This window comes from Streptococcus vestibularis (assembly GCF_900636445.1).
GTDB lineage: Bacteria > Bacillota > Bacilli > Lactobacillales > Streptococcaceae > Streptococcus > Streptococcus vestibularis.
Window position 1 is genome coordinate 1,325,570 of record NZ_LR134275.1, and the last position, 57,671, is coordinate 1,383,240.

Sequence of the window (57,671 nt, forward strand, 5' to 3'; positions counted from 1 at the left end):
TTCATTCTAGATATTGAATGTTAACATCATAAATCTAACAAGTTTTCCAAATGTGTAACGGCATCTACAAAGTTATCCGCAACGTAAATTGCTACTTTTTTAACAGCCTTTGGAGCATGGGACATACAGTAAGAAATGTCTACCACCTCAACATTCCCAAATAAAAAACACCTCATAGCTAGATTGTTATCTAACATAGAGGTATTTTTTGTGCTTTTCTGAGTATTGTTATGTCTTTTGCAATACTAAACTACTAATAGTCCTCACGTTCTTCATCTTTCTTACGTTTAGCAAGAAAAGCAAGACCTGTTGCAGTTGCCAAAGCACCAAATATCATTGATAATGATGAGTTTTCCTCACCTGTCTTAGGAAGAGCATGGCTACCACGTTTTTGTTTAGGATCCTTAACTTCAGAAGACGACTCTGAGGCACTTGTTGAAGCTGACTCTGAGTTCGATACTGATTGTGACTCGGAAATTGACTCACTTTCTGGGGATGATTCGGAATTTGATACAGATTGTGATTCTGAGATTGAGGCACTTAATGACGCTGATTCTGAGTTCGACACTAACTGTGACTCAGAAATTGACTCACTCACTGACGCTGATTCTGAAGCTGATGTACTTGCTGACTCGGACGCACTTGTTGACGCTGATTCTGAAGCTGATGTGCTTGCTGACTCGGACGCGCTTATTGACGCTGATTCTGAATTTGATACTGATTGTGATTCTGAGATTGAGACACTTGTTGAAGCGGATTCTGAGTTCGACACTAACTGTGACTCGGAAATTGACTCACTTTCTGAGGCAGACATAGAATTAGAAACTGATTGTGACTCGCTGATTGATTCACTTGTTGAAGCGGATTCTGAATTTGATACTGATTGTGATTCTGAGATTGAGGCGCTCGTTGAAGCCGATTCTGAATTAGACAATGATTGTGATTTTGAGATTGAGGCACTTACTGAAGCGGACACAGAATTAGAGACTGATTGTGACTCTGAAATAGAGGCACTTTCTGACGCTGACACAGAATTAGAGACTGATTGTGACTCGGAAATAGAGGCACTTTCTGACGCTGACACAGAATTAGAGACTGATTGTGACTCTGAAATAGAGGCACTTTCTGACGCGGACACAGAATTAGAGACTGATTGTGACTCTGAAATAGAGGCACTTTCTGACGCTGACTCAGAATTAGAGACTGATTGTGACTCTGAAATAGAGGCACTTTCTGACGCGGACACAGAATTAGAGACTGATTGTGAGTCTGAAACTGATGCACTTACTGAAGCCGATTCTGAATTTGACAATGATTGTGACTCGGAAACTGACTCACTTTCTGACGCTGACTCGGAATTTGAGGCACTTTCTGACGCTGACTCAGAATTAGACAATGATTGTGACTCGGAAATTGAGGCACTTACAGACGCTGATTCTGAGTTAGACACTGATTGTGATTCGGAAATTGAGGCACTTATTGAAGCTGATCCTGAATTAGACAATGATTGTGACTCGGAAATTGATACACTTACTGAAGCGGATTCTGAATTTGACAATGATTGTGATTCTGAAATTGATTCACTTTCTGACGCTGACTCGGAATTAGAAACTGATTGTGATTCTGAGATTGATTCACTTACTGAAGCGGATTCTGAGTTGGAAACAGACTGTGATGTAGATACAGACGCACTTGTTGAAGCGGATTCGGAATTTGATACTGATTGTGACTCGGAAACTGACTCACTTACAGAAGCAGAGTCTGAATTTGACAATGATTGTGACTCGGAAATTGAGGCACTTACGGACGCTGATTTTGAGTTAGACACTGATTGTGATTCGGAAATTGAGGCACTTGTTGACGCTGATTCTGAATTCGATACTGATTGTGATTCTGAAACCGACTCACTTTCCGATGTACTTGCAGAATTCGATACTGATTGTGATTCTGAAATTGAGGCACTTTCTGAGGCAGACACAGAATTAGAAACTGATTGCGAGTCTGAGATTGACTCACTTGTTGAAGCCGATTCTGAATTTGATACTGATTGTGATTTAGAAATTGACTCACTTGTTGAAGCTGAGTCTGAATTTGACAATGATTGTGATACAGATACAGAGGCACTTTCTGACGCGGACACAGAATTAGATACTGATTGTGATTCTGAATTTGATTCACTTTCTGACGCTGACTCGGAATTAGATACTGATTGCGAGTCTGAGATTGAGGCACTTACAGAGGCTGATTCTGAGTTAGACACTGACTGTGACTCGGAAATTGACTCACTCACTGACGCTGACTCGGAATCTGATACTGATTGTGACTCGGAAATTGAGGCACTTTCTGACGATGACTCGGAATTCGATACTGATTGCGATTCTGAGATTGAGGCACTTGTTGAAGCGGATTCGGAATTTGACAATGATTGTGACTCGGAAATTGACTCACTTGTTGAAGCTGACTCTGAGTTTGAAACAGACTGTGATTCAGAGATTGAGGCACTTTCTGACGCTGAATCGGAATTAGAAACTGATTGTGATTCTGAGATTGATTCACTTACTGAAGCGGATTCTGAGTTGGAAACAGACTGTGATGTAGATACAGACGCACTTGTTGAAGCGGATTCTGAGTTCGATACTGATTGTGATGTAGATACAGAGTCACTTTCTGAAGCAGACTCAGAATTTGAAACTGATTGCGATTCGGAGACTGAGGCGCTTACAGAGGCGGATTCGGAATTTGATACTGATTGTGATTCAGAGAGTGAGGTACTTGTTGACGCTGATTCTGAGTTCGATACTGATTGTGACTCTGAAACTGACTCACTTACAGAGGCGGATTCGGAATTTGATACTGATTGTGATTCAGAGAGTGAGGCACTTGTTGACGCTGATTCTGAGTTCGATACTGATTGTGACTCTGAAACTGACTCACTTACAGAGGCGGATTCGGAATTTGACAATGATTGTGATGTAGATACAGAAGCACTTGTTGATGCTGACTCTGAGGCCGATGTGCTTACTGATTCTGACGCACTTATTGACGCTGATTCTGATGCTGATGTACTTGCTGACTCTGATGCACTTGTTGACGCTGATTCTGAATTTGATACTGATGTACTTGCTGACTCTGACGCACTTGTTGACGCTGATTCTGAATTTGATACTGATTGTGATGTAGATACAGAGGCACTTTCTGAGGCAGACACAGAATTAGAAACTGATTGCGATTCTGAGATTGACTCACTTACAGAGGCTGATTCTGAATTTGATACTGATTGCGATTCTGAGTTCGAGGCACTTACTGAAGCGGATTCTGAGTTCGATACTGATTGTGACTCTGAAACTGACTCACTTACAGAGGCTGATTCTGAATTTGATACTGATTGTGATTTAGAAATTGACTCACTTGTTGACGCTGATTCTGAAGCACTTGTGCTTGCTGATTCTGAAGCACTTGTTGATGCTGATTCAGAAGCTGACGTACTTGCTGACTCGGATGCCGATGTACTTGCTGACGCTGATTCTGAAGCACTTGTTGACGCTGACTCTGAAGCGGATGTGCTTGCTGATTCGGATGCCGATGTACTTTCTGACGCTGACTCGGAATTTGATACTGATTGTGATTCTGAGATTGAGGCACTTTCTGAAGCGGACTCACTTTGCGAAATACTAGTCTTCAAGTATGTACTCAAGGAACTTGAAACACTCTGTGATTTCTCAGCACTCAATGACGCACTCGTTGAAACAGATTGACTTTGCGAAACGCTAGTTTTCAAGGACTCACTCAAGGAACTTGAAGCACTCGCTGATTTCTCAGCACTCAATGACGCACTTGTTGAGACTGACTCACTTTGTGAAACGCTAGCCTTCAAGGACTCACTCAAGGAACTTGAAGCACTCGCTGATTTCTCAGCACTCAATGACGCACTTGTTGAGACTGACTCACTTTGCGAAATACTAGTCTTCAAGGATTCACTCAAGGAACTTGAAACACTCTGTGATTTCTCAGCACTCAATGACGCACTCGTTGAAACAGATTGACTTTGCGAAACGCTAGTTTTCAAGGACTCACTCAAGGAACTTGAAGCACTCGCTGATTTCTCAGCACTCAATGACGAACTTGTTGAGACTGACTCACTTTGTGAAACGCTAGTCTTCAAGGACTCGCTCAAGGAACTTGAAACACTCTGTGATTTCTCAGCACTCAATGACGCACTTGTTGAGACTGACTCACTTTGTGAAACGCTAGTCTTCAAGGACTCGCTCAAGGAACTTGAAACACTCTGTGATTTCTCAGCACTCAATGACACACTTGTTGAGACTGACTCACTTTGTGAAACGCTAGTCTTCAAGGACTCACTCAAGGAACTTGAGACACTCGCTGATTTCACGGTACTCAATGACGCACTCGTTGAAACAGATTGACTTTGAGAAATACTAGTCTTCAAAGATGTACTCAAGGAACTTGAAACACTCTGTGATTTCACAGAACTCAAAGACGCACTCGTCGAAGCAGACTGCCTTGCTGACTCACTTTGACTTTGTGAAATCGATTCTTGCTTAGACTGACTGGTACTTTGCGAAACTGATTGACTGTAATCACTATCCGATAATCTCACCGCTACAACATTAGTAGTACTATCCTTATAAGTAATCGTTACCGTACCATTACTATTAACCGTATAAGACTTAATACGGTTTGCAACCTCTGGATTCAAAGCCGACACTGCCGCAATAATTTTGGTTTTATCCGAATCTGTCAAGGCAGTCAGACTTGTCACCTGAATAATGCTAGTTGGGGCCACTCCTGGTGTACGATCTGCTAAGCGTCCCTGAGTAATACGAATCTCACCCAAGCCATTTGGACGATTCATATTTGACGCATTGTCAATAGCAGCAACATTACGTTGCCATGTATTTCGAAAGGAATGATAAAGATCATCCTTCAAATGAATGGTCGTTGTAAGGGTTGCTGGATTATCAGTCGTTGCTGTAATATCACCCGTAATAGGTGCAATATTCCCTGTTCCATACTGACTGCCACCAAAGAAATTCCCGTTTAAGGCATTGTCATTTAAGTCAGCTCTTGCAACGACTTTCAATTCTTTGAGCTTGCCACTGTCATCTGTAGCCGTAAAGGTCAATACAGCGTCATCGCCTGCATAGATAGTATAGTTTTTCCCACCACCTTCAAGAGGTGTTGACTTAGGTTCCACACCATCGACAGTCAACTTAGCTGTCACTTCAGGACGTGTTCCATCCGTTACAGCCACGGAATTGCTGGCATCTGAATACACCGCATAATCACCATACATAATACGAGCTTTGGCTGTTACACTACCTGTTTGTAACTTAACTGTCGGTGTCACAACCGCCTGACCTGAAGCATCTGCCACTGCTGTTCCCACTTCGTCGTCATTATTGTATAGAACAACTGTAGAACCTGGCTCGGCTCCCGTCACCGTCACAGGTGTCTGTGTATATGCCTTATCCAATAATCTCGTTTCAACAGTTGGTGCTGCTAGTCGCTTCACTGGAGCAGTTACATCATTAGTGGTGTTATCTTTATAAGTAATTGTTACCACACCAGACGCTGATACAGAGTACTCCTTGAAGTCCTTCGAAGTTGCAATATTCGGATTAGAAGCCTTAAAAGCCTCCCAAACTTGATCTTTCTCAGCCTGAGCTAGATTACTTGTGTCATTAACAAACGTTCCCGTTGTCACAGCCGTAATCGGATTACGAATGCCATCATTTTGCGGTAAAACCTGAATACGTAATGTACGCGTCACTGATTGCCTAGCTGTATTGGTCACTACAAAAGAAAGATTATAAATTTTCCCAGGTGTCACTACTTCAGTAGCCCCAACAGTTCCAAAGATATTAAAAGCCACAGCACTATTTTTTAGTGCCGACGTCTGAGGTACGATGATGCCATTCACCCGATCACTACCAGAAGCGTAGCCTATGCTTTTAATATTATTTCGTGTAGGAATCGTTTCAACAACATTATAAGCCTGGTTAATGCTGTCCGAATTATACACTGAAATCAAAGCATTGTTAGCCGGACCTAATTTATACTGGGGTGCACGGAGATTGCTATTAGCATCAATACTAGAACCATTACGAGGATCACGCTGACCAGATGTCGCACGAAGCACCGCATTAGCAAGACTATTTCTAGCCTGACGAGCCTGAGCAATCGTAGGCGTCACATCACTGTCACGATCAGCTAGACTAACACGAATGGCATCCAGCGCTTTATCCCCCTTGAGAATAGCAGCATCCGTATTTGGCAAATCAACAGCTTGAGCTTTATAGGTATAAATTTCTAAGGCTAAATCTTTGAGACGCTTTTCTTGTTCTAAGCGCTCAGCATCAGCCACAACCGACGCGGCAAGCATACCAGTCGTTGCATCAGACAGCTGACGATTACTCAAAACTTCAGATGTTAAGGAAGCGTTTAACAAAGCAGACTCCGAGCTCACAAGATTCACGCCATCTTTAGAATCACTACTATCACTCTTGCTAACTGACTGAACAGATTCGCTAGAGCTATTCTTCAAAGAGCCGCTCAACATGCTCTCAGATAAACTACGAGAAGAAGAATCCGTCTGACTTGCTGACTCCGACTTAGAGACTAAAGAATCTGACAAGGAGGCAGAAAGCGAAAGACTCAGTGACAAGGATGTCGATTTTGAAGTCAATTCAGAAACTGACATCGATTGACTACGTGATAAGGACTCATTCAAAGAAGCCTCCGAATTCTGACTTGACACAGTTTCAGATGACTCTTGACTATTTACCTGACTCTCTTGAGCGCTAATCACGGATCCAACGTTCCCTAGAACAACTGAATCAGATGTAGCTAAGAGATCAGCCCTAGCTCCTGCTTCACTTTCCAAAATTGGCTGATCAGTCACTTCATCCGCATAAGTCACATGAGTCGCAACAGTCCCACCTAGTATGGCTCCCGTTGCAAACACTCCTTTGAGCAGTGTCTGACCTGAAAAAGCATGTTCATTCATCTCCACCTGTTGAGTGTTAAGAGACGGAGTATCTACACCCCCTCTAAGCACCTTAAAAAGACCAAAATTCGACGTCGCTGCACGAAGCCAGTGCTTTCCTGACTTAACCAGTTTAAAACGTGTCACACGCTCAGTTTCACGATATTGACCTTCATTCCTTCTAAAAAACATATCTTCTCCATTAATTCTTTGAATAAAACACTCCATTAAATTTTATCATAAAATTAAGCAAAAAATCTCATTTCAAGATTACTTTCAATCAACTTATAAATCCTTTTTCTCCTCAAAAACACTACAATAATCGAAAATCCAACATATATTAAAACTATTTGATATTTTGGGGTTAAAGTATAAAAAAATCCCTACCAATTAGGAAAACATTCTAATCGATAGGGGGATTTAATTGTCTTAATTAGAAGATAATGAGTCACTTATGAAATCTTAGAAGTCTTCACTTTTTCTTCATCTTTCTTACGTTTGGTAAGAAAGGCCAGACCTGTAATTCCGCTTTTGATAAATTATCACACAATTACAATCAATTATTTAAGGGAAATTCTTTACATCTGTTAGTCTATTAGCTGGTATTTTTTAAGATTGTTCCTAATGAGACGAATCTTCCTTAAATCCTTTAGTACAAATTAAAAATAATTTGAGTAGTTTTCGAAAAGTCAAGATGTATACTCGGAATAGTAGCAAAAAAAAGGATTACTTCTGATAATCCTTTAAATACTAACTTAATGCCATGATAGCATCAATAAATAGTTTCTTTGTAAAATAACCATGACTAATGAGGTAGGCAGTATACTTGGCGTTAGCAACCATCTGAGCATATTGCTCTTCAGTACATTCTTGAACGCAGCGATCTGCTTCTTCCAGACTTGAAACGACGAATCCTAGACCATGTTCTTTGATATAGTCTGCATTTGAGAGATAGTTAGGCACTACGACTGGTAGACCTGCTGCCAAGTAGGTAGAAAGTTTATAAGAAATATTCAACTTATAGTAGTCGGGTTCGTCTTCTGGTTTCTCTGAGTTACCCCAGACCAGACCAAATCCTCCCTTAGATAGTTCTAGCAAAAGCTCATGTTTATTTCGCCAGCCTTCGAGGTGGACTTTGGAATAATCCTTATCCTCTTGTTTGTCCGCATAAACATGGAGAGGGGTTGTTTGTTTCCAGTCTAGAACGTGTGGAAAGCGTGTTGGATTCCCAGCAAAAATCATCTTCTTCTGGAAACTAGGTTGGTGTAGGTCAAGACTGTGAGGTAAGTCCCAAAGTTTTTGGATGATAATCTTCTCAACTGTTAACCCTTCCTCAATCAAACGATCACGCATCTTTTCAGAAGGCACCACGACGACATCACAGAGATTGTACATGTCAATATAAGCAGACATGAGATAGTAGTTACTATCAAACATGAGAGGTGGAACGTCATGGATAAACATAACAGTCTTAGCATTAACAGCCTTGAATTTACGGAGTAATCGGCTATCCCACTCACTACCATTCCATGATGGAGACTGGAAGAAAACGATGTCTCCAACACTCAGTCCTGCTACAATCCCATCAAAGCGGGAATTAAGCTCTCCATCTGGCTCTTGGCTACTATCATAGAAATAAATTCCTAGTTCATTAGCACCGAGCTCTTTGGCAATCTTCATGGTATCATTTTGGGCAATCAAAGCTACACTACGTGAGGACTGGCCAAATAAATTTGTAAAATGTGCGCGCATGACATACTTCTTTCTATTATATAGTAGGAAGTCCTCTACTTATAAGAAACAATCATAAAAATAAGTAAGAGGATAAAGAGGGCTATGCTGATAGCCAAGGTCAACATTTTTCGAATCGGTTGGCTAGCCCAATAACTTGGTTTACCGATATTACTAGTAGCATCCGTTGAAAAAATCTGCGTTTGACGCGGTTGGATGGTCACTAGGACGATAAGGGCAACCGAAAGAATCACTGCTAGAACCATAAATACTAACATCATAAGACTACCTCAATAAACCAATAAGGGTGAAGATCAAACCGATGATAATAACAAGTCCGAGCATGATTGAAAAGCTCTTGTTAATCTTCTCTCCTCTGGTTTCTTTTTCTTTTGTGATAGGCTTTTGCTTGAGTTCTTCCATACGGCCTTCAACGTCACCGTAGAATAAATCTTTTTTAGACATGATTTCCTCCTAAAAGTGATTGTAAGCGGTCGGCCAACTCAGAGGCAGTCAGGGTGTTGGCTTGAGCTTTTTGAGCCTGCATGGCTTCTTGCATGGCTTGCTCATCGCCTAGGACTTGCTTAATCTTGGCAACCATAGCTGGATAGTTCTGACTGGCATAGATATGCTCTGGCGCTGTATAGACAGGTCCATGAGCTGTTTCTGAAAAGGCCAAAATCAACAATTGGTTTTCAAAGGCAGTTCGTGTCGCCTTGTACAATTCATTATGATGGTTAATGTCCAAGTAGAGGTCTGACTCTTGATAAAGCTTGTCCAACTGCTTGTGACTAGCGTTTGGATGGAGCACAACGTTTGAATAACGCATCATTGAAAGTAATCTTGGTGACATCTCAGTGACTGCTGCAATCTGGAAGGTCACATCAGGGAGTGACTCAACCAAGGCTTCCAAACGCTCGATTTGGTCTGAATTGGTTGCGATAAAGGCATTACGAGGTTTACCATGATTTTCCTTGAAGTCATAGGCATAGCCAAGAGACAAGATTTTATGATGCTTGTCCTCTGGCGCCAAGGTCAAGGCCTTTTCATAAGTCGCCTTATCAGGAATGATGATGGCATTGGCTCTGGCTGAATTATCTTCCAAGATACCATTCATATTACCTGGAAGGACATCACCCAACGGCTCTTGCCAGACAAGGACATCAGTGGCACCTTGATTTTCCATAGTCCATGAGACGATGAAAGGTGTCGCCAAGCTATTAAAGATAATATGGTCGATATCACCAAAGACCTGAGCTAGAAAGGCTTTGATAAATTCGGTACGGTTGGCAAAACGACGAAGGGCTTGTCCTGGTAAGGTCAAGAGAATATCACCGGTGAGATGATTTTCCAAGATTCGTTCGTCGCCTTCTTTGGTTTGGTAGCTGGTAAAGAGTGCCTGACCATTCTCATCATGAGTGGTCTTGGCAAAGCAGAAACCGTACTTGTTGTAGTGGTCCACTTGGCGAATCTTACCTGACTTGTCCAACCATTCGACACTTTTGACAATACGTGCCTTGCTACCTTCTGGGTAGGTGATGCGGGCACGTTCTTCGGTGAGGTTAGACACACGCGCCATCTGATTGTTCCCTGAAATTTCCCAAAAGGCTGGCACAGGGACTTGGTTGAAAAAGCGTGGTTTGCCTGTTTCCTCTGCTGCTTCCACATAGTAGGTGAAAGGAGAGAGAGCTCCTTGAGGGAGAAAGCCATCTGGATTGATGACAACTGTTGTGGCATCGTAGCCTGCTGCCTGAAGAGAGTAAGCCAAATCCTTACTGGCTTGATTGTAGTAATCACATAAGAATATCATGAGCGTACCTCCTCAAGTAACTGTTTCCAAGCTGCCTTGACTTGGCTAGTCAAGAAGCCTTTGGCAAGGTCATAAGATTTTTGGCGCATAGCCTCGATATTGCCTTCTTCGTAGAGACGGACAATGGCATCCTTATAGGACTTGGTGATAACATCCACGACGTGATTTTCAGCGACGGGGAGGAGATAACCGTTGGCCCCATCTTGAATAAAGGTTTGATTCCCATAAGGAACGTCAAATCCAATCATCGGAAGACCTGAACCAACCGCCTCCATAAGAGTGAGTCCAAAACCTTCACTGGTTGAAGCTGTCAGATAGACCTCGTACTGGCTATAAATGTTAGTCAAGTCAGCGTGGCCCATGAGTCTGATATAGTCGCCAGCTTGAGCTTCGACAATAATCTCACGCAATTTGGCATCCATGCTACCACTACCGTAGATATCAAAAGTGATATCAGGCAGGGTCTTATGAACCTCGATCACCGCACGAACCAACCAGTCAATGTGTTTTTCCTGAGCCAAGCGTGAGGCCGTAATCATTGAGAATGGCTTACGTGGCTTGTCCTGTCCAACCAATTCAGGCAGACTTCCCACTGGAATGGTGTAAATCTTTGGATCATGGTTGGTGTAGCGACGGAATTGTTCCTGTAAGATTTCCTTTTGACGATCAGTCGCCACGATAAAGAAATCAACCTTGTCTGCATTGGTAAATTGGTACTCGTAATAGTTATTCCAGAGGATGTAGTTGTCATCAGTTTGATTGACACTAAAATGCTCAGCGTGAACAACGACACCTAGGCGAGCAGCCTGTGCTTCTTCAAAGACCAACTGACCAATCCCTGTTTCACGGTCCAAAATGACCACATCATCCTTAGTTAGGGCCAGACGTTTGAAGAAATAGCGAAGGAATTCTTGCTTACCATAGAGGACCTGATCAGGGAAACGATAGATATCTTGATTATTGTCTCCTACAATCATGTCATAGGCTGTAGACCCATCTTCGTTATAAAAACGACGTTGGTAAACCTTGGCTTGATTGTCCTTAGGCGCAGAATACTCACTGCAATAACGGGTGTAAGAGTAAAAGTCCTTGCGCAAGAGCTTGTCATTGACAAAGTAGCTCACGGTTTCCACAGCGTCCTCGTCAACCGCACGAAGGTTACATGCCACCACCATATTGTCTTGTGGATAATGATAACGAATGAGGCGACCAGCTACTTCCTTGCGCTCAGGATCGGCAGGTAAGATAGCCTCGATTTCTGCTAGGCTAATAGTCGATGGTGCAATCTTAACATCTGTAAAATAGCTATGGAGCCAGATGATTTCATCGTCTGAAAAACCAATCTTGCTAGTCATATGCTCGATATTATCCCTAAGGATGAGGTCCATAAAGACAAATTTTGCTTCTTGCCCCATTTCCTTGAAAATCTTAGCACGATAGGCCTGAGCATATTCGACGCCACTGCTGGCCCAACCGATGCCTAAATTAATGTTATATACTGTCATAATTTCCTTATTTTATGGGAAATGGCTGATGATATCTCCTTTTTTAGTGACTTGCACCTGACTAAGGAGAAGATTACGAACCATATCCTTTCTGATTTGACGTTTCATGGCTTCGAAGCCCTTGTATGCCTCTTGGTAATATTCGACAATAGGGTTCTTTTGACTGAGTTGCTGGCTACCGATAGCCATTTGGAGTTGTTGCAGATAGTCTACCTGCTCTACCCAGTTGTCATCCACAGCCTTAAGCATGGATAGACGTTGGAAATACTCGTTAAGTTCCTTGGTTTTCAACTCCTGCTTTTTAGTATCAAGTTCACGATAGGCAAACTGATAGATGAGTTCCAAGACTTGCTCACGATTGTTGAGGTCTAAATCCTTAGGAATTTCATTGATTCGGAAGCTGATATTACGCAAGATGAAATGGTAAAGATTTTCCGCTTTTGAGAAATCTTCCTCAGTCATAGCTTGGTCGATGAAATCGTCAAGAACCTCGTTGATAACAGTGTCCAAACCTTGATTGTGGTAGATGAGACGGTCACGTTGAGCATAAATCATCTCACGTTGGATGTTCATACTTTCTGCAAATTCAAGCGTCTGACGACGTGAGGTACGATCAGAACTTTCACTAGCTTCTTGGGCTTTTTCAACCAATTTACGATACTTGCGACCTGTCAGTTCCTTAGGCTCAATGTGATCATTAATGGCATATTCTTTGTAAGTACGGTGAACCCACGATGGACCGTATTTCTTAATCACGTCATCTTCAAGTGAGACGAAGAATTTAGACATACCAGGATCACCCTGACGTCCAGAACGGCCACGGATTTGCAAATCAATACGCTGACTTTCCATACGTTCGGTACCGATAACGACTAATCCACCCAGTTCGGCCACACCCTTACCGAGCTTGATATCTGTTCCACGTCCAGCCATTGAGGTCGCAACTGTCACGGCACCCATCTGTCCAGACTCGGCGATCATCTCTGCCTCACGTGGTGCATTGTTGGCATTCAAGAGATTATGAGCAATTCCTTCACGCAAAAGCAGAGAAGAATAAAGCTCTGACATTTCCACTGAACTTACAAAAATCAAGATTGGATTGCCTTTTCCATGATAATGCTTAACATACTCTAAAGAAGCGAAGATTTTCTCTGGTAGGGTCTCATAAATCTTATCAGGGTAGTCGATACGTTGTTTCTTACGGTTGGTCGGGATTTGAATGACCTTCATACCGTAGGTGTCTAGAAATTCTTTTTCTGCCACCTTACCAGTCCCTGTCATCCCTGAAATTTTCTGGAATTTTTTAAAGAGACTTTGGTAGGTAATGGAAGCCATGGCTCTGGTTTCTTGTGACAAGGCCACTAATTCTTTGGCTTCGATAGCTTGGTGGAGTCCCCCTTGGAGCTTAGTCAATTCCAAGAGACGACCTGTCGATTTATCAAGAAGAACCACTTCAGGCCCTTTCTTACCATCACGAATGATGTAGTCCTTGTCCTTTTTATAGAGCAAGTGAGCACGAAGTGAAAAGAGCAAATGACGGGCAAAGGTGCTATTTACTTCATCGTAGAGGTTACCAATACCAAGATAGTTTTCAGCAGCCTTGGCACCCTTAGTGGTCAACCAAACTTCACCTTTTTCTTCTTTGAAGATATAATCCTCACCCTCGACCAAGGTGGTCATGAGGGTATCCATCATTCCATAATAGTTGGACTGAACACGAGGTGCACCAGAGATAATCAAGGGCGTCTGCGCACTATCCAGTAGAACAGAATCCACCTCATCGACAATGGCATAGTTAAAGGGACGCATGTATTTACCGTCTTGGTTAGAAGCAAGGTTATCAATCAAATAGTCAAAACCTAGACTGGCATTTGTCGTGTAAACGATGTCCGATTGATAGATGGCACGCTTTTCTGCTGGATCCATCTCATTACTACCTTCCACACAGGGAACACCAATCGTCAACCCTAAGAACTCATAGACCTGACCCATTTCCTCAGCGTCACGAATAGCCAAGTATTCATTAATCGTAACGAGAATAGCGCCTTCACCTGACAAAGCATTAAGGTAGACTGGCATGGTTGCCGTCAGAGTCTTCCCCTCACCCGTATTCATCTCAGCAATATGGCCCTGGTGCATGACAATGCCTCCCATGACCTGAACATCATAAGGGAACATGCCTAGCACGCGCTTATCCGCTTCACGAACAACCGCAAAGGCTTCTGGCAGGAGGTCGTCCAAACTTTCTCCTTGAGCCAAACGCTCCTTAAATTCTTGCGTTTTATTTTTTAACTCAAGATTGGTCAGACCTGCCATTTCATCGGCTCGTCCGTTAATTTCCTTGAGTATTTTCTTAACAGAGAGAATAGGATTCAGTTGTTTAAACATGTTCTTCTCCTGTTTCTTCCAGTTTTAAGCTGTAGAAATCCAGCTCTTTGACCCCAGCACTCAAGAGGGAAATACGATAGGTATAGGCCTCGTGAGGGTATACGAAGGTCATGTGAGTACTCTTTTCAATCAGCTGTTTAATTTCATTATCATAACGGTCCAACAAGCTGACTTTCAAAAAGACTGAGTCTGTTGGGACAGCTTCGAGATTGGCCGTCAGGTCATAGCTGTGCCCCTTTTTCAAAAGTGGGAGGGCAGGCTGAGTACGACCAGCTTGGTAGTTTTGGATGGCCACCCAAGACTGAATTTCTGTTCCTGATGGCACCAAAGGATTGTAAAATTGTACAGAACCATCTTGGTGTTTAACAATTTTTGAGCCATACATGTAGGCTTTGTGGTTTAAGCCCCACAAGATTTCCGATTTCTTGTTTCTGAACATTCTTACTCCTTTCTTCCAAAATCATTTTCTAAAATCATACGGTAAAAATTGACAAACCAAGTTGTCGCCGTATATGAATCATCGTTGTGTCGACCTGACGTTCCCTTGCTGAGAATCTTAGCCCCTGAATAATAGAGGGACTTGGTAATATCCTCATAGGCCGTTGGATCCATATCCTCGTCTTTCATGTAAGAAAGACCAAAAGTCGTGTTTGCAAAATCTGCTTTTTCAAACTTATTCCAGAACTTCTGATTAAGAGCCTCAACACCATCATTGTCCAAACGTCCTGTCTGCAAATGCAAGACATCAATGCCTGTTGGAAAGACCTCTGGCGCCAAGAGTCTGGCACGATTACCGATAGTACCGACATTAGCTAGAGGTTTAGACATGATAATCGCATGAGGCTCAAAGTCCGCACCATAGTACATAGATGGGAAGGTTCCCATGGACATTCCAGAGAGAATGAGTTGACTATTGTCAAAACCTAGGTAGTCCAAGTAATGTTGGATAGTGTCCTTGATACTATTTTCAAGCTCTTCAGTCCCAATGTAAAATGCTCCACCCTGGAGGCGAGGATCTGAAAAGAGCAAAAAGGGAGTTCCCATAGCCTTCATCATCCCGAAACCTTCGAAACCTTCGGCAGGACGGAAACCTGAGAAGTAAACAGACAAAGGTGGCTTGAAATCCCCAGGATAAAAGAAATAGTTGATTTCTTGACGCTTTCTGTCGTGGAGAATACCACCTCCAAGTACAAACTTTCCAAATTGAAAACGCGTCAAACGTTGGTGGAGCCCACCAATAGTAATCTGACCTCTGCCCTTCATTTCAAGACTAGCTGACAAAAGGAAAATCCTGTCCTCATCAAGAACAATGGCTTCTTTGCGCATTTCTTCTTCTGAAATGATGTAGGTCTTGAAAATGCCTGCTACCGAACCTTCTGGCAGAAGATTGAGAATCAAGCGACACTCACAGGTATCTTCTTTTTCAAACTCCAACCAAAGCTCAATTGGGTTTTCCTTGCTGGCTCTGACATTATAGGTCCAGTCCAAGACAGGAGTAAATTCTTGACCGTAGTCGCCGTTTAAAATGACATTTTCATAACCATGGTAGGTCACTTGGCCACTAAAATTGGGGTTAACTTGGGTAGTGAATGGAAACATCTTATCCCCGTATTGCCCTGAAAAGAGCGCTTTGGAAAGGGTAAAGAGAAACTGAACATGATTTGAAAAATCACTTGGAACAGCGCAGACTTCCTTGATAAACTGAGCAAGTCTCTCATCTGTCACTTCAATCGTTTGATCAAAGAAAATAGTGTGAGGAATCAAATACTCTTTAATAACCATCAATTCCTCAAGCCCCTCAAGACTATCCACAATAACCGCTGTGAAAGCCTTGATTTCGTCTTCTTCGATGGTTTCTTGCAAGGTCTCAAGCTGACCAAGATTGCAATAGTACCATTTCATATTTTCAGGAATTTCCTGATTTTCTGACCAGTTGGATGATCCAACTTGTAATATTTTCAGGCGATTATCCTCGGTCATCCTGCTTCTCCTTCAACCAATTCTCCCATTTTTGTACCAAACGGTCTCCCGTGTTTTCCTTAATCTTCTCAATCGAGTAGATAAGAGAACGGTTCCAGTTGTTCAATTGTCCCAAATAGTAGTAAGCCGCTTTTTCAAAATCAGACAAGTGCTTCAAGATATAACCATTCTCTTGGTGCGTTACATACTCAGACGCCACACGGTTAATTTGTGGAATACCGGCACTAATTCCAGCAATCTGTGTATAACGATTAGGCTCCTTACTCAAGTCGACAATAAGGCGGGTAAATTGAAGTGACTTGATTAGAGCAGTCTCGTCTCTCAGGTCTTGGAAAGAAAATCGACTGATGATTTCCTTATTTTCCTCCAATTTATTTTCTGCACCATTACTTTCCACAACTTCTTCAAAAGCTTCTGGACTCAAACGTTCTTCAATCATTTTTTCCACTTGATTTTGCAGGCTACCAAGTTGCTCTGGATTGGCATTAAATGCTCCAAACTCAACCTTTGTCTTTGGATACTTAGCCACGAAAGCTAAAACCTGATAAATCGCCTCTAAATCCAACTGATCGAAGTCAAGCTGATAAAAGATTTTTGACTCTTTGACACGTTGACTGGTTCCCAAAGCCAAACGGGTATCGAAGGAAGCCATGTGCTTGAGCTTCTTAGCCTCTTTCGGATAGACAACCTGAAATTGTTCCAAGTAATCGTAACGATCCGCAATCATCAAGTCCACCTGTGGAAGAAAGGCCTCATAAGCATCGACCTTGTCTTCCTGATTACGTTCTGCGAACCAGGTCAAAATCTTTGTATTTTCTGTTGGCAAGTGTTCAAAGAGTTGTTTGTTGTGACGCAGGTCAGACGCAATAACAAAACGGTCTGATACTTCAACCTTTTCATCCAAGAATTTAGTCAAAAATTCCCAGATAACTTCTGAAAGATCACCATAATAACTCTTTTCGAAACGGCCATCCGTACGAGGGTTGGCTACAATTCCACGTCCATCAAAGAAATGACAAAGCTGCCAGACTCCCTTGGCGTTGAGGTAATTTCGGTAGATTGGTTGTCCCTCTTCATAATAAAGGCTACTCGAAATAAAGCCGCGATCATCGTAGATGTCTTCGCGAATGATTTGCTCATCCTTATAGTAGCGAATCATGCCAATAAAACCCTCTGATCCAAATTCAACCTCGGCATAACGCTGGTGTTGGCATTGAACCACAATTGCAAATGGTGTGTAGACAAATGTAGACCCTTCTGGCCATTCCAAGTCTGTCACCTGAAGGTTTCGCATCTCTTCATCAGTAATACCTTGAATCAAATCAAAAATAGCTGTGTATCCAACTTCTAAGACATCATGACGATGTAAGAAATAACGCAAATGCGGTTGATAGGCTAAAAGTAAAAGTTGAGGTGCTAGATCTTCATCTTGAAAAATGCGAACTTGGTGCAAGCTATCATCAAATTCTATTTTTTGGCGGATACGATACCAAGGATCAATAGCAGTCTTCCAAAATTCATCCGTCTGTCCATACCAAGCTGGAATAAAATAATACATGAGTGCTCCTCCACTGCCTTCTCATCACAATACTTGAAATTGAGGGGCAGACCGATCACGCATCACCAGCCTGCCTCTCAGCCCCACGAAGGGTGAGATATTATACATTTTCAAAAAGCGGGGTGTAGGAAGTGTTAAGCTTCAAAGCCTTCATTTCCTCGTTAACATTGTAAATCATACCGCTAAAAATCAAGAAAGTACCAGGAATCATACTCAGTTGCAGGTAATCTGGATTGACCAAGATAATCAGCATTGGAGTACCTGCCATAAAAAGCATGTAAAGGGCACCAATGAAACCAAATCTAAGCACCAAATGGTTGATATAGTCACTGGTTTCTTGGCCTGGATAAACACCGTAGATGTACTCACCTGACTTGCGCATACGTTCTGAGATTTGCTCACCAGAGACATTAACAAAGGCAAAGGCTAACCCTAGAACGAAGAGCATGACTAGATAAATAACTAACCAAAGAGGCCGACCGACCGTCAAGGCCTTGATAGCCTCACTAGCCCACTTATTCTCAGGATGCATAAACTGAATCAGCATAAAGACATACTGTGGAATGCTGACCAGGGACATGGCATACATGAAAGGCATCCCCCCGGCTGGATTCAACATAATATCCAAGTAAGAATACTGTTTGAAGCGGTTATGAATATTGATTTTATTGATTGGGATACGATATCTAGCCCTCTGCACAATCCCTGAAACATAGAGGAAAATCAAACTGAATAGAATCAGAGGAAGTAAGACATCCCAACCAATACCTAATTTTTCAATACTATCCATGATTTGATAAGGCAGATTGGCCATCATACTTGCCATCAAGATGACAATGGAGCCTCCAATCCCAAAGAGGGAGTTGAGGTCTGATAGCCAAACCAAGAAAAAGGTCCCAGAAATCAATAAAATAGTATTCATGAAAACGGCGAGACCGCCATTAACCCCAGAAACGATAGGTAGGTTTAAGGACACTGCCAGAGATTGGACCAGGGCAATTGCTAGGGTCAAGTACATTCTTCTACGTTCCTGAATCTCGACGGGAAGATTTTTTAAGCCCATTTTCTTAGAAAAAGAAAACATCTGCCAGAGAATCATTGCTGACATCCAGGGTGACAAGCCTACTGAAAAAAGAGACACAGAGCTGAGGTTTCCACCCATCATGGCACTAGAAAAACCCAAGGAACCCATGGCTCCCCCAAAGATAGTTGCATTTTTCAAATCCACAAACGGTAGAACCAAGCGATTTCCTAAACAATAAATAAAGAGGAAAAAGACGGTCCATAACACACGTTTGGTGATTATCGATTGACCAATTTTTTTCACTGTTACTCCTACTTCCTGCCCTATAGACAGACTAATATTTTTCGTTAGAAATGAGACATAAACTAAATTTCAGACCACTTATCCAAATAAAGGATTATAGGCTCTTCTTACGCATCTGGCGGATGGTCTCAGCCATCTCTTTCCAACGATCTCTTGAGTAGGTCTGTTGGTTATGCTTGGTCGACTTGAGGTCCTCAAATCCTAAAATTGGTTTATTTTCAAACCTAAAGGCATCAAGAATTTCCACTACTTTTCTGCCTGGATTGATATCCAAAAGCAGGTCACTAGTACGCACCAATTCCAAATCTAGCCCATTTAAACCTGCAATGTCTGAGTAAACCGTCACATTTGGATAGGTAATCAATTGGGCCAATTTGTCTGACACATGCTGGCGTGAGGCAATTTTAAATTGTACCTTAGGAAGAGCCGAGATTAGATCCGTCAAATGAGGGATTTCTGAAATGTTGGTGTAAACTAAACATGTAAATGGACGACCCTTAGGATAAACCATGTCCTCTGAAAGTGGCAATAAGGAAGCATTTCCAGCTACTTCAGACCAATCCATTTGGGCATAAAACCACCAGACCTCCCGATAAGCTTGGCAAGCCAAAGGTAACCAGGGCTTACGGTGTGAATCATAGTGTAGAACCTTAGGATAGTCTTGACCATTTGGCAAATGGTAACCAGCTAGACTGGACTTGGTCACAGCATAGTTGTTGTCAAAAGACAAAGCCAACCAGTTGTTACGAAAAACCATATTAAGAATTGACTGCTCCGCAAATGGTACCTTATCATGCCATTCGCTAGTCATGTCAATAAGGTGACATCTCATATTGAACTGCTTCCAATAAGCCATATCAATCACCATGAAGCTAGCATCAAACATCTTCTGACGATTCTGAACTTGAATGGCATAGTCACGTACAGCAGCCAAAGGACGGCCTTGCAAATCAAGGGTAAAGAGATCTTCTAGAGAACCAGTAACCACCATATCACTATCCAAATAAAGAGCTCTCTCCTCAGATACAAAGTCCGTCACAAAATAGCGTAGATAGCTAGCATAGTTACCATTGGTCTTGTATTGCTTGATGTGACTACTATCTACACGACAGTTGATCACTTCACTGCCAAAAGCAGCTAGATGACGGTTGAGCCCCCTAAACCACTCTTGAGAGAAATCATCGTTAATCAAGTAAAAACGAATGTTGCGATGATGGAAAACGATAGATTTTATGGTTGTAAGCACTTGGTCAACATAGGCATAGTTAGCTGCTAGGACAATAGCATGCTTTTTAGTCTCATAACGTTGAGGAGCCAAGCTCAAAACTTGGAATTTTTCCTGAATTGAGCGATAGGCTTCAGAATCTGTGAGACCTTGTTCTTCCACATTTTTCAAGCAGGCCTCTAGCATCTGACGATAGGTAACCATGTATTTTTCCAGAGGGAAACCATGGCTAGCAACAATAGCCAAGCGTTCCTCCATGGCATAAACCAAAGTCATCATCCAATCTTGCATCCAAGTCGCCGGTGGCATCTCTGGACTCTCACGGTAAACATAAAGTCCCTTATTGAGATAAACCGTACGGTCACTCATGAGATAGGCCTTAAGGTTGAAAAAGCCATCTTCTCCTGCATGCTCTTTTGGGAAAAGTAAGTCATTAAACAAGGAACGTTTGTAGAGTTTTCCAGTGGCTGAGATCAGAGCAATATTGATGTTATTGCTTTCTTCAAAGAGTCCATCAATAATCTGAGCGGGTGAATAGACCTGTTCGTAATAATCTTCATCCTTGATATAAACATAAAAGAGATCTTCCGATTCCTTATAAACACTGTAATTAGCTACTGCGATATCTGCCTTGTGAACTTGAAGTGCCTTATAAAGCTCCTCTAGATAGGTTGACTCTACCCAATCCTCAGCGTCCACATAGGTTACGTAAGCTCCCTTAGCCTGACGAATACCAATATGGCGAGCATCTGAAAGCCCTCCATTATTCTTTTTAAAATAGAGGATACGAGAATCCCTAGCGGCATAACTACGGCAAATGTCATCACTATTGTCTATTGAGCCATAATTGATAAGGATGATTTCAATATTTTGATAGGTCTGACCCAAGACACTGTCTAGACAGGTCTGGAGTTGATTTTCTACATTGTAAACGGGAATAATTACGGAAATTTTTTCTGTCATTTTTTTCTTATTTTTTCTAGCTAGTGCATTTTCCTGTCTCAAACTTTCATAAGATATCAAGACTGTAAACACATTCTATACACTTTTTCCTTGATTTTATAGAGACACAACTATACTAAATTATAACATAGCATCACTTAATTTTCTAATAAATTAACATTTTCAATAAGAGGACAAACTAATTTCCTTTTATTTTCAGAAAAAAACTGATAGTTAGGAAAATTGAGATATGTAGATAGAAGAAGAGATAACTCCGATGAGAAACTATTTCTTAGAACGATTAAAATGTTTTGACGAGAATTCTTAACACCTTAACTCATCTCACCCTTTATCCACAATCTTAATACGGCTACTGCCATCATGCGACTTGATGATGGCTAGTTGTTGGGCGATGCCTTCTTTCATGTCGTCCACGTGACTGATGACACCGACCATGCGGTTTTCACCGATTTGTTCCAGAACAGCGATGGCCTTGGTCAAGGCTTCCTTATCCAGTGATCCAAATCCTTCATCGATGAAGAGAGCTTCAATAACAGCCCCCTTGCTGGTATTTTGCACCACTTCTGAGAGAGATAGGGCAATAGCCAGTGCGGCGATAAAGGTTTCACCACCTGACAAGGATTTGACGGAACGCTCGCTACCTGTCAACTGATCATAGACGTTGATATCTAAACCAAAGTGATCACGCGCCCTACGTCCTTCCTCGCTCAAGACAAAGGAATAGCGATTATCCGTTAAGAGACCGATGTAGTTGGCATTGGCATAATCCAAGATTTGTTGGAAATACTGACGGATAACATAGACTTCCAGATTAAGACGACCAGTCAGAGCCGTATTTTCTCCCTTAACCACCTTGACCAAATCACTGAGCTCTTGGTGGACCTTGAAGGCATCTAGGTTGCTATCTTGAAGGGTTTTAGCCGCTTGGTAAGTAGCCGTTGCATCCTTAAGGCCCTTCTTCATGACAGAAACCTGAGCGAGCTGCTTGTCATAGTTTTCCTGACAAGCCTGTACTTCTTGCGCTAGACTATCTAGATCGGGTTGTTCTTTATTTTGGAGAAGCTCTTGTCCCTTACAAATCTGCGCCTGTAACTCTTGTTTGAGAGTTGCATAAGTCGTTAATTTGGCTTGAAGCATAGGAATAGCTTGATTATTTACTTCAAGAAGCCAGAGTTCGACCTGCTCTAAGTCATTGGTGAGGGCCCCTTCAGCCTTGATACTTTGCTCTAATTCAGCAGATAACCGCTTAACGTCTTGTTCTAACTTCTCTTTAGACTTAGTTATACTCTCAAGCTGCCCTTTGATTTCTCTAATATCGGCATGAAGTTGGTTATAGACCTCACCATTCTCCTTGACCTGCTTCTCATAAAGAGCCAATTCCTGCTTAGCATGTGCAATACGATTTTGATAAACCTCAACAGACTCAAGCTCCGGATGAGCTTCTTGTAAATCCCTTAGGCGTTCCTTAGATTGTTCCAGCACTGCCTTAGCCTCTTGATAGGTTTTAGCCGATTTTGTCAATTTTTCCTGAGCTTTACCTATCTCATCCTGATATCGGACACAATCGTCCTCTTCCTTATCAAAGCGTTTTTGTAACTTTTGATAATACTTCTTAACCTTCAGGAGTAGGGCTTGCCCACGGTCAGCTTCATAGTGCTCTGAAAAATCAAACTCAAACCGTCCCTTAACTTGCTCTTCTAATTCTTGATAGTGCTTTTCAAGAGTTACCTTGACTTTAGTCACTTGATCAAGCAAATCTTGACGTTTAGATTCAACTTCGCTCAAGGTAGCCTGACGATTTGACACAGTAGCGACTTGCTTTTCCTTTTGAACTTGAAGCTTCTCCACCTGATCCATGAGATTTTTCAAAGCCACTTCATCAGCTTGTGCTCCACCAACATTAGGGTGTTCCAGGGCACCACAAACCATACAAGGCTGTCCTTCTTCTAACTCTGCTTGCAGTTGGGCAATCATGAGTTGACGGCGTGAAGCCAAAGTCGTTCTTAGCTTCTCCTCCAATTCTTTGAGGCTTTCTTGAGCTTGGTCAATATCAAAAGATAGCGTTTGACGACGTTTTTCGGTCTTTGTCAACTCCTCATTCATACCCTCTATTTCATTTAGGTCTTGAGCCAGTTGATTCTCCACGCTGTAACCCACAGACTGAAGGAGTTTTTCGGCCTCATGCAAACTCTCTAAACTAAGACGATTAGCTTCCAAATCTGACAGAGACTGGTTAAGAGTCTCGATCTCTTTTGAAGCCTGCTGATAGGTTGCTTCCAACTGCTTGTAGTTAGTAGTTGAACCTTTAATTTTCTTCTGCTCTTGGGCAAGACTCTGAGCATAGATAATATCCTCTTTCCACGCTCCCAGTTTCTCTTCTTTTTTAAGAAAATCCTCAGATTGAACTGCGAGTTCCTCTTTTTGAGCCTCAACGTCCTCAAACGCCTGACGCTTTTCACTTAATACTTCTTGAGCAATATCAAGATCCTGCTCTAATTGTATCAACTGTTTCTGATATTGCTTCAAGCTACTAATGGTTTCTTGTAATCCTTGAGCAAACTGTAATTCCTCCAGATGCACTTTTGCCTCTGCCTGTCCCTGAGCTCCCTCCTCAATTTCCAGACGGTAACGCTCCTTGGCTTGCTCCACTTCTTGGAAAATCTTTGCCAAATCTTGGGCAGTTTGCAAGCTCTTCTGCAGTTGTGCCAAATCCTCATGGGCATCCTTCAAGATGATTTTTTGCTTCGTAACATTTTCTTGACGCTGAATCAAAAGCTCTTCAAGACGTGCCAGTTTTTCAGAGGCTGGCGTTTGGGCCAAGACGGCTAATTCTTCCTCAGACCAAACCTGACTGGCAAAATGACCATCTAGCTGAGCCTGACGCTTTTCCATATCCTTATTACTCTGACGAAAACGCTCTTCCAAGCTCTTTTGAAAATGGTCAAAAATACCCGTTCCAAAGATTTTCTTTAAAATTTGAGTCTTGGTCTTAGAATCTTCTTTCAAGAAACGGCTGAAATCATTTTGTGGAAGGAGGATAATCTGCTTGAACTGCTCGGCATTGAGACCCAAAATCTGCTCAATCTGATCACTCACTTCCTTGATCTTATCCCCAAGCTTTTCAATTTCCTGACCACCAATCTTATCCACAATGACTAGAGAAGCCGTCGCCTTTTGCATGGTAGTGCCCCCACCTCGCTTGGCTCTCTCCTGCTGGAGCATTCGCTCAATGCGATAAAGATGCTTGCCTTGTTGAAAATAAAAGGTTACCTTGGTCAAGTCATCCCCTGGACCAGCGAAGGTTGACCTCATCTCCTCAACATTGCGGTCGCCACTGGTTGTGGCAAACAAGGCAACCGTCATGGCATCAAAGAGTGTACTCTTACCAGCCCCTGTGTCCCCTCCAATCAAAAAGAGGGGAGCATGGTCAAACTGGGTGAAATTGATGACTTCCTTACGATAAGGTCCAAAATTGGTCAATTCTAACTGGACTGGTCTCATTGTCCACTCCTTCCAATCTCCTCAAAAATACTTTCCACAAGGGCAGTCTGTCTTTCAGACAAGACATCGCCACCAGTCACTGTCTGGTAAAAATCAGAGACAATTTCCTGCGGCGACTGCATTTCCAAATCTTTTAAGTGCTGATCTACAGTCAAGCTTTCTTCCCTGACATCACCTAAACGACTGAAAGTGATTTCTACAATGTCTGTCCCATAAATCTCTTCCAAACGGGCACGCACATTGATGCCCTCCAATTCCTTACGGCTGGACAGTTGAATATCAAAGGCAAACCAAGCCTTTTGACAAGGCTGCTCCTTATAAAATTCAGGTGACATCAAGGTTTCAAAAGGTTCCTGAAGGGTCACGATTGGTCGTCTGACCTCTAGGGAATGGAAGGTCTGGGACAAGCTACCAGTCGCATCCAATTCAACAATATAGACACCCTTCTCTTCCTTACGTTTTGCTTCTTTGACATTAAAGGCGACCGGGCTGCCTGAATATTGCACACGCTTTGTCGGACTGGCAAAGCGCGTATGAATATGCCCCAAGGCCACATAATCGAAAGCCTTGAAAAGGTCACTGGTCACATTGGTGAGCCCACCCACCGTATTACTGGTTTCAGACAACATCAATTCTCGAAGACCTTGACCATCGCTATCATCCTTCTTAGAAACTGCAAAATGCGTCACCAAGACATGAGCTTTGTCAGGATCAAAAGCTTTTTCCATATCCTCAAGAATGTAGGTCAAGGCATCACCAATCCCCTGAATTTCCTTTTCCTCATCATCCTTATAGTAAATACGAGCATCAATAGGATCGATAAAAGGCAGCAGGAAAATCTGGCAATTCTCCAACTCAATAGGCTCAAAAGCCTCCTCCAAACGTGTACTTAAATGAAGGCCCTGATGTTGAAAGAAGTCACGCCCAAAATGTAAACGTTCAGCCCCATCGTGATTACCACTGATCGCATAGACAGGAATCTGCTCCTCCAGTACCAAGCGGGCCAAGGTCTTATTAAAAAGCTTAATCGCATCCACAGGAGGCACCGCACGGTCATAGAGGTCCCCAGCAATGATAACCCCATCCACTTTTTCGCTAATAGCAAAATCCACAATTTGTTGAAAAGCCCACTCCTGCTCCTCCAACAAAGACCAGCCATTGAGGGTTCGTCCTACATGCCAATCTGACGTATGTAAAAACTTCATGACAACCTCCTCATTCATTTTGTCTTACTCTATTGTACCTTATCAAGCTAAATACTGCTTAAAAGTTTCACAAGCTTTGATAGTTTTCCCGTTTTTTAGCTGTAAAGACCAAAAAGTTAGACAATTTATGTAAGCAAAGGATTTAGTTCTGTATTGCACAGGATTGAGCCCTTTTAGTTTTACCTTAATGCGTTTGTTGTAGTAATCAATATAGTCTAGACTACCCTGCATCAATTGGTTAAGTAATTTAAATACCTCTAACCAAGAAAATCAATATTATCTATTCTTTTAATTAACTTTTATAGATTCTAAGCATTATCATATAGGTTGGTACTAGTGCACATCTTGTATTTTAGGCAATAATATTTACTCACTTTTCGTTATTGTCAGTACCGATCCTTTTTAAATTTTTCACTATGAAAACCTAAAAACAATCCGAACCCTAAGGGCTCCTGACTTTACTTTATTCTAGGCCTTTTTATCCGTAGCTTGTTAGCTGACTTGGAACTAGGCATGTAGTATTTACTATTTTCCTACTTGAGATTTTTTATAAGTCACATGCATGATTCCATCTGAACGAATGGTATGATTTTTATTTCTTTTAGAGAAACACCGGTAATAGCTAATTCCTATCTTAAATCACTTGAAATATATTTATAATGTGTTGGAGTGCTAATCAGTACCGCTTGTAGATTTTTGGAAGATACTAACACACTAATGATTTAATCCCCTTTAAAACATGAAAAGAGAAGTCTCCAAAGCTTCTCTTTTCTACCATTTGTCAAGTATAATACGGTTTCTGATTCAACATTATTTCTGAAAGTGCATAAAAGGAATTTTTTGAGGAATAGTTCAAGCCATTTTTTCTGACATTTGAGCATATAAAAACGACACCTTATCTGGTATTTTTTGAAATAAGGTGTTAGAATTATAAAGCATAGACGACTTTAATGACTTTTGGCTAAAGTATAGTCGTAAAGTTTATTATGCATTATAAGATAGTACATTGTCCTAATGAGGCGATGTATAGAGGCAATCGTATGTGGCTTAGTTGAAGTTGTCTGCGATTGTCTTTTTCGTTTCTCATAGAAATCTGCGATATGGCAAGGATTGGTATGACTAGCTGAAGCGATATTGTGAATACATTTATACATAATTTTTCTTGCATAAGGATTCCCACGCTTAGTGATATGCTCTTGAGCTAGGAAATCTCCCGATTCATAGTGTTTGAGATCAATGCCGATAAAAGCGTTGATTTGATTAGCAGACTTAAAGCGACGAATGTCTCCTAATTCGCCAATAATGCTTGTAGCCGTTGTTTCTGCGATACCAGGAATAGAGAGAAGAATCTCATATTCAGGTAGAGGTTCAGCTAACGCTATCAACTGTTGTAAAACTTGTTCCCGACGGTTTGTCAACCTTATAAGTTCCTGTGCATTATACTTAACCTCTTCTATCATAGGAGAGGTTTTTGAAATGGCAGAATAAGATTGCTTTGCCAGTCCAACTAACTTCTCGGCCAAGTTACCTACTCTGTTCTCTGAAATGCGTTTAGAGGTTGAGTTGCGGATAGTCTCTTTCAACTCAACTTCTGATAATTCCAGCACCCAATGCTTTGTTGGGAAGATGGACACGAGATTCCAATATTGCTCACCTGTAGGAGTAGATAGTAGATTCTCGATTTCTGGGAAGGCGACTTGAAGAACTTTGTGCAGCCTATTCTTTGTCCTTACGATATCCTCTGTCAGATTTTGGTAGAATCGGCTAAGATCATGCAAGTTTTGATAGACTTCTTCTTGAACGTAAGTTGGTTTACGATTTAAAACAAATTGTGACGAAGCTAGTTTCTCTGCGTCAATCTTATCAGTTTTCCGAACTCGTAAGCTATCAAGTTGCTTCTTAGCTTCCAAAGGATTAAGACGTGTATAGTCATAGCTGTTTTCTTCCAGAAAAGCCTGGAGTCGGCGAGAATAGACACCAGTAGCTTCGAAAATAATTTCGGGGTTGCTCACGGTCTTTAGATCCTTCAGTAGATGAGAAAATCCGATAATGTCATTAGGCATAGTATAGCTATGAACCCTTTCACCATTCACAAGAATAGCGACTTCTGAGCTTGCTTTACTCACATCGATACCAAAAACTGTCCGCATTATGTTTACCTCTTTGTCTTGAATGATTCCTTATTTTAGTGATTTCATTTTCAATACTCGACGTCTAGCGTCCAACATACTTTGATAAAATTCCATCTAAAACAGGTGTCTTGCCAGTTTTATATACGACGTCTAGCGCCAAAAGAAGCCACGACTTAACAAGACACCTCTACTTTAGCACAAAGAAAAAGTAGTGAGTACTCTCTCCCGTCGGAGATTTCTTCACTACTAATCTTAGTATGTTTTATATTTATCAAATAATGTACAACTAGATTCCTAACAACTACCTAATTTAGTGGTTCAATCATGAAGCTTAATTGATAGCTATCTGCTGAGCTAAGCAAGAATTCGTCATGAACTGGAGCACCCCATGAGTCGTCACCACCGACACCCATCTGAGCTGCAAGAACTTTAATCCAAGTAGCGTCAGATTGTTGCAATTCATATTGATGACGAGCATTTTCAATTTGTTCAGTACTGTTGCGCAAAGCACTGAATTCGAATGCTTTATTAAGTGCAGTGAATTTAAGACCATTATGGTTATCATCAGAAACTGTAAATTCACGAGTACCATAGTGATTACCAGATTCTTGTGGCATTAGATATGGAGCAAATGTCTTTTCAACAGAAGTTTCATATCGACCAAGATAGGCACCAGAAAGTTTATCAAGGTAGCTTTCTTCTGCACCGTATCCATAGTAGCTAAGGTTTGTAAATTGTGAGCCGATAGCAAATTCTAGACCAAATTCAGGGAAGTTTGGCAAACCTGCTTTACCATCATAGTTTGCAGTAACAAAGATTCTACCCTTGTAATCAACTTGATAAGTTACCTTAACTTCGACATCAGACAAGCCTGGCAAATCATGAACATAAGTCACTTTAACAGAGTCGTCTTCGATTTGAATTTGAGTATCTGTAACTTTACTATAGTTTCCAGCAACCTTCCAGCCTGCCATTTCGAATGGATATCCAGCACCACGATCGTTGTCAGTGTAAGCACGAGTAAAGTTAAGTTTAGGACCTTTCTCAATGAATTCAACACCATTATACTTAGCAGATACTAGAGTATTTTGTGCACGTGAAAGCAAGATTGAGAAGTTTTGTCCTTGAATTCCGATGTTGAAGTCGCCTTCAACAACATTCAAAGGGGCTTTAACTGGTGTTTCAGTGCTAATCTTTTCAGCAACATATTGACCACGAACAATTTCATAACCCTTTGGAGCCCATTCAGTTGCTTCCTTCTGAATACAAGCAACTTCGTAAATTCGTTCAGCATTTGAAGATCCAACTGCGAATTCAACTGGGAATGTTGCTTCTTCACCTTGTTTAACATCAAAGTGATATTCACTTTCACTAACTTTTCTACCATCTTCGTAAACTCTAGCTAGGAAAGTATATGCAGAAAGATCTTCAAAGACATTATCATTCTTGATAGTTACTGATTTTTCATCAACAGCAATCTTAATATTAGAGTAAAGATGTTTAACTGTTTGAAGTTTTGGAGTTAGGGTACGATCTGCGAAGACAATACCATTTCCACAAAATTCGTAGTCAGAAGGTCTATCATGCCAGTCACCACCATATGATAGGAATTCGCTACCATTTGGAAGTGGTTTATAAATAGCTTGGTCAATGAAGTCCCAAATAAAGCCACCTTGGTATTCTGGATATTTCTCTAAGTCAGTGTAGAGTTTCAATCCACCACCAGAGTTACCCATTGTATGCATGTATTCACATGAAATATAAGGTTTTTGAGGATTGTTAGTGAGATATTCTTCAATATCAGCTGGTTTCGCATACATACGACTTTCGATGTCTGTAATGTAATCAAATTCACGACACCATGTAACACCTTCATAGTGAACTGGACGAGTATTGTCAACACTACGGAAGTAATCAGCCATATCAGCAATGTCTTTACCGGCATATGATTCATTACCACAAGACCAAATGATAACACTAGCATGGTTCTTATCACGCTGGAACATGTTATCTGCCCGATCCAAACAAGCAGGCAACCATTCTGGTTCACTAGCTGGGATATTCCATGAAGGTTCACTTAGACCAAGTTTTTGCCATGTACCGTGTGTTTCAAGGTTGGCTTCATCGATAACATAAAGTCCATATTCATCACACAATTCATACCAACGTGTTTGGTTAGGATAGTGAGACGTACGAACAGCATTGATGTTATGTTGTTTCATCACTTTGATATCCCAAAGCATATCTTCTTCAGTGATACAACGTCCTGTTCTAGCGTTAAATTCGTGTCTGTTCACCCCTTTAAAGACAATTCTCTTACCATTCAAAAGCATGAGTTTATCTTTAATTTCAAAGTGTCTAAATCCAACTTTAACTGGAACGACTTCAACAACTTGCTCATCATCCAGAACATGAAGGGTCAAATTGTAAAGTTTAGGACTGTCAGCACTCCAAGGTTTGATTTGCAAATCTTCAAGACTTACAGATAGTTCACCGTCACCATTAACAGATTCATCACCTTCTGTAACGATACCTTCATGATGCGAAAGAACATATTTAATCTTCTTATCTTCATAATCACCAACAGTCTTCAAATCAATGTCCAATTGACCTATTTTTGTTTGGTAGTCATAATCTGCCTTAACAAAGAGATCCTGAACGTGGACTCTTGGAATAGCATACAAGTAGACATCTCTGAAAATACCGTACAGTCTCCAGAAGTCTTGGTCTTCCAACCAGCTTGCTGTAGAGTAACGATAAACAGCTACTGCCAACTTGTTATCACCTTCCACAAGGTAATCACTAATTTCAAATTCACTAGGTGTAAATGAGTCTTCACTGTATCCTACGAAGTTACCATTGACCCATACAAAGATGGAAGTGGCAACACCTTGGAATGAGATAAATACTTTTTTATCTTTTAAAGCCTCATTCAACGTAAAATGTTTGACATATGATGCAACTGCGTTTGATTCTTGAGGAACTTGAGGTGGACGAAGGAATTCTTTACCATCCCAAGGATATTGTGTGTTTACATATTGTGGAGAACCAAACCCTTGAAGCTCCAGGTGACCTGGTACATTAATGAAGTCCAAATCTGACTCATCAAATTCGGTTTTATAAAAGTCTTTTAAAACTTGATTTGTATTTTGAGCATAATGAATTTTCCATTTTCCATTAAGAGATTGTCTTAACTTCATCTCACCTTCAGAAAATTCTGCAAGTGATTCAAAATACTTGTGATCTGAGTGAGCACTAACTGTATTGACATTAACAATTGTTGGATCATTCAAATAGGTTTGAATTTTTTCAGTTGTTTTCATTCTTACTCTCCTTTTTTAAAAGTAACAACTTCAGACAAGGCTTTAACCTCTTCTCCAACTGTTTGTTCAAGGTGGAAAGCACTGAATTTTTCAGAATTAGTTACTGTAACAAGTACTGTATCATCAAGTCCATTTTGTTCAATAATTGGTGACCAAAACTCAAGAAGTTTTTGTCCAACTTCAACACGATCACCTTGTTCAACATAACTAATGAATCCTTCACCTTTAAGTTTAACTGTTCCAATACCAATGTGTACGAGAACAACAACACCATCATCACTTTCAATACCAATCGCATGACGAGTAGGTAGAATCTGACGAACTGTACCACTAATTGGGGCAAAAACCTTACCATCTGAAGGTTTGATTGCAAATCCTTTACCTAGGCTACCTGAAGCAAAGTGTTTATCACTAACGCTTGAAAGATCAACTAGTTTACCAGTTGTAGGATTTACAAGAGACACGATATTAGTACTAACTTCGTTTTCAGAAGTTGCTGCACTAAAGCGATGTTCCAATTCTTCAACAATTTCAGCGTGACGTGCTTCAGTCAAAGTGATTTTACGAGCAATGATGAAAGCTCCGATGAGCATAGCTGCAGCTGGGAAACCAAACATGCTAAGTTTAAAAATTGACTGTTGATGAGTTGTAATTGTTGATGCTGAGGCACCTGTTGTCATACCGGCAGCTACGGCAATTGTAGAAACAAGCCAGTTTGACATCGCACCACCAAGTTTATCAACAAGTGGACGAACTGACAAAGTAAGTGATTCATCACGGTGTCCCAATTTCCATTGACCATATTCTACTGAGTCAGAGATAATCATGAGGATAACAAGGAACACAAGAGGTTGTGGAATGAAGAAGAGTTCAGCTGCAGTCAAGATCATTGGAAGTGATGTTCCTGCAATACTAAAGATTCCGATACCACCGAGCATTACTGCAATACATCCATAGAACAAACGTTTACGGTTAAATTTACCAGCTAGGCTAGGGAAGAGTGAAACTGAAACCAAACCAACAACTGTATTCAATCCGTAAAGGATTGAGTATTTCCCTGAATCACCAAGGATAAATGTGAAATAATAAAGTTGAAGAGCATTAAGTGTATTAATACCAAGACCATAGAACCAATATCCGAGAGACAACCACATCAATTGGTCGTTTTTACCAAGAACTTTAAAGACTTGTTTAAGGCTAGTTTTTTCTTTGTTATCACGAAGTTTTGACTCAACTTCACGTGTACCAACACCAACAGCAATTGATGTAATCACACCAATGAGAGCAACGATAAATGCAAACCAGAACCATCCAGATTTATCTCCAGAGCCACTACTGTTCGTCATAGAGAAAAACAAAACGATTGGCATGATGGCAACACCGACAATATTGGCACCAATCGTAGAACCAATACGGGCAAAAGTTGCCATTTTTTCACGTTCGTGACTATCAAGAGACAAAGCAGGGATCATTGACCAGAAACCGATATCTTTAATCGAGTAGAAGACATCCATTACAAGGTAGATAATTCCAAAAAGTACAAGGTACAAGAAAGGATTTGTTTTATTCAAACCACCTAAATCGGTGAAGAGAAGCAACAAAGCGATAGAACTGATGATACCACCACCAACTACCCATGGTTTGAATTTACCATACTTAGTATGAGTGTTATCAATCATATTACCGATCAATGGATCGATAAATACTTCCAAGATACGCAAAATAGCGATAATGTTAGTGATTAATAGTACGTAGTGACTATTTTGCTTTGGATCACCTGTGTTAAACAAGTGAGTTGTCACAAACATGATAAAGTATGTTGACAACGTTGCATAGAAGACGTCGTTACCAAAAGCACCAGCTGTGTAGGATAGACGAGACTTCATCTGACCTTTAGATTTTCCCATTTCGAAAACCTCCTATCGTTTGAATACGTTTACATTATATGGTAATTAGTTTATGCAGTCAATAATTTTAGTGTTTTTTACTAAACTTTTACTAATACATGATTATTTTGATGAATTAAAGTATTGGAAGCCAATTTCATAGTTTACACTATGACCTTTATCTAAGATAATATCTCCAAAACCTTTGTGATTAATGGCATCTGGAAGGGTTTGAGCTTCCATAGCAATAGCTTCACGCCCTTTTGCCATTTTGCCTTTATCTCTTGCAAAGTAAATATTATCTTCGATATCATCCATCGTAAAAATGACTAAACCATTTCTGTTTGAGAAGATTTCAATACCATCTCCGCTTTCTTTGTCATGCAAAATAGCTACTTCTTTCACATGATCACAAGTTTCCCCTCCAACTACAAAGGCATCATCAAAACCATTATTTGCTTCAATTCGAGGTAGCAAGTCAGTTGTCTTTCTAAAATCATAATTCGTTCCATCTACATTAATTTTTTGTCCTGTTGGAATTAACTCAGAATCCAACTCTAAACGATAGTCTGAATAGATTTGTAACTCATGACTTGATAAATCCTGTTTGTCGCTAAGATTAAAGTAAACATGGTTCGTCGGATTAAAGACTGTTGACTCTGTAACATCGAAGGCTTCAAAGAGTATTGTTAAGCGGTCATTATTGTTAAGTCTATAACTAATAGAGACTGTCACATCACCAGGAAAGCCATCTACACTTGAATAAAGTCTTCTAATAAATTTTGTCTCAACATATTCATCATTCAGGTTTGTGACATAGTTCCAATTTTGAACCTGCATTCCTTTTGGACCGCCATGTAAGCAGTTTTCTCCCTCATTCTTAGGAAGGCTATAAAGAACCATATTATGAGTATACGAAGCTTTCCCAATTCTTCCAGCAACCCTACCAATGGACTGGCAGGCACATAAATTATTCTTATAGTAATCCTCGTAATCACTGAAACCAAGTACTATATTTTTAAGAGCACCAGTTTCCGTTGGAACCAAAAACTCCTGAAGTGTAGCACCTGTTGTGAGTGTGGAAATGACAACACCATTATTATTTTCCATTGAAATTTTACTGACATCGCCTGAATCAACTTTTCCAATAATTTCGCAGCTTATTTTCATATTATTTCCTCAAAAAACAAAGAGTACAACAATTATATATACTCTTTGACCCTTTGTTTATTATTTTAATTATCCTCGATCATCGTACCCTTTTGGATGGCTAGAATGCCATGCCCAAGCACTTGCGATGATTTTTTCGATGTTATCAAATTGTGGTTTCCAGCCAAGTACTGTACGAGCCTTTTCAGAAGAGGCAATCAATGTATCTGGATCACCAGGACGACGATCAGCTTTCTCAGCTGGAATCTCCTTACCTGTTACCTTGCGAGCTGCTTCAAGGATTTGCAGATTTGAAAATCCTGTTGAAGAGCCTAGGTTGAAGGCTGTTGACTCATTGCCTTTGCGGAGATATTCCACAGCCAAGAGGTGGGCATCTGCCAAGTCAAATGGATGCACATAGTCACGAACATTTGTACCGTCTGGAGTATTGTAGTCGTCACCAAAAATCATGATTTTTTCACGAACACCTTGAGCCACTTGGAGAATAATTGGCAAGAGGTGGGTTTCAGGACCGTGGTCCTCACCGATAGAACCGTCAGGCTTAGCCCCCGCTACATTAAAGTAACGAAGAGGAACATACTTGATGCCGTAGGCTTGGTCTGACCACTTCATGATGGTTTCCATCATAAGCTTGCTTTCACCGTAAGGATTGATTGGCTTTTGTGGTGTGGTTTCAAGGATTGGTATTTCCTTAGGAATACCATAAGTTGCAGCTGTTGATGAGAAGACAATGTATTTAACATCACATTCGTTCATGACTTCAAGCAACTTCACCATACCAGCAGTGTTATTGTCGAAATACTTAAGTGGCTTTTCCATAGACTCAGCCACAAGTGAGTAGGCCGCAAAGTGAATAACAGCATCAACATCAGGGTTTTCCTTAAAGACCTTACGCATAAAGTCCTGATCTGCTAAATCTCCCTCGTAGAATACAGCGTCTGGATGAACTGCCGCACGGTGACCAGTCACCAAGTTATCCACGACAACGACTTTTTCTTGCCCCGCTTCAACCAAACGGTCCACCATGTGAGAACCGATGTAACCAGCCCCACCTAAAACTAAGATTGCCATTTCTTATCTCCTTTCTTCAGAAAAAACAATTAATCAGCTAAATTTACAAAATCTACAAATGCTTTAAACTGATCCAAGCCTTCACTATTAGTCTTATAAACACCTGCATCTTCTAGTACACGAGCAAAGATATCTGCAACAGATTGTCGAACAACTTCTGTTACTTCCTCAGCCGTAACATTTGGATTTTGAGCTTTGAGTTCATCTGCCCATTCTTGGTGAATTGGAGCAACTTGGTTACCTTGACCTAATAGATAATCTTCAACATCTTTAAGTTCTGTTTTCAAACGAGGTGGAAGAATGGCTAATCCCATAACTTCAATCAAACCGATGTTTTCTTTCTTAATATGTTGAACATCTTTATGTGGGTGGTAGATACCGTCTGGATGTTCTTCAGAAGTTTGATTGTCACGAAGAACCAAATCCAATTCAAATTTGCCGTCTTTTCTACGAGCAATTGGAGTAATGGTGTGGTGAGGTTGTCCATCAGACTCAGCCAAGACCCCAGCTTTTTCGTCTGAATAACCACGCCAGCAATTTAGGATTTTAGTTGCAAGAGCGATAAGTCTCTCCTTGTCTTCACTTCTTAGACGAAGAACAGACATAGGCCAATTAACGATGCCAGCCTCAACATCAGAGTAACCATCAAAGCTAACTTTTTCTTTAATGCCTGCTACTTCCATTGGAAAGGTATGGCGACCACCTTGATAGTGTTCATGTGTAAGAATTGAACCACCTACAATTGGAAGATCGGCATTTGAACCTGCGAAGTAACCAGGGAATGCTTCAACAATTGTTAGGAGACGGCCAAACGTCAATGGACTGATGTGCATTGGTTCGTGCTTACCATAAAAGAAGATAGAATGTTCGTTAAAGTAGGCATAAGGCGAGTATTGGAAGCCCCAGTCATTTCCTTCCATTTGGAAACGAACAACACGGTGATTGCTGCGGGCTGGGTGATTAATGCGACCCAAATAACCTTCATTTTCCATACAAAGTTGACACTTAGGATAATCGGAAGCTACCGCATTCTTAGCAGCTGCAATAGCCTTAGGATCTTTTTCAGGTTTTGAAAGGTTAATCGTAATTTCCAAGTCACCGTATTTAGTTGGTGCTTTATAAGCAATATTTTGTGCAATGGCTTTGACTTTCACATAATCATTTCGTTTACTTTGTGCATAAAAGTCAGCAATTGCTTGCTCTGGGTTAGATTTATAAGTACCCCAGAAGTTACGATTGACAACGCTCGGTCTTGGTGTAATTAAGTCCATGAGTTGAGCACCGATGATATCTTGTTCTTCGTTAAGTTCACCTACAGAACCAGCTTTAACACCTGCTTGAAGCAACTGGTCTTTAAGGTCAATCAATTCAGAGCTATCTGTTTCAACATCAGCAACTCCTTCTCCAACCAAAGTAAAAACTTTGTTTGTCAAATAGATACGGTCCAATTCCTCATAATCACTATTTTCAATAACCAGAGTTACAAAAGTGTTTACTAAATTTTCAGCCATAATCTCTACTTCTTTCTCATTAATCAAGTACTCGTGAACCACCTGCTACTTCGGCAATATAGAAGCTCGGTGCATAACCAATGACTTCTTCATAACGTTGACCAACTGCTTTTTTAAAGTCTTCAACTTTGTCTTTATTTACAAGTGCAATGGCACATCCACCGAAACCAGCTCCTGTCATGCGGGCTCCTAATACTCCTTCTTGTTCCCAAGCTATGTGTGCCAAAGTATCAAGTTCAAGACCTGTAACTTCGTAATCATGTTCCAATGACACATGAGAAGCATTCATAAGGCGTCCAAAGCCTTCCAAATCTCCTGCTTCAAGAGCTTTACGAGCTTGAAGTGTACGTTGATTTTCAAGAACTGCATGGCGTGCACGTTTGATACGGTTTTCGTCTTTAATCAAGTAGCTGTATGCGTCAAATGTCCAGAGGTCTAATTCACCGAGAGTTTGGATATCCAATTTTTCTTGTAGTTCAGATACTGCTGTTTCACATTCAGCACGACGTTCATTGTATTTAGAATCAGCCAATTCACGACGTTTGTTAGTGTTCATGATGACTACGACATTATCCTTGAGGTCAAGGGGTACCAAGTCATACTCTAGAGTATTTGTGTCCAAGTAAATCGCACGTTGATCAGCTCCCATACCAATAGCGAATTGGTCCATGATACCAGAGTTAACGCCAATAAAGTCATTTTCCGTTTGTTTACCGATTTTAACCAAGTCAAGGCGTTCCAATTTAAGGTCAAATAGTTTTTCAGCAATAACACCAATCAATAATTCCAAAGATGATGATGATGACAAACCTGAGCCGTTTGGAATGTTACCATAAATGTAAATATCCATACCTGAATCAATCGTATGCCCAGCTTCTTGCAAGAAATGAAGAACACCTTTTGGATAGTTTGTCCAGTTGTGTTCTTTTTCAAAACGAAGATTTTCAAGTGGCACTTCGATGATTCCCTTCTCTTCAAAGTTACCTGAGAAGAAACGCAAAACTTTGTCATCACGTTTGCGGGCCGCTCCGTAAGTACCTAAGGTAATAGCTGCTGGAAACACATGACCACCGTTGTAGTCAGTATGCTCACCAATCAAATTAATACGACCTGGTGAAAAGAAAGTATGATCTGCTTCTACACCAAAAACTTCTTTAAACTTTTCTCTTAACTGTGACGTCTTCATAGGATGTACCTCGCTTATTCTTTTATTTACACTGGAATTGTAACCCCTTTCACATGAAAAATCAATATTTTTACTATTTTTTTAGTAAAATATAGGTAAAAAAGAAAAGTTATGTTATACTGAAATATGAGGAGGCTACTATGGCTACATTAACAGATATCGCAAACTTAGCGGGTGTATCTATTTCAACTGTTTCACGTGTTCTTAATAAAGATGAAACTCTTTCCGTAACAGAGGATACTAGACATCGTATATTAACTATCGCTGATGAAATCGGATATACTAAACACAAAACAATTAATAATTCAAAAAAAGAAAAGTATCAAGTGGCAATTATTCAATGGGTTAGTGAAGAACACGAGTTAGATGACATCTACTATTATAATATTAGACTTGGTATTGAAAAAAGAGCCTATGAACTAGACTACGAGATGCTTCGCTTTTTCAACGACATTCCTTCAAGTCTAGGAGAGGAGGTCGTTGGTGTACTCTGTATCGGAAAATTTAGTCGTGAACAAATTGCGAAACTAGAAAGACTAAAAAAGACTCTGGTCTTTGTTGATAGTGATACTCTTAATCAAGGACATCCATGTGTTACTACTGATTTTGAAAACTCCGTACAATCGGCACTCTGTTATCTTAAAAAACAAGGTTGTAATAATATAGGCCTACTCATTGGGCAAGAAAAAACAACGGATGCAACTGAAATCATCTCTGATCCTCGTTTACGTTCTTATCGGAACTACTGTATGGAAAAGGGAATCTATGACCCTCTTTTTATTCTGACTGGTGACTTCACTATCCAATCTGGCTATGAACTTCTTGCTTCTAAGATTAAGAGTGGAGCTACTTTACCTGATGCTTACTTTGCGGCTAGTGATAGTCTAGCTATTGGTGCACTCAGAGCACTTCAGGAAAATGGTATCAAGGTCCCTGACGACATTCAAATTATCTCTTTTAACGATACAACTCTAGCTAAACAAGTGTATCCTCCACTTTCTAGTGTCACTGTCTATACAGAAGAAATGGGACGAACAGCTATGGATATTCTCAATAAACAATTCTTAGCACCTCGAAAAATACCAACACTTACTAAACTAGGAACAAAATTAACATTAAGAAACAGTACAAAATAGGTAAATCATATCTTCACTATTTTCTACGGTTTTGAGATCATAATTACAATATTCAGATAAATGATACCTTTTACTCCAATGTCTAGTTTTTTAGAGATAACGATTTGAACCATAAACCTGAATAGGAAAATAACATACATAAATTGATTTAAACTAGAGATTTTCATAGAATAACAAACACTAAGGAAATTCTCTATTTTTGAACTAAAGTTCAGTGTAAAAAGCGTACGCAAAACCACCACCTTACTGTACTGACCCCAAAAAGTTAGACAATTTATATAAGCAAAGGATTTAGTTCTGTATTGCACAGGATTGAGTCCTTTTAGTTTTACCTTAATGCATTTGTTGTTGTAATAATTAATATAGTCTACAATAGCTTGTTCCAATTGCTCAAGTGCCTATAACGTCTTCTCATAACCATAAAACATCTCAGACTTAAGAATGCCAAAGAAGGATTCCATCATGTCATTGTCTGGACTAATTTCCCTTACGTGACATGGACGGTTGGATTCCTTTCCCTTCTAAAAATCGATGATAATACTGATGTTGGTATTGCCATCCCTAGTCACTATGGATAAAGATTATAAGCAATAAATTCACTATTGAGGACATCTAAAACGAGTGATAAATAGAATTTTTGGCTACTTGCTGGAATGTTAAATTCTGTCAAATCTGTATAGCGCTTTTCCATTGTTTTAGATGCTTCGAACTGGCGTTGAATGAGATTCTCTACTTTCTTATCAACCTCTCCTTGATATGAAGAATACTTACGTCTACGACGAATTAGAGCGGTTAGACCAAGAACTCTCATCAGACGTTAGACCTTCTTATGGTTCACTACAAAACCACAATTCCTCAATTCATATATTTGACTTTTATCTTCATAACTCAATTTCATAATAAAAGCACCCCAAAAGTTAGATCTTTTCTGTCTAACTTTTTGGGGTGCAATTCATTTTCGCCAAAGGGAATTCTTTCATCTATTATTTGAAAATAGAACTTGTGAAACTATCTGTCTCTTGTAGGAGTTTCTTATAGACAGCTTCTTTGAGTTTCGTCGTATGACTTGTTGACACAGATTTATTACCCTTATTATCTGTTTTAATAGTTGCAGCATCTTTTGCTACTGCAGCTTTAAACAAGGCTAATAAATCATCGTAAGAGCTTACTGTTGTGCCGTCAATTGCAACTGTCGTCAAACCATGTGACGCTTTGTCTTTCACTTCTTTGAAATAGGCTTTCTTGAAGGCTTCTAGTGAGTTGAACTGACCATCAGAAATCTTGCTAATGATAAAGTCGTCTCCAAGGGTGGCCTTACCAGCCGCTTTTGCTTCTTGTTTATACTTGTTAGTCGCATAACCTAGGAAGCCTTTTTCATAGCCATAGTAACCCCAGAGTCTGAAGGTATTATGCTTGAAGGACATAGCTCCTGGAGAACCCTCGCTGGTATTACCACCATAAATAGCAGACATCATAGGGACATTGACATAGGCAGAAGAGAAATCATCTGGTTTATAGACACCATTACCAGGTCCACGATTGGTCATAAAGTTATTATCTACAAGGTCATCAATAGAAGTCAAGTTAACAGCCTTTTCACTATCACTTAGAGAACGAACCTGGTCGTATTGATTTTTACTATTACCTCGTAACTGTTTATCTACCTTCTTGAACCATGCGTTATTGAGGTCCTGATTTCCTTGACTGAGGACTGCTTCCCCTTCAAGTGAGTCAAGAAGCATAAGGGTATCGTTGTAGCCCTTCATGTAACGGTCGATGGCTTCACGTGAGTTCAACTTGTTTGGATTAGTGTTGTACCACTGATTACCGTCGTTTTCTCTTTCAAAGGCCATGTTCAGTCCTAAGGCACCGTATTCACCTTGATGCCCCTGAGTAGCTGGTGATTGAAGAAGACCTTGGGCATAAGCTTCAACGTCTGTTCCTTCCCGACGACCATAATCTCCAAAGTAGGCAATACGGTCATTGAGGTGGGTAGTTTCATGCGTGAAGGCCGAAGCACCGTACTCACTAATCATGTTAGACATGACGTAAGTAACCTTGGCACGATTATCATATGGATTGTCATAGATAGCAGCGTAGGCACCAGCCATGGCTCCATTGTCTCCATAGTACTCACCAACTGGACCATAGATTTCACGAATTGGCGCATAGACTTCCGTACTGTTCTTGAATTGGCCGTAACGCTCTGGCCAACCTGGCCAACCATGACCCCAGACATAGAAACCTTCCCAGACAGGATTGACAATATCTTTGAACAACCTGTTTTTAACTTTGTCTGTAGCCAATCTATGCCAGAAATCAAGGTAGTTGATTTGACGTTGGGCAGCTAGATCAATCTCAGGTTTCAGTTTTTCAAGAGTAGTATTGTACTTGTTAGCTGTTCCATAAGACATGGTGTCATAGGTTGAAATCAAGAACATCTCTGTCTTATCAAGATTCAATAATGGTAGAATCATTTTTCTGTGTAGACCACGTGTTAAGTTATCGTAAGCACGATACTTGTGCTCGCCAACACCTTCGTTTTGTGAAGCTTTCTCTACAACGTAGACCTTATCCTTAGTGGCATCGATGAACCAATCATTCATATTGTCGATAGTGGTAAAGAGTTTTCTGTTGTAATTAAGGAAGTCGTTTAAATCTCCAAATTTAGTATATTTTGCAAGAACTTCACCAAAGGCATCGTATGTTCTTGAACCACTGATATTATTTTCTTTAGAGCCAATCTCAATCAAACGGTCTAGGACATCCACATTTTTACCATAGAAATCTGGTTTGAAGAGCATGATTTCTTTGATATTAATATCATCAAACTTCACACCGTAATAACGATTCAAGTAGGTCAAGCCTAGCAAGAGGGCTGCTTTATTTTTCTCGACCTTGTCAAGAATCATTTGTTGGGCAGCAGATGATTGATTAAGTTGATGGTCTTCATTTTGAACCAGCTTAGTCACAAGGTTCGTCAAATTAGCTTTAACAGCGTCAAAGCTTTCTTCCAAGAAGAGGTTCTTGATAGCATTGACCTTATTTGGACCTGTACGACCAAGTTTTTGGTAAATTGGGTCAGACTGCAACTCAATTGGTTTCAAGATATCAACGATTCCATTGATAAGGCTCGAGTGATCTTTTTGAACGATATTTGGAGTGTACTTAATACCCAAATCAGAAACAGTATATTCCTTAACGTTGCTCAACCCTTCTGAACTCTCTGAAAGCTTGAAGTAGTCTTTGCTACCATCAGCATAGTGAACAATAATCTTGTTAGCAGCGCTTAAGTCTGTGACAAAATTACTGTCTTTCATCGGTGTCACTGAGAGCACCTCTTTGGTATTCAAGTTATGGTCTTTAGCCAGTTTATTGGCTTGGTAGACAATATAATCCTTGTTATAGAATGGTTGAAGTTTCTCAATATTCTTGTAAGCCTTGTTATATTCAGGCTTATAGTCTTGAATATTGGCAAAATCTGCTTGACTAGAAACATTGTTAAGAGTATTTAACTCGTAAGGCTCGCTAACAAATGTATCAGCTGTAATCTTGTAACCTTCAACACGCTTGTCGGCTTCTTCCTTAGTCAAATGTTTGAGTTTTTTAGGACTCTTGGTATCTTTACCAGTGCCATCTTCGGCGGAGCTGTAACCGATAACACCAAAGAGGTCTTTGATGTACGGACCACCATCTTCATCATTGACATCGTTAGAAGCAAAAATCTCTTGACCTTTGATAACCTTGGCATAGGTCACGTTGTCTTGAACAGCACCGTAAGGCCATGTCTTGGCAACAATACCACCGACATTTCTTGTGTTTTTAACATCAAGAACACCTTTAGCCACTGAATTAGTCACTTTTGCCTTAGTTCCTGATTTCCAACTGTTGAGCATGTAAGTAACAAATGGCACTAGCATACTTGCGTTGGCATTTTGAGCTGTAATAGTCGCATCCACATAGGCTCTATTAACGAATCCCATGTAGTTTGAACCAGCAATCCCACCAACTGTCGAGTTATTACCGACAGAGTTGATTTTACCGATAAAGGCGACATTTTCAATCTTGCCATCTTCATCAATCTTATTGACGATACCTGCCACATCATTGTTACCAGTCACTGAACCAGTCACCTTAACATCTTCAATCAGACCTTTGTTTTTAAGGTTAAATCCAACTGTCGCTATTTGATTCTGACCAGGGCGATTGATATCTACATTTTCAAAGTTGATATTCTTGATAGTTCCGCCATTGATGACATTAAACAATGGATGCTCCAAATCATAGATGGCAAAGCGTTTGTCACCATCACTGAGCAACTTACCAGTAAATTCAGTCGTGATATATGATTTGCCATTTGGAACGATATGGCGAGCACTCATGCTTTGGCCAAGTCTAAACTCACCTGATGGATTAGCCTGAATGGCATTGACCAACTCAGCAAAATCATAGTAAACATTGGCTTGACTGGCCTTCGGTTTCTCAATGTAATAGCTATAAGTCTTCGCAAAATGGTTTTGGGCATCACGTTGCACCAAATTATCCGCTTCTGCAGTTACCTTATAAACCGCCTTGCCATCAACTGTTGTTTCTTCGATGGCTTTCACTGCCAAGTAAGTGGTCTTCTGATCCGCAGAAGTCATCTTCAAGTAGTAATTCGTGAGATCCTGAGGTACAGCTGTCAGACGAGTCTCATCCACTTCTGTTTGATTGTCATACTTAATCAAATCTGTACGTGCAAAATCTTTAAGCTCAACCTTCTTGAGATCCAGTTGGATAGTTTGGTCTGCCAAAACCTGACTCTCCTCACCGTTGCCACGATCAAAGGTCATGGTTGTCGTAAGGGTATAAGGCTTGTAATAGGCTAAGTTGGTTAAGTCAGCAGTCAAAGTCGTGCTAGGAACATCAAGCGTTTGGACAACTTGTCCATCTTGCTTAAGGACCGCTTTAATAGTCGTGATAGCTGCTGAACCTGGATTAGTCAAGTTGTAGCTAAGTTTAGCACTGCGACCCAAGTCATCCTTGTCAACCTGTGTCAGTGTAAGAACTGGTTTTTCAGATATCTTAGTACCTTTTCGAACGATACGATCTCGGGCAGGAACTAGCACTGTTTCAGTAACAGTTGGTTCTTCAGCAGTCTTACTACCCTTAAAGGTCTTATAAATCTTGGTAATTTTATTTTGTCCTTTTTGTCCTTCTTGGACAACCTGCACAACGCCTTTCTCAAGTGTATCATCTTCTTGGACAATTTCTTTAAATGGAAGCTCTACAATAGACTCTTCAGTCGTTGTCCCATCTAGAGGCTTGCTGCCACGACGGATTTTTCTAGGTTGTGGCACCTCAATAACCTTACCTGACACAATAGTCGGCTCACCAATCTTAACACCATCAATGGTTTGGTAAACTTTATGGATTTCTTGGCTACCTTTTTGGCCCTCTTGATCAACAACTTCTTCATCCACATATTTGTTATCATCAGTAATAACTTCGATAGGATAATCAATGGCTTGCGTTTCAGTCTCTGTGATACTTCCGACAACTGGGGTATGAACAGGATTCTCAGCTTGGACAAGAGCCTCACCTTCGTTGCCTGGTTCTTGAGTCCCTTTAGCTTCAAGGTTGTCTGTATACTCTGGGGATTCCGGTTGAACAGTGGCCTCACCTTCATGACCTGATTCTTGCGTGCCATTAGCACTGATCGATCCAGTGTACTCTGGGGTTGCTGGTTGAACAAGAGATTCCCCTTCGTGACCTACTTCTTGCGTGCCATTAGCACTAATTGGACCTGTATACTCTGGGGATTCCGGTTGAACAAGAGATTCACCTTCATGACCTGATTCTTGTGTTCCGTTAGCACTAATTGGACCTGTATACTCTGGAGATTCCGGTTGAACAAGAGATTCACCTTCATGACCGGCTTCTTGTGTGCCATTAGCACTAATTGGACCTGTATACTCTGGAGATTCCGGTTGAACAAGAGATTCACCTTCATGACCGGATTCTTGTGTGCCATTAGCACTGATTGAGTCCGTATACTCTGGGACTGCTGGTTGGACAAGAGATTTGCCTTCATGACCGGATTCTTGTGTGCCATCAGTACTGATCGATCCAGTGTACTCTGGGACTGCTGGTTGAACAAGAACTTCACCTTCGTGACCTGATTCTTGTGTGCCATTAACACTGATTGGGTCAGTGTACTCTGGGACTGCTGGTTGAACAAGAACTTCACCTTCGTGACCCGCTTCCTGAGTTCCTTTTTCCCAACTTATTTCTTTATCTATTTCATACCGGCTTTCTGTGTTTCTATCTTCTCTTGATGGCTCAAGTCCTTTCAAAGCATTCTCCAAAGGTTGTTCAAGCTCAGGCTTAGATGAGTAACGCAGATAACCGACATACTCATAACCATCAATGGTAATAACACCCTTAGCTAGGTCCGCCTCATCTGAGACAGCTAGATTCTGATTATAAGCCTGCAACTCCTTATTTTGCAAAGCAAGAACCTCAAGAGGGATAAGTAAGCTTTGCCCAGCTGCTCCAATCAAGACCAATCCAATAATCTTTTTACGATGTTTTTTTGAAAATAGGAGCACAGCCAAAGTTGCTGTCGTCAGTTCTAAACCTGTTACCGCCCAGTCAGAACTGCCTGTCTTAGGAAGATTAGCTTGACTGTCTCCCTTACGTTTATAGACCAGATAAAAAGTATCATCATTTTGATATGCCTTTGGAATAGCATGAACCACTTGCTTTTGCTCTTCGGCTGTCAATTCATTTTCAGTAACATAGGCCAGATGTACCGATGAATCCGTAGTAACCTGATCCGCCGAAACTGGCTTAGACACGAAAAGACCACCTGCTATTAAGAATGTTCCAATAGCAACTGGTCCAACACCAACTGACAACTTACGAATAGCGTATTTTGTCACTTTTTCAACAACATGATTTGCTTGTTTCATTCATAAACTTCCTATTTGTTAATCATTGTACCTTAAAGGCACGTCAAAAATAATTATCGGATAAACACGCACTTTATGCATCTATTAACCTTCTTCAGAGGTCTATCATATCCTTTTTTTAATACTTAGGCAAGTATTTTCTCTAATTTTTAATCAATATAAATAATTGTTTAGCGACCATACTTTTCTTTCATGAAAACATCTAAAACCTTTTCATGTAAATAACTACAAAGACTCTAACATTTGTAAAAATATTCTCTTGAAATTCAAACTACTAACAATCCAAAAATAAAACAATTGACTTAATCTCTTTTATTTTACTTTTTATCTAATACTTTAATGTAAGTGAAGATCATCTTTCAATAGACACAAAAAAGCCCCACTACTGGCACTGCACCCCAATAATGGGACAAGAAAAAACCTCTTATGCGACCATCTTTCTGTACTCTGCAGGAGATTGGTCATTTAATTTCTGTTGAATTCTAGTTTCATTATAAAATATGATGTAATTTTTAACAATATCTATTATACTATCTTTAGTTAGGTTTCTTCACTTATAGAGATGGAAGGTTTCAGATTTGAGAACAGAATAGAATCATTCGATACAGGCTAGCTTAGTTTCTACTGAATATGCTTTTTTGACCATAACAAAACACTCCTGTTTCTAGTTTACCAGAATTCAACAAGAGTGTTTTCTTGTGTCTCATTTTATGGGTGCAGTACCTTCAATTGCTGACCTATCTGGTGGGCAAAAAGGAAAACTAATCCTACTGCATGTAGTCTTAGAAAGCCCTCAACTCCTAATCTTAGATGAACCAACCAAAAATTTCTTACCCATCTCACAACCCCAAGTCCGACAGCTCTTCAAGAACTATCCAGGTGCAACTCTTACAGTATCACATGATGTCAACTACCTCAGACAAGTTTGCTAAAAGATATATCGCCTGGACGCACACGGTATAGAAGAAGTTGAGATTTAAGAGATCAAATCTATAGTTTTTATAAGAAAAGTCTCAAAAGAAACCTTTTCTTCATATGCAAAGAACTCAGGCAAAACCTGAGTTCTTTTAATGTTAATCAATTTCAAGACCACCAGTATAGAGTCTGTAGTAGGTACCACCTTGTTCCATAAGGGTATCGTGATCACCACGTTCAATGATACGTCCATGATCCATAACCATGATAACGTCAGAGTTAACGATGGTTGAAAGACGGTGGGCGATAACGAAGACCGTACGTCCTTCCATAAGTCGGTCCATCCCCTCTTGTACCATTTTTTCAGTACGAGAGTCAATCGAAGATGTCGCTTCATCAAGGATGAGAACCGGTGCATTGGCAAGAGCAGCACGCGCAATGGCAATCAGCTGACGTTGTCCATTAGACAAGCCTGCGCCATCATCTGTAAGAACAGTGTCGTAACCATTGTCCAAATGTTCCACAAAGGAATCCACGTTAGCAATACGAGCAGCTTCAAGAATTTCCTCGCGAGTCGCATCCGCACGGCCGTAGGCAATATTTTCAGCGATAGTCCCTGTGAAGAGATGTGTATCTTGAAGTACGATACCAAGTGATCGACGAAGAGAATCTTTTTCAATTAACTTGACATCGATACCATCATAAGTAATCACACCAGATTGGATGTCGTAGAAACGATTGATCAAGTTAGTAATCGTCGTCTTACCTGCACCCGTCGCACCAACAAAGGCAACCTTTTGTCCCTTGTCTGCATAAAGATTAACGTCATGAAGGATTTGTTTCTTACCATCGTAAGAGAAATCAACGTCTTGGAAGACCACATTTCCGACCAACTCGACCAATTCATAGTCGCCATTTGGACGGTGGTGTTTCCAAGCCCAAAGATTGGTTTTCTTGTCTGTCACGACCATCTGACCGTCTACCAATTCGTAATTGACCAAAGTGACCTTACCTTGGTCAACTTCTTCTGCTTCATCCAACAGGTCAAAGATACGGTCTGCACCAGCAAGTGCCATAAGAACAAAGTTAAGTTGTTGAGACACCTGAGTAATAGGACCATTGAAGGAGCGGTTCAATTGCAGGAAGGCCATGAGACCACCGATAGTCAAGCCACCCACACCATTGAGGGCAAAGACCCCACCAACCAAGGCAGTCAAAACAAAGGAAACATTTCCTAAGTTCCCAAGAATGGGCATGAGAACATTAGCATAGCGATTGGCCAAGTATGATGATTGGAAAAGTTGTTCATTAATCTTATCAAAGTCAGCCATGCTTTCTTCTTCATGAACAAAAGCTTTAATTACCTTTTGACCTGACATCATTTCTTCGATAAAACCATTCTCAATCCCTAGGTTCTTTTGTTGTTCACCGAAGTAACGGCCTGATTTGGCGGATACATTTTTAATAACCATAAACATGATACCTACCATGACCAGAACCACGATAAAAAGGAGAGGACTCACGGTAAGCATGGTTACTGTCACACCGATAATGGTAATGGCTGTTTGTAGCAACTGTGGAATAGATTGTTCAATGGCCTGACGGAGGGCATCAATGTCGTTTGTATAGATTGACATGATGTCACCGTGTTTATGAGTGTCAAAGTAACGAACAGGGAGCTTTTGCATACGAGCAAAGAGCTGATTACGAAGGGAACGTAGGGAATCTTGTGAAATCGTCGCCATGAGGAGGGAAGCCACATAGTTGGCAACCACACCGATAAGACAAAAGACCCCAACTGAAGTCAAGAAACGTAACAATGACCCAAAGTCATGGCTACCCGATTTGAGCATGGGTTGAACGTAAACGTCCACCAAGGACTGAATTGAAGCCGTCAAATTAACCGTTGCCAAAGAAGCTACAACGATAAGGACAAAAGAGATACTAAGTGAAAGCTTGTAGTCTTGCCACAAAAAGCGTAGCAGTCGTGCTAGTGAGCTCCAGCTGGCTTTTTTCTTATTCTGCATCTGCTACTCCTTTCCCTTGTGTTTGCATCTTGTAAACCTCACGATATATGGCATTATTAGCCACCAAGTCGTCATGCGTACCAATAGCATCGATACGACCATCATCCATAACAACGATACGGTCCGCATCTTGAATAGATGAAATCCGTTGACCGATGATGATTTTAGTCGTGTCCTTAAGACTTGAAGTAAAACCTTGACGAATCAAACTATCTGTCTTAGTATCAACCGCTGATGTTGAATCATCCAAAATCAAAATTTTCGGATTCATGAGGAGGGCACGTGCGATACAAAGACGTTGACGTTGTCCCCCTGAGACATTGGCTCCACCACGTTCAATCTTGGTGTTATAGCCATCCTTAAACTCTTGGATAAATTCATCAGCTTGGGCAATCTTACAAGCTTCAATGATTTCCTCATCTGTCGCCTGTTTATTTCCCCAACGCATATTTTCCTTAATGGTTCCTGAAAAAAGGACATTGGTTTGAAGAACCATGGCAACTTGCTTACGCAAGCTATCCAAATCATAATCCTTAACATCGTGACCAGCAACCTTAACTTGACCTGATTCCACATCATAAAGGCGAGGAATAAGCTGAACCAAGCTTGATTTACCCGAACCCGTTCCACCAAGAATACCAATAACTTCACCAGACTTAATATCCAAAGTGATATCTTTGAGGACATGGGTCTTGTCACCATTTTCATCCGTGTATGAGAAATCCACATGATCAAAACTGATAGAACCATCTGCAACTTCTGTTAAACCATTTTCAGGTGAAACAATGGTTGAATCAGTGTTAAGCACTTCATTGATACGCTCTACAGAGGCCATAGAGATAGACAACATGACAAAGATCATCATGAACATCATGAGTGACATAAGGATGGTCATGGTGTAACTGAACATCGAAGTCAATTCCCCTGTAGTTAAGCTACCACCAACGATGAGATGGGCACCAAACCAGGAAATCATGAGGAATGACGCGTACATAGACAACATCATGGCTGGATTAGATATGATAACTACACGAATGGCACGCATAAACATTTTGTAAATACGACGTGAGGCCTTCTTGAACTTATCTGTCTCTTCCTGTTCCTTAACGTAGGATTTCACCACACGCATGTTGGTGATATTTTCCTTGATACTGTTGTTAAGGTTGTCATAAGCCTCAAATACTTGAGTAAATAGAGGATATACGATTTTGGTAATAATGGCCAAAACCAGACCAAGGAAGAGTGTTACGCCAACGAAAATCCAAGCCATCTGACCATTGATGAGGAAACTAGCAGTAATGGCGAAAATCAGGTTGAGTGGGGCACGCACACAGATGCGGATAATCATTTGATAAGAGTTCTGAACGTTGGTAACATCAGTCATCATACGCGTTACCAGACCACCAGCTGAGAACTTATCGATATTTTCAAAAGAGAAGGTTTGAACCTTTTTGAAAATAGCCTGACGTAGATTCTTGGCAAATCCAGCAGAGGCAAAGGCCGCATAGCGTGCCGACTGCATCCCACAGAAAAGCGACAGGAAGGCGCAGACCAACATGAGGCCACCATAGAGCCAAATGTTAGACATGTTAGATTGCTGGACACCTTTGTCCAAAAGATTGGCCATAACAAAGGGAATGGAAATCTCAAACATAACTTCTAGCGTCATGAAGAGGGACGCTAGGATTGAGGGTTTCTTGTATTCCTTTATCTGGGCGATCAGGGTTTGAAACATAATTACCTCCGTTTTTTATTGTTTTTTTGATATTTTTCTTTTTTGATGCTTTCTTAAGTGATGGCGGACATCAGCGACCGACTCAGTCGTTCCATGACTAGTTATCGAGCCAAAGTCTCGATAACTCCGCTTCCTATAACTGCTTCTGCAGTTATAGGAATATCATCATGGTGAAAGCATCACTGTTGGGCAGAGCGAACTGTCGAATCGCGAGCAATTCGAACAAGTGCAAATAGATTCCGGATGAGCCCTACCACGACGAAAAATATCATCTGCTCTAGGCAGAGAGAAACTTAAAACCAAGAGTCTTATTGCTCATGCTTTATTTATAAAAGAACGGCTAGACCCTTTTTGAGAGCATACAAAAGCCCCTGAGGGCAGACCCTAGGGATTTTTTCGTTCTCACATATATGTCATTAGTATAGGTTAAATTGAGTAAAATTGCAAGCACAATATCATTTCACTAACGTTTGTAAATATTTTATGATATTTGATAAAAATATCGCTCTAAATCCTGCTCGTTTTTCACAAATTTATCATAAATGTTCGTAAATTATAACTAAACGTAGCAGAAATTTGTTTTCTGTCCCTATTTATAATAGACTAACACTAACATTAGATGAAAAGGTGACTCTATGACCATAAACCAACTATTTCAAAAACTGGAGGCTACCAGTCCTATTCTCCAAGCTAATTTTGGAATTGAGCGCGAAAGTCTTCGTGTCAATAGACAGGGAAAATTAGCACATACGCCTCACCCTTCCTGTCTAGGGGCTCGTAGTTTCCATCCCTATATTCAAACAGATTTTTGTGAGTTTCAGATGGAACTCATCACACCAGTCGCTAAATCTACCACTGAGGCTCGTCGTTTTCTTGGAGCCATTACCGATGTAGCTGGACGTTCCATCAGTAAAGATGAACTTCTCTGGCCCTTGTCCATGCCACCTCATATCAAAGCCCAAGAAATCCAAGTTGCCCAACTGGAAAATGAATTCGAACGCCATTATCGGAACTACTTGGCCGAAAAATACGGAACTAAACTACAAGCTATCTCAGGTATCCACTATAATATGGAACTAGGGGAGGATTTGGTTGAGGCCCTATTCAAAGAAAGTGACCAGACTGACATGATTACTTTCAAAAACGCCCTCTACCTTAAGCTGGCTCAGAACTATTTGCGCTACCGTTGGGTGATTACCTATCTCTTTGGCGCCGCACCTACTGCTGAGCAAGGCTTCTTCGACCAAGAAGTGCCAGAACCCGTTCGTTCCTTCCGTAACAGTGACCATGGTTATGTCAATAAGGAAGAAATCCAAGTATCCTTTGCAAGCCTAGAAGACTATGTCTCTGCCATCGAACGCTATATCGAACAAGGAGATTTGATTGCGGAGAAGGAATTTTACTCGGCTGTTCGTTTTCGTGGACAAAAGGTTAATCGTTCCTTCCTTGACAAAGGAATCACCTACCTAGAATTCCGTAACTTCGACCTTAACCCCTTTGAGCGTATCGGAATTAGCCAAGATACCATGGATACGGTTCACTTGCTCCTTTTAGCTTTCCTATGGCTAGATGCCCCTGAAAATGTTGACCAAGCTCTTACTCAAGGTCACGCGCTAAATGAGAAAATCGCCCTCTCTCATCCTTTAGAACCTCTACCTTCTGAAGCTGAAACTCAGAACATTACGACAGCTCTGGACCAACTGGTGCAACATTTTGGGCTTGGTGATTATCATCAAGGTTTGGTCAAACAAGTGAAAGATGCCTTTGCGGATCCTAGTCAGACACTAGCTGCTCAACTACTTCCTCATATCAAAGACAAGTCCCTTGCTGACTTTGCCCTCGACAAGGCTCTTGCCTATCACGATTACGACTGGACTGCCCACTATGCCCTTAAGGGTTATGAGGAGATGGAACTTTCTACTCAGATGTTGCTCTTTGATGCCATTCAAAAAGGGATTCATTTTGAAATCCTAGATGAGCAGGATCAATTCCTTAAACTCTTGCATAAAGATCATGTTGAGTACGTCAAAAATGGTAACATGACCTCAAAAGACAACTATGTAGTACCTCTTGCCATGGCTAATAAAACCGTGACCAAAAAAATCCTGGCTGATGCTGGTTTCCCTGTTCCCGCTGGCGACGAATTTACCAGTCTGGAACAAGGTCTAGCTTATTATCCTCTTATCAAGGACAAGCAAATTGTAGTCAAACCAAAATCAACCAACTTTGGTCTGGGAATTTCCATTTTCCAAGAACCTGCTAGTCTTGACAACTATCAAAAAGCCCTTGAAATTGCTTTCGCAGAAGATACCGCTGTCCTTGTTGAAGAATTTATTCCAGGAACCGAATACCGTTTCTTCATTCTAGATGGGCGTTGTGAGGCTGTCCTCCTTCGTGTCGCTGCCAATGTTGTCGGTGATGGCAAACACACCATTCGTGAATTAGTCGCTCAGAAAAATGCCAACCCATTGCGAGGCCGTGATCACCGATCACCGCTGGAGATCATTGATCTAGGAGACATCGAACAACTGATGTTGACTCAGCAAGGTTATACACCTGATGATATTCTCCCAGAAGGGAAAAAGGTCAATCTCCGCCGTAACTCTAACATCTCTACAGGTGGCGACTCTATTGATGTCACTGAGACTATGGATTCCTCTTACCAAGAACTTGCTGCAGCTATGGCGACTAGCATGGGGGCCTGGGCTTGCGGGGTTGACCTCATCATTCCAGATAAAACTCAGCCTGCCAGCAAGGAAAAACCTCATTGCACTTGTATTGAGCTCAACTTTAACCCTTCTATGTATATGCACACCTACTGTGCTGAAGGCCCTGGACAAGCTATTACTCCAAAAATCCTAGACAAGCTTTTTCCAGAAGTTGCCACAAGTCAAACCTAAAACCTAATTCTTAGGAACAAACAAACCACCTTTATCTCAAGATAAAGGTGATTTTGCTTTATTAACCAAACTCTCCTGCTTCTTCCTCAGGATGCGTTTCCATGTACTGGATATGCTCTATATAGGCATCTTGAGCCTGATTGAAGGCTTCCTGATCACTATATGGATAATCTATGTAAAATAGATCCCGCCAACCATTAAAGGTTTGACTATTGTAGAAGCCTTGAATCTTTGTGGGAAGAAACTCTTTGTTGTAGCTGATGCGCAACTTAAGCAAGTCCTTGTCTTGAAACTGAGTGATGATACTGTTGGAGGTTTCTTGACCTTCCAGACTAGACCAAACGTTATGCAGAACAATGTCCTGACTATAGTGATTAGCCTTGATGCGATTTTTGTCCACTGGGAGCTTCTGGGTAGCCTCTAAAAGGTAGGACACCTCGCCCTGAAAATAAACCTCAATGGTCAAGTCACCAAGACTAGACCCATACAAGATACCATCCTTAATGGCAAGATTTGACCCAAAAAGTCTCTGGCCAGCCACATCAAATGACATCCCTTCATCCTGCCCGTAGAGCTTGATGGCATAAGCATCCCTTACACGATAGAAATTTTTAGCGATGAGAACACTATCTAGGGTCTCAGTCTTTTTTGTCTCCACCTTGGGGCTTGTAGGTTTCTTGGTAAAAGCTGTCAAACCCATTAAGCACAAGATGAGAGCGAATATAATCAAGGTAAGCATTGTAGACCTGAAGCCGGTCTTCAGCTTTAAATTGTTTCCATGTTTCAAGGTCTTTCAAGCCTCCTTTTTTAACAATATCAGCATAGCGCCCGCCGTTTAAGACATTCTTGGCATTTTTCCACTTTCTTACCATCTTGCGTCTAATCGCATTGTCAGCAGGGTGACGAACGTCAAGATAGGTATGGCTATTATTGAGATAGGCCGGTAAGTCAGCATTCAAGCCCTTAGACAGCCCATAATTAGCAGAATCCGTATCGGCAATGTCAGCACCATCTTCAATCTTGTAATGCTTAGGATTAGAGTCGATGCTACCGTCTTTCCTTTTCTTGTAAACATTCCACTCAGAAACAAATTTCCCTGTATCCATATTGACAATAAATTCAATAAAGCGGGAATTGCTGACACCGTAAGATCCCATGACACTGGTCTGAGGTAGCTGAATTTTCATGTTCTCTGGATAGGTAAAGTCTCCCAAACTTCGATTATGATAGGAAGCACCTGTAGTATAATCCAGATGAATCTTCCTGTCCTTGCTGTAGGCCAGAAGCTTGTCTAAATCCGTCTTACCCTTGTAGTTGGCCCTAATATAGTCCATTGACTGCTTATCAATCCATGACCTAAAAAGGTGGAGCTTGATACCCAACTCATCCTCGCCCAGTCCTAAATCCGTCTGATAAGTCTCCATAATAGCTTCGCGGAAGTAACTGTAAAAAGGGCTGGTTGGCTCAAGTTTCTTGGAAAATTTATAACCTGACTTCCCTAATTGAAGGAACTGGTACTTATCCACATAAACCTGCATGTGAGTCATAACCAAATTGAGCTTGTCATGATTAGGGAGTTGAGAAGCTTGGAAAAAGGCTGTATAGGTATCTGAGCCCACTTCCTTACTTTCTTGATCGATTTTTTGCAGAACTTTATCCAACTGGTTCAAAGAAGTCTTCTTCATCTTACTTCTGACCTGAGCCACATAGGCCGGTTTAATACCTTGATCCCAGTGATCACGAGTTATAATAGCATCTACCTTTTGCGAAATTAAGGTCAACCGTTTCTGATAAGTCTCAGCCTCCAAAGCCAGTTTCAAAGCCTTTGACGGAGTCGCTTCAACCACGGATAAATCACCATAAATATCGGCCTTAAGGACAAGATTTACCTGCATATCATAGGAATGATTAATATGGAGAGCTAGACGAATCTTCCCGTTTTCCTTCCTAACTGACAGGGGATCGAGTTGATAGGATTGAATGACCCCAGCTCGACTCAGAGCCAGTTTGTCTAGATTTTCAAGAGAATCCTGATAAATATAGGAAATCTCGGGATCATTGACCTTTGTGACCAAGTATTGGTTTTGATGCCGATCAAAAACCACAAGACCAAGTATGAGGATTACAGTCAGAGCACTTGCCAAGTACTGTAAAATTACTTTCTTCATAGTACTTCCATTATAGCATAGGAGGACAAAATATTCTGAAAACGATTGGCAAAAGCTGAAAACAAATGAAAAACAGGCCAAATAGTACCTGTTTAACTCAATTTTTTATAAATCACTCAAGCAACGATGTTTAATACTGAAGTCAAAATAAGCATTTTCCTGAAGCTTATAAAATATCTCTCTGTAGGCTTCTTCGTCAAAGTGATCTCCACGATAGAGAATCTCAAAACTCAAACCCTCATACTCCAAGAAAGCATTGGACGTCTTGAAACCATTACGCTTATAGAAATCCCAACGCGCCGCTCGTTGCTCTGGATTGTCATTGGGTTCATCCAAACGCTCAACTTCTAAAACCATAGAACGAGATGGACCATAAAACTCTACCAGTTTATCAATAATCTCACTTCCGTAGCCATGACTCCGCATTTGAGGGACAATGGCAAAGAAACTCACATAAAAAACTTTGGCATTGTATAGAACTGAGGCAAATCCAACAAAATCATCCTCGTCATAAAAGGCAAAGAAATGATAATCATCACGACCATCTAGTTGTAAGAACTCACTCAAAGGAATACGTTCTTCTTCTGGAAAGGCCTCATTGTTTAGACGCTCCACCCTATCTAAGTCTGGAAACTCCTTGGTAATTAATTGGCTACGTAAAGCCATAAAATTCCCTCCTTTTTGATGCTCATACCTATAGGTCATTATAACATTCTAGAAGACGGTTGCAAGTTTCGAGAACTAAGGTTGGGATAAAGAATGGCTGTAATATCTTTCACACGACGGCGAGCTTCCAATGTTGGGTAATCCAACTCATATTCTTCAGGAATTTCAACATCCCAAAGACGAAGGTTGTTAATCACACCATTTTGGTAACCAATTTGTGGCACATCGTAAGGCACAGCGCGAAGAACTTGAGCGTTCTTATAAGTTGGAACGAAGCTACCTTCTTCATTGCTTTCAAGGACAACATCACCGAAGAGTTTCACATCAACGATATCATGGTCTTTACGTATTTCCCAAACATTCCCTGTTGAGCCAAACCAACTATCTGGCAATTCAACTTGATAACCATCAACAATACGTTGTTTGAAAAGTCCATAACGGTAACGAAGACCATTACCAAAACCTGGGTAACCAGTAGTCGCAAGTGAATCCATGAAGGCAGCAGCCAAACGACCAAGACCACCATTACCAAGTGCCATGTCATGCTCAGCTTCTACTACTTCACGGAAGTCGATATCAAGTTCTGCGAAACCTTCTTTAACAAGGTCAAGAATACCTAGGTTGAGGAGGTTAGTTTCCAACATACGACCTGGAAGTAATTCGATTGAGAAGTAGAAAGCAATCTTTTCT

Annotated in this window: 31 protein-coding genes and 4 pseudogenes (1 of these 35 cut by a window edge); 3 read left to right on the forward strand and 32 right to left on the reverse strand. The window is 40.8% G+C overall.

Annotation, left to right across the window (positions count from 1 at the left end):
- Positions 1–26: 26 nt before the first annotated feature.
- The 23 genes and pseudogenes from EL076_RS06725 to EL076_RS06840 all read right to left on the reverse strand — a co-directional run bounded on the left by EL076_RS06725 (position 27) and on the right by EL076_RS06840 (position 38,481).
- Positions 27–176 (reverse strand): hypothetical protein, encoded by a 150-nt coding sequence (locus tag EL076_RS06725; protein ID WP_197716136.1) that lies wholly within the window; start codon positions 174–176, stop codon positions 27–29.
- Between the two features lie 77 nt (positions 177–253).
- The gene (locus EL076_RS10620) at positions 254–7,201 is read right to left on the reverse strand and encodes an accessory Sec-dependent serine-rich glycoprotein adhesin (protein ID WP_126429773.1); all 6,948 of its coding nucleotides are present in this window, start codon (positions 7,199–7,201) and stop codon (positions 254–256) included.
- 558 nt (positions 7,202–7,759) lie between these two features.
- Positions 7,760–8,761: a sugar transferase gene (locus tag EL076_RS06735; protein WP_126429775.1), complete on the reverse strand. Its 1,002-nt coding sequence runs from the start codon at positions 8,759–8,761 to the stop codon at positions 7,760–7,762.
- 35 nt (positions 8,762–8,796) lie between these two features.
- Positions 8,797–9,021 (reverse strand): accessory Sec system protein Asp5, encoded by a 225-nt coding sequence (gene asp5, locus EL076_RS06740; RefSeq protein WP_002883546.1) that lies wholly within the window; start codon positions 9,019–9,021, stop codon positions 8,797–8,799.
- Positions 9,022–9,025: 4 nt separating this feature from the next.
- Entirely contained in the window at positions 9,026–9,205 is a 180-nt protein-coding gene (asp4, locus tag EL076_RS06745) for an accessory Sec system protein Asp4 (protein WP_002883547.1), read from the reverse strand.
- Positions 9,198–10,550, reverse strand: a complete 1,353-nt coding sequence (gene gtfB, locus EL076_RS06750; protein ID WP_126429777.1) for an accessory Sec system glycosylation chaperone GtfB — start codon at positions 10,548–10,550, stop codon at positions 9,198–9,200. The genes asp4 and gtfB overlap by 8 nt, the downstream gene beginning before the upstream one ends.
- Positions 10,547–12,055 carry an accessory Sec system glycosyltransferase GtfA gene (gtfA, locus tag EL076_RS06755; protein WP_126429779.1) on the reverse strand — a complete coding sequence of 503 codons (1,509 nt, stop codon included), beginning with the start codon at positions 12,053–12,055 and terminating at the stop codon, positions 10,547–10,549. The genes gtfB and gtfA overlap by 4 nt, the downstream gene beginning before the upstream one ends.
- Positions 12,056–12,067: 12 nt before the next feature.
- Positions 12,068–14,443 carry an accessory Sec system translocase SecA2 gene (gene secA2 / locus EL076_RS06760; RefSeq protein ID WP_126429782.1) on the reverse strand — a complete coding sequence of 792 codons (2,376 nt, stop codon included), beginning with the start codon at positions 14,441–14,443 and terminating at the stop codon, positions 12,068–12,070.
- Positions 14,436–14,882, reverse strand: coding sequence for an accessory Sec system protein Asp3 (gene asp3 / locus EL076_RS06765; protein ID WP_126429784.1), 447 nt, complete (start codon positions 14,880–14,882; stop codon positions 14,436–14,438). Before asp3 ends, secA2 begins: the two co-directional genes overlap by 8 nt.
- 2 nt (positions 14,883–14,884) lie before the next feature.
- Positions 14,885–16,423 carry an accessory Sec system protein Asp2 gene (gene asp2 / locus EL076_RS06770; protein ID WP_126429786.1) on the reverse strand — a complete coding sequence of 513 codons (1,539 nt, stop codon included), beginning with the start codon at positions 16,421–16,423 and terminating at the stop codon, positions 14,885–14,887.
- Positions 16,410–17,981: an accessory Sec system protein Asp1 gene (asp1, locus tag EL076_RS06775; protein WP_126429788.1), complete on the reverse strand. Its 1,572-nt coding sequence runs from the start codon at positions 17,979–17,981 to the stop codon at positions 16,410–16,412. The genes asp2 and asp1 overlap by 14 nt, the downstream gene beginning before the upstream one ends.
- Positions 17,982–18,081: 100 nt before the next feature.
- Complete coding sequence (gene secY2 / locus EL076_RS06780; protein WP_126429789.1) at positions 18,082–19,308, reverse strand: accessory Sec system protein translocase subunit SecY2; 1,227 nt, start codon at positions 19,306–19,308, stop codon at positions 18,082–18,084.
- Positions 19,309–19,402: 94 nt separating this feature from the next.
- The gene (locus EL076_RS06785; protein ID WP_003093361.1) at positions 19,403–21,496 is read right to left on the reverse strand and encodes a glycosyltransferase; all 2,094 of its coding nucleotides are present in this window, start codon (positions 21,494–21,496) and stop codon (positions 19,403–19,405) included.
- Positions 21,497–21,817: 321 nt separating this feature from the next.
- Positions 21,818–24,997 carry an AAA family ATPase gene (locus EL076_RS06790; RefSeq protein WP_126429791.1) on the reverse strand — a complete coding sequence of 1,060 codons (3,180 nt, stop codon included), beginning with the start codon at positions 24,995–24,997 and terminating at the stop codon, positions 21,818–21,820.
- Positions 24,994–26,202: an exonuclease SbcCD subunit D gene (locus tag EL076_RS06795; RefSeq protein WP_126429793.1), complete on the reverse strand. Its 1,209-nt coding sequence runs from the start codon at positions 26,200–26,202 to the stop codon at positions 24,994–24,996. The genes EL076_RS06790 and EL076_RS06795 overlap by 4 nt, the downstream gene beginning before the upstream one ends.
- A 135-nt stretch (positions 26,203–26,337) precedes the next feature.
- Positions 26,338–26,454, reverse strand: a pseudogene (locus EL076_RS06800) (IS3 family transposase); the annotation flags it as partial.
- A gap of 695 nt (positions 26,455–27,149) precedes the next feature.
- On the reverse strand, positions 27,150–28,352 hold the full coding sequence (locus EL076_RS06805) for an IS110 family RNA-guided transposase (RefSeq protein WP_003091867.1): 1,203 nt from the start codon (positions 28,350–28,352) through the stop codon (positions 27,150–27,152).
- Positions 28,353–28,639: 287 nt separating this feature from the next.
- Positions 28,640–31,657, reverse strand: coding sequence for a glycoside hydrolase family 2 TIM barrel-domain containing protein (locus EL076_RS06815; protein ID WP_126429796.1), 3,018 nt, complete (start codon positions 31,655–31,657; stop codon positions 28,640–28,642).
- A 2-nt stretch (positions 31,658–31,659) separates the two neighbouring features.
- Positions 31,660–33,564, reverse strand: coding sequence for a PTS sugar transporter subunit IIA (locus EL076_RS06820; protein ID WP_048787966.1), 1,905 nt, complete (start codon positions 33,562–33,564; stop codon positions 31,660–31,662).
- 102 nt (positions 33,565–33,666) lie between these two features.
- Positions 33,667–34,713, reverse strand: coding sequence for a galactose-1-epimerase (galM, locus tag EL076_RS06825; protein WP_048787965.1), 1,047 nt, complete (start codon positions 34,711–34,713; stop codon positions 33,667–33,669).
- 69 nt (positions 34,714–34,782) lie between these two features.
- Positions 34,783–35,784 (reverse strand): UDP-glucose 4-epimerase GalE, encoded by a 1,002-nt coding sequence (galE, locus tag EL076_RS06830; RefSeq protein ID WP_126429798.1) that lies wholly within the window; start codon positions 35,782–35,784, stop codon positions 34,783–34,785.
- Positions 35,785–35,813: 29 nt separating this feature from the next.
- Entirely contained in the window at positions 35,814–37,295 is a 1,482-nt protein-coding gene (gene galT / locus EL076_RS06835) for a UDP-glucose--hexose-1-phosphate uridylyltransferase (protein WP_126429800.1), read from the reverse strand.
- 19 nt (positions 37,296–37,314) lie between these two features.
- Complete coding sequence (locus EL076_RS06840) at positions 37,315–38,481, reverse strand: galactokinase (RefSeq protein WP_126429802.1); 1,167 nt, start codon at positions 38,479–38,481, stop codon at positions 37,315–37,317.
- Between the two features lie 140 nt (positions 38,482–38,621).
- Here EL076_RS06840 and EL076_RS06845 point away from each other — a divergent pair, with 140 nt between their 5' ends.
- On the forward strand, positions 38,622–39,617 hold the full coding sequence (locus EL076_RS06845; RefSeq protein ID WP_126429804.1) for a LacI family DNA-binding transcriptional regulator: 996 nt from the start codon (positions 38,622–38,624) through the stop codon (positions 39,615–39,617).
- 281 nt (positions 39,618–39,898) lie between these two features.
- Here the strand turns inward: EL076_RS06845 and EL076_RS10335 are convergent.
- From EL076_RS10335 to EL076_RS10575, 3 genes and pseudogenes are all read right to left on the reverse strand, one after another.
- A pseudogene (locus EL076_RS10335) lies at positions 39,899–40,482 on the reverse strand (IS3 family transposase); the annotation flags it as partial.
- 118 nt (positions 40,483–40,600) lie between these two features.
- Positions 40,601–46,570 carry a ZmpA/ZmpB/ZmpC family metallo-endopeptidase gene (locus tag EL076_RS06865; protein ID WP_126429810.1) on the reverse strand — a complete coding sequence of 1,990 codons (5,970 nt, stop codon included), beginning with the start codon at positions 46,568–46,570 and terminating at the stop codon, positions 40,601–40,603.
- A 424-nt stretch (positions 46,571–46,994) separates the two neighbouring features.
- A complete protein-coding gene (locus EL076_RS10575; RefSeq protein ID WP_126430153.1) occupies positions 46,995–47,099 on the reverse strand; it encodes an IS3 family transposase in 105 nt (34 codons plus the stop codon).
- Between the two features lie 199 nt (positions 47,100–47,298).
- Between EL076_RS10575 and EL076_RS06875 the strand changes: the two are divergent.
- Positions 47,299–47,502, forward strand: a pseudogene (locus EL076_RS06875) (ATP-binding cassette domain-containing protein); the annotation flags it as partial.
- Positions 47,503–47,643: 141 nt separating this feature from the next.
- On the opposite strand, the gene EL076_RS06880 reads toward EL076_RS06875, so the two are convergent.
- Both EL076_RS06880 and EL076_RS06885 read right to left on the reverse strand, forming a co-directional pair.
- On the reverse strand, positions 47,644–49,512 hold the full coding sequence (locus tag EL076_RS06880) for an ABC transporter ATP-binding protein (protein ID WP_126429812.1): 1,869 nt from the start codon (positions 49,510–49,512) through the stop codon (positions 47,644–47,646).
- Positions 49,502–51,247 carry an ABC transporter ATP-binding protein gene (locus EL076_RS06885; RefSeq protein ID WP_126429814.1) on the reverse strand — a complete coding sequence of 582 codons (1,746 nt, stop codon included), beginning with the start codon at positions 51,245–51,247 and terminating at the stop codon, positions 49,502–49,504. Before EL076_RS06885 ends, EL076_RS06880 begins: the two co-directional genes overlap by 11 nt.
- Positions 51,248–51,882: 635 nt before the next feature.
- On the opposite strand from EL076_RS06885, the gene gshAB reads away from it, so the two are divergent.
- Positions 51,883–54,147, forward strand: coding sequence for a bifunctional glutamate--cysteine ligase GshA/glutathione synthetase GshB (gene gshAB, locus EL076_RS06890; RefSeq protein WP_126429816.1), 2,265 nt, complete (start codon positions 51,883–51,885; stop codon positions 54,145–54,147).
- 61 nt (positions 54,148–54,208) lie between these two features.
- On the opposite strand, the gene EL076_RS06895 is transcribed toward gshAB, so the two are convergent.
- The 4 genes and pseudogenes from EL076_RS06895 to EL076_RS06910 form a co-directional block, all read right to left on the reverse strand.
- Entirely contained in the window at positions 54,209–54,805 is a 597-nt protein-coding gene (locus tag EL076_RS06895) for a hypothetical protein (RefSeq protein ID WP_126429818.1), read from the reverse strand.
- Positions 54,786–56,315, reverse strand: a complete 1,530-nt coding sequence (locus EL076_RS06900; protein WP_126429820.1) for a DUF1310 family protein — start codon at positions 56,313–56,315, stop codon at positions 54,786–54,788. The genes EL076_RS06895 and EL076_RS06900 overlap by 20 nt, the downstream gene beginning before the upstream one ends.
- Positions 56,316–56,420: 105 nt before the next feature.
- Positions 56,421–56,981, reverse strand: coding sequence for a GNAT family N-acetyltransferase (locus EL076_RS06905; RefSeq protein ID WP_048788288.1), 561 nt, complete (start codon positions 56,979–56,981; stop codon positions 56,421–56,423).
- Positions 56,982–57,052: 71 nt separating this feature from the next.
- Positions 57,053–57,671 (reverse strand): annotated as a pseudogene (locus EL076_RS06910) (glycogen/starch/alpha-glucan phosphorylase) (its annotated part continues 184 nt past the right edge of the window); the annotation flags it as partial.

Bases quoted from the DNA above. Each gene is read 5' to 3' on its own strand.
- EL076_RS06905 (WP_048788288.1), bottom strand. From the start codon at position 56,981: ATGGCTTTACGTAGCCAATTAATTACCAAGGAGTTTCCAGACTTAGAT.
- EL076_RS06840 (WP_126429802.1), bottom strand. From the start codon at position 38,481: ATGAAGACGTCACAGTTAAGAGAAAAGTTTAAAGAAGTTTTTGGTGTA.
- EL076_RS06820 (WP_048787966.1), bottom strand. From the start codon at position 33,564: ATGGGAAAATCTAAAGGTCAGATGAAGTCTCGTCTATCCTACACAGCT.
- EL076_RS06795 (WP_126429793.1), bottom strand. From the start codon at position 26,202: ATGAAGTTTTTACATACGTCAGATTGGCATGTAGGACGAACCCTCAAT.
- asp4 (WP_002883547.1), bottom strand. From the start codon at position 9,205: ATGTCTAAAAAAGATTTATTCTACGGTGACGTTGAAGGCCGTATGGAA.
- EL076_RS06885 (WP_126429814.1), bottom strand. From the start codon at position 51,247: ATGTTTCAAACCCTGATCGCCCAGATAAAGGAATACAAGAAACCCTCA.
- EL076_RS06805 (WP_003091867.1), bottom strand. From the start codon at position 28,352: ATGCGGACAGTTTTTGGTATCGATGTGAGTAAAGCAAGCTCAGAAGTC.
- galT (WP_126429800.1), bottom strand. From the start codon at position 37,295: ATGGCTGAAAATTTAGTAAACACTTTTGTAACTCTGGTTATTGAAAAT.
- gshAB (WP_126429816.1), top strand. From the start codon at position 51,883: ATGACCATAAACCAACTATTTCAAAAACTGGAGGCTACCAGTCCTATT.
- EL076_RS06725 (WP_197716136.1), bottom strand. From the start codon at position 176: ATGAGGTGTTTTTTATTTGGGAATGTTGAGGTGGTAGACATTTCTTAC.
- galE (WP_126429798.1), bottom strand. From the start codon at position 35,784: ATGGCAATCTTAGTTTTAGGTGGGGCTGGTTACATCGGTTCTCACATG.
- asp2 (WP_126429786.1), bottom strand. From the start codon at position 16,423: ATGACCGAGGATAATCGCCTGAAAATATTACAAGTTGGATCATCCAAC.
- gtfA (WP_126429779.1), bottom strand. From the start codon at position 12,055: ATGACAGTATATAACATTAATTTAGGCATCGGTTGGGCCAGCAGTGGC.
- asp3 (WP_126429784.1), bottom strand. From the start codon at position 14,882: ATGTTCAGAAACAAGAAATCGGAAATCTTGTGGGGCTTAAACCACAAA.
- EL076_RS06790 (WP_126429791.1), bottom strand. From the start codon at position 24,997: ATGAGACCAGTCCAGTTAGAATTGACCAATTTTGGACCTTATCGTAAG.
- EL076_RS10620 (WP_126429773.1), bottom strand. From the start codon at position 7,201: ATGTTTTTTAGAAGGAATGAAGGTCAATATCGTGAAACTGAGCGTGTG.
- EL076_RS06845 (WP_126429804.1), top strand. From the start codon at position 38,622: ATGGCTACATTAACAGATATCGCAAACTTAGCGGGTGTATCTATTTCA.
- EL076_RS06865 (WP_126429810.1), bottom strand. From the start codon at position 46,570: ATGAAACAAGCAAATCATGTTGTTGAAAAAGTGACAAAATACGCTATT.
- EL076_RS06735 (WP_126429775.1), bottom strand. From the start codon at position 8,761: ATGCGCGCACATTTTACAAATTTATTTGGCCAGTCCTCACGTAGTGTA.
- asp1 (WP_126429788.1), bottom strand. From the start codon at position 17,981: ATGTATTATTTTATTCCAGCTTGGTATGGACAGACGGATGAATTTTGG.
- EL076_RS06815 (WP_126429796.1), bottom strand. From the start codon at position 31,657: ATGAAAACAACTGAAAAAATTCAAACCTATTTGAATGATCCAACAATT.
- asp5 (WP_002883546.1), bottom strand. From the start codon at position 9,021: ATGATGTTAGTATTTATGGTTCTAGCAGTGATTCTTTCGGTTGCCCTT.
- EL076_RS06880 (WP_126429812.1), bottom strand. From the start codon at position 49,512: ATGCAGAATAAGAAAAAAGCCAGCTGGAGCTCACTAGCACGACTGCTA.
- galM (WP_048787965.1), bottom strand. From the start codon at position 34,713: ATGAAAATAAGCTGCGAAATTATTGGAAAAGTTGATTCAGGCGATGTC.
- EL076_RS06785 (WP_003093361.1), bottom strand. From the start codon at position 21,496: ATGACAGAAAAAATTTCCGTAATTATTCCCGTTTACAATGTAGAAAAT.
- gtfB (WP_126429777.1), bottom strand. From the start codon at position 10,550: ATGATATTCTTATGTGATTACTACAATCAAGCCAGTAAGGATTTGGCT.
- secA2 (WP_126429782.1), bottom strand. From the start codon at position 14,443: ATGTTTAAACAACTGAATCCTATTCTCTCTGTTAAGAAAATACTCAAG.
- EL076_RS06900 (WP_126429820.1), bottom strand. From the start codon at position 56,315: ATGAAGAAAGTAATTTTACAGTACTTGGCAAGTGCTCTGACTGTAATC.